Below are 57671 nucleotides of genomic sequence, written 5' to 3' on the forward strand. Positions count from 1 at the left end.
CTGGAGCTGCCCCTGGAGTCCGCCTCCGGGCCGGCGCGTCCAGCCGTGCGGCTGGGCATGAGCCTGCTGCGCGGCATGCCGGCTGAGGCGGCGCAGCGCATCGAGCAGGCGCGCGCCGAGCGTCCCTTTGCCGATGTCGACGACCTGGCCCGGCGCGCCGCCCTGGATCGCCATGCCCTGCAGGCGCTGGCGGCCGGCGATGCCCTGCGCGAACTGGCCGGCCATCGGCGCCAGGCCCTGTGGCATGCGGTGGGTGCGGTACCCGATCATGACCTGCTGCGCAGCGCGCCACGCGGCGACGATGCGGTGCAACTGGAGACGCCCGGCGAAGGCGAGCAGATCATCGACGACTACCGCGCCATGAACCTGACCCTGCGCCGCCACCCGCTGGCCCTGCTGCGACCGACCCTGCAGCGCCGCCGCTTCATGAGCGTGGCCGATCTGAACACGCTGCAGAACCGCCAGTTCGCCTGCTGCTGCGGCATCGTCACGGTGCGCCAGCGGCCGGGTACGGCCAAGGGGGTGATCTTCATGACGATCGAAGACGAGACCGGCTCGGCCAACGTCATCATCTGGCCGGCGGTGCTGGAACGACAGCGCAGCGAAGTGCTCAATGCGCGCCTGCTGGGGGTGTACGGAAGCTGGCAATGCCAGGGAGAAGTGCGCCATCTGGTGGCCGGACGCCTGGAGGACTGGACTCACCTGCTCGGGGAACTGCAGCCGCGCAGCCGTGATTTCTTCTGATGGATTGGCTGACTCAGGCCGCCAGCGCCATGCGGAAGGCATTGCGCCCTTCGCTCTTGGCCCGGTACAGGGCCAGGTCGGCCTGGTGCACCAGGGCATCCCACCCCAGCATCTGGCCCGGTGTGAGCACGGCCAGGCCGACGCTGATGGTGACCGGCTGGCCATGGCCGAAGTCATGCTGGCGCACCGTCTCCAGCAGGTGCTGGGCGATCTGTCGTGCCTGCACCTCGGCCAGGCCGGGGAAGACCGCGCAGAACTCTTCACCACCATAGCGGCCCAGCAGACCGTTCTGGCGACAGCATTGTCGCAATAGTGCACCGATGTCGGCCAGCACGCGGTCACCCACCTGGTGGCCGTGGGTATCGTTGATCCGCTTGAAATGGTCGACGTCGATGAAGGCCAGGGTCAGCACCCGTCTGGCCTGCACCGCCTGATCTAGCACCAGTTCGCCACAGCGCACCAGTTCGCGCCGGTTCAGGGTGCCGGTCAGCTCATCCACGGTCGCCAGGCGCTGCTTGTCGGCCAGCAGGCGTTCGAAATAGATCATCATCAGCGCCACCGACAGCAACAGGGTGCCACTGATGGGAATCAGGTAGATCAGGGCTACCCCCAGGTTGCTCATCTCGGGCGGTTCGAACAGTTCCGGATGGCGCAGTGAGATGAAGAAGCGACTGACGTAGCTGGCGCTGAGGATGAGCAAGGCGCCGATACCGACGCAGCGACCGAAGGTCCAGCGTGGATAACGCTCGGCCAGGGCGCCGGAGAGTCCCTGGAGGAATTCCCACAGCACCAGGCAGAACACCACCTGCAGCCCGCAGACAGCCAGGTAGGCGCGCTGGGTGAACGTGGCTTCGGACGCCAGCAGCGCCGCAAAGGCGGCGGCATAGACCACGATAAGCAGGCCCGGCCACCAGGCCGAGCGACGCTGGTAGAAGCTGCGTAAGCCGCCCCAGGCCACGATCCCGGAAGAAAACACAAGCGTATTGCCCAGCAACAGGCCCAGCGCACGTGGTGTGCCAGTCAGGCTGGCATAGACGATCACGGTGGTGCAGATACCCAGTGCCGCCAGCACCCCGGACAGCGCCCACAGGCGGGTGAAGCGCTCCGAGGGCGTGCTGATGAACAGGCCCGTCATGATCACGCCACTGCAAAACTGAACGATGGCCAGCGCCAGGCTGGCGGTGAATGGATTCATCCGGATAAGCCCGTCCACGGGACGGGTGAAGATTGCAGAACGGGAGAGTGTCCGGTCAGGCCTGCAGGCAAGCTTCCGGAACCCCATCCGGTGCTACTGCCAGGCATCTGACGGCCTGGAAAGACGACACAGGCAGGACGCCGTCAGTGTAACCGAAGCCGCCGGAATGATAGTGATTTTCAGCAATATGACATGAAAAGTGAACGTTATTGCCGGGCTGGCAATATATCTGCACCCTTCATTACAGCGTCATTTCGGCTTCATTCACGTTCCAGCACGCGGGTATGCCCCCATTGGCCGGAGCGGCACAGCTGGTCGGTCACGTCCAGCACCAGTCGCTCCACGGCCGCCGCTGCGGTGGTCAGGGGGATGTTGCGGGAAGCGCATAAGACCAGCGTGCGCGAGATGGTTTCGCCGGCGATGGCATGGGCCACCATGTCGCCGCGCTCGATGTCGGCCAGCAGCGGCGCCACCGGCAGGATGGTGGCGCCGATATCGGCCAGGATGGCCGACTTCAGGATGGCCACCGAATTGATCTCGATGACATTGTCCAGGCTCATGCCCTGGGCGCGTACCAGGTTTTCGATGCGCGGGCGCACGCCATGGGCCAGGCCGGGCAGGATCAGCGGTGCCTGGATGGCGCGCGCCAGCGGCACGCCCTTGCGCCCGGCCACGCCGTACTGCGACTTGGCGCGGGTGATGTACAGCATCTCTTCCTCGATCATCGGCGTGGCCGCGAACGAGGACAGCTGACCATCATCGAACAGCACCGCCAGGTTGATGCGGCCGGACTTGAGCTGGGTGATGAGGTTGCCGGTCAGTTCCTCGGTCAGTTGCAGCGTGATTTCCGGATAGGTGGAGCGCACCGCGTTCAACAGCGGCAAGGCCAGCGCATTGGACACGCTCTGCGGAATACCCAGCGCCACGGTGCCCGAGGGCTTGTCGGTGGATTGCGCCACGGCCTGCTTGGCGTCCTGCACCTGCTTGAGGATCGCCAGCGCGTGCTCATAGAAGACCTTGCCGGCATCGGTGGCGATCACGCCCTGGGCCGAGCGGTGCAGCAGTTGCGCCTCCATCTCGTCTTCCAGCTGGCGGATCTGCTGGGTCAGCGCCGGCTGGGCGATGTGCAGCACCCGTGCCGCCCGCGAGAGCGAGCCGTGATCGACGATGGCCACGAAGTAGCGCAGTTGGCGTAATTCCATGCGAAGGTTTTCCCTGCTGTCCAGCGAGTTGTCAAATTGTTTTACAGGCCCGGACGACTATTGAACATGCGGGTGCGCGCATTCTCGATGTGGCCCCGCATGGCACGCCGAGCGCCTTCGGCATCCTGCAGCCGGATCAGCTCGAAGATCTGGCGGTGTTCATCCATGGCGTCCTGCGAGCGCTTCCAGGGCGGGATATGCATCAGGTGGCGCAGCATGTTCACGGCGTGGCTGACATCGTATTCCAGCGTTTTCATCACCTGTACGAAGCGCAGGTTGCCGGTGGCCATGGCGATCGCTTCATGGAAGCCGAAGTCGTAATGGTGGGCGATGCCGCCGACCCGGTTGGCCTCTTCGAAGCCTTCCAGCAGGCGCTCCATCTGGTCCAGGTCCTGCTTGTTGCGACGCAGGGCCGCCATGTAGGCCGATTCGGGTTCCAGCACCAAGCGCAATTCCAGGCCGTTCATGATGTGACCGATGCGGGTTCCGGGTTCGCCGTCCGGACGTGCCGGAGCCAGACCGGCCTTTTCCTTCACATAGGTCCCGGAACCGCGCAGGGATTCCACCAGCTGGTCCTCCCGCAGCCGGTCCAGCGCCTGCCGCACCACCGGGCGCGAGACCTCGAACAGCGTGGCCAGGTCATTCTCGGAAGGCAACTTGCTGCCCACTGCGATGCGCCCTTCCACGATGGCATGGAACAAGGTCTCATAGACCCGCTCGGCAAAACGCTCCGGCCGCACCGGACCCAGGCCGGCGGCGGCCAGGCTCAGGAGTTCGCTGGACGCGGCGGGGCGCGCCGGTTTGCTGGAGTTGGGCATCGATGCTCCGGGAGACTGGAATGGACGTTGCGCATGGTAGCGGATTTGCCACCCTCCCCGCCACCCTGGCGATGCAGGCAGTCAGCAAAGTAGTAAATTCAATTGACAGCTTGTTCGCCCTGGCTTAGATTGACTCACCACAAAAAGCAAAACGACTCAGGAGACCAGCCCCTTCCAGGCCAGCCCGCGGACCGTGCGTCCGGGACTGCCCTCGTCCATGCCGCCTGCTGCGTTTTACTTCGACTTGCTCCACCTGCTTCACTCCAGTTGCGCTTTGCGCTTACCACCCAAGGACAGCACCGCCATGAAACAGCACTTCATCGACAACCGCTGGGTCGCCCCCGCCTCCGGCGAGAGCATCCCCGTCATCGATCCTTCCGACGGCCAGCCCTTCGAGGCCATCGCCCGCGGCAATCCCGCCGACATCGACCGCGCCGTCGGCGCCGCCCGCCGCGCCTATGAGGGCGCCTGGGGCAAGCTGTCGGCGGCCGAGCGCAGCCGCCTGATGATGAAACTGGCCTACAAGCTGCAGGATCACCAGGAAGAACTGGCGCAACTGGAAGGCCGCGATTGCGGCAAGCCGATGAAGCAGGCGCGGGCCGATGCGGCCGCCATCGTGCGCTATTTCGAGTTCTATGCCGGTGCCGCCGACAAGCTCCACGGCGAGACCATTCCCTACCAGGCCGGCTATACGGTGCTGACCCTGCGCGAGCCGCACGGGGTGACCGGCCATATCGTGCCGTGGAACTACCCGATGCAGATCTTCGGGCGCTGCGTGGGCGGCGCCCTGGCGGCCGGCAATACCTGCGTGGTCAAGCCGGCCGAAGATGCCTGCCTGTCCATCCTGCGGGTGGCAGAGCTGGCCGCCGAGGTGGGTTTCCCGGAGGGTGCGCTCAATATCGTGACCGGTTACGGCCATGAGGCCGGCGACCTGCTGGTCAAGCATCCGGACGTGGACCACGTGTCCTTCACCGGCTCGCCCAACGTGGGCAAGCTGGTAGTGCGCGGCGCGGCCGAGCACCATACGCCGGTCACCCTGGAACTGGGCGGCAAGTCGCCGCAGGTGGTCTTCGAGGATGCCGACATGGAGGCCATGCTGCCAGTGGTGGTCAATGCCATCGTGCAAAACGCCGGCCAGACCTGCTCCGCCGGCAGCCGCCTGCTGGTGCAGCGCGGCGCCTATGAGCAGGTGCTGGATCGGCTGTCGGGCCTGTTCTCGCAACTGCGGGTCGGCTCTTCGCAGATGGACCTGGATTGCGGCCCGCTGATCCGCAAGACCCAGCAGGAGCGCGTGGCCGGCTTCCTCGCCGATGCCCGGCGCGATGGCATCCCGCTGGTGGCGCAGGGCGAAGTCGCCCCGGGTGCGCCGGCCAGCGGTTTCTACCAGGCCCCGGCCCTGCTGCGCGATGTGCCCGCGCGTCACCGGCTGGCGCAGGAAGAGGTGTTCGGCCCGGTGCTGGCGGCCATGCCCTTCGAGGATGAAGCCGAGGCCATCGCCCTGGCCAACGGCACCGACTATGGGCTGGTGGCCAGCGTCTGGACCCGCGATGGCGCGCGCCAGATGCGCCTGGCGCGCGCCATCCGCAGCGGCCAGGTGTTCATCAACAACTATGGCGCCGGTGGCGGCGTGGAACTGCCCTTCGGCGGCGTCAAGGCCAGCGGCCACGGGCGAGAAAAAGGTTTCGAGGCGCTCTATGGCTTCACGGTCCTCAAGACCATCGCCATCCGTCACGGCTGATATCGAATCGATGCAACCTGGAGCCCATTTGTATGACGCGACTACCGTTCGTCCTGAGTAGGCCCTTTCAGGGCCGTATCGAAGGCGCACCGTCATTACGCCTTCGATACGCGGCTACGCCGCTACTCAGGACGAACGGTGAGCGCATCGCAATCAGGTTCTACCCAATCATGAAAATGCCTAAGCATTTCTAATCATTTCTAATCATTTCTAATCATTCATTGCCAGGAGACACACCATGCGTTTGCAAGACAAGGTAGCCATCGTCACCGGTGGCGGTTCGGGTTTCGGCGAGGGGATCGCCAAGGCTTATGCCCGTGAAGGCGCGGCCATCGTCGTGGCCGACATCGGCGAGGCCGGCGGCCTGCGGGTGGTCGAGGAGATCAAGCGCGCCGGTGGCAAGGCGGTGTTCGCCCGCGCCGACGTGTCCAAGCGGGCCGACATGGACCAGTTGCTGGCCACCGCCCTGGAACAGTTCGGCAAGCTCGATATCGTCGTCAACAATGCCGGCACCACCCACCGCAACCGTCCCATGCTGGAAGTGGAAGAGGAAGAATTCGACCGTGTCTATGCCGTCAATGTGAAGAGTATCTTCCTCTCGGCCAAGACCTTCGTGCCCTACTTCCGCAAGGTCGGCGGCGGCGCCTTCGTCAACATCGCCTCCACCGCCGGCGTGCGTCCGCGTCCGGGCCTGACCTGGTACAACGGAAGCAAGGGCGCGGTCATCACCACCAGCAAGTCGATGGCGGCCGAACTGGGTCCCGACAAGATCCGCGTGAACTGCGTGAATCCGGTGATCTCGGCCACCGGCCTGCTGGCCGAGTTCATGGGCGTGCCCGACACCCCGGAAAACCGCAAGAAGTTCGTCGCCACCATCCCCATGGGCCGCTTCTCGACCCCCGAGGACATCGCCAACGCCTGCCTCTACCTGGGTTCGGACGAAGCCCAGTTCGTCACCGGCGTGTGCATCGAGGTCGATGGCGGGCGCTGCGTGTAAACACCTTCATGTGCGCGGGGCGATATTGCTTTGACAATCCTGCCCCCGCCACTACAATGCTGGGCACCGTCAGCCGGCCACACAGAAGGGTCGGCGACGTAAAACAACATAACGTCAAAAATCTACTGGAGCGAGACATGACTTATCAAGCAGGCGCGGCTGCCGACGGCGCACGCGCATCCTTTGAAGACGCTACCTACGCCAAGGTCACCTGGCGCCTGTTGCCCCTGCTGTTCCTGTGCTACGTGGCCTCCTACCTGGACCGGGTCAACGTCGGCTTCGCCAAGCTGCAGATGCTGCAGGACCTGAAGTTCAGCGATACCGTCTACGGCCTGGGCGCGGGCATCTTCTTCCTGGGCTATTTCGTCTTCGAAGTCCCCAGCAACATGATCCTGCACAAGGTCGGGGCGCGCCTGTGGATCGCCCGCATCATGATCACCTGGGGCATCATCTCCGGCGCCATGGCCTACGTGACCACGCCGCAGATGTTCTACATCATGCGTTTCCTGCTGGGGGTGGCCGAGGCCGGCTTCTTCCCGGGCGTGATCCTGTATCTGACCTACTGGTACCCGGCAGCGCGACGCGGCAAGATCACCGCGCTGTTCATGACCGGCATCGCGCTCTCGGGCGTGATCGGCGGCCCGCTCTCGGGCTGGATCATGCATGCCATGCCGGGCGTGTGGGGCCATTCCGGCTGGCAGTGGATGTTCATCCTGGAGGCCATTCCTTCGCTGATTCTGGGCGTGCTGGTGATCCTGTACATGAAGGATCGCATCCGCGATGCCGACTGGCTCAACGAGGAAGAAAAGCACCTGCTGGAAGCCAATATCAGCCACGAGGAAAGCCAGAAGGAACACCTTTCCCTGGGCGCCATGTTCTCCAATGGCCGGGTCTGGCTGGGCGCGCTGATCTACTTCTGCTTCGTCATGGGGCTGTACGGCGTGAGCTTCTGGCTGCCGACCATCATCAAGACCACCGGCGTGACCGATCCGCTCAATGTGGGCCTGCTCACTGCCATTCCCTATGCCTTCGCCGCCGCCGCGATGGTGTTGATCGCCCGCAGCGCCGACGCCCGTCGCGAGCGTCGCTGGCACGTGGCCATTCCGGCCTTCCTGGGATGCATCGGCCTGCTGCTGTCCACCGTCTATGACCACAACACCACCTTGGCAATGGCCTCGCTGACGCTGGCCAGCGTCGGTATCCTGACCACGCTGCCGCTGTTCTGGAGCCTGCCGACGGCCTTCCTGTCCGGAACCGCAGCGGCTGCCGGGATTGCGCTGATCAATTCGCTGGGCAACCTGGCCGGTTTCGTCAGTCCCTTCCTGGTGGGCTGGCTCAAGGACACCACCCAGAGCACCAATGCCGGCATGTACGTGCTGGCGGCATCGCTGGTGATCGGCGGTCTGTTGACGCTGACCCTGCCGGCCAAGCTGGTCAACAAGTAATCTGCTTCGCTGAACGCTGAGCGCAGAACGGCGGCTCTTCGGAGCCGCCGTTCTGCGTTTCAGGGGTGGGAGGAGGATTGCGGTTCCAGCAGGTCACGCATGGCCAGCCGGACTACCTCGGCCTGCGTAGCCTGGGGATGGCGCTGGCGCTGCAGCGCCAGCAGGGCATCCACCCTGCCCCGGTCGCCGTGGCACAGCTCGGTCATGCGGGCGGTCATCTCCAGGTAGCCTTCGGGATCGTGCAGGGGCCGGTCCTCACGGCTGATGTGGCGCAGCCAGGCGCGGTCGGCGGCGAAGAGCGCCAGTACGGCGCAGGACATCAGGATCAGCCAGGGCAGCATGACAGTCTCATCGGCAGGTAAAGCGGCGATTCTGCCTGCGGGCAGGTGTTACCACCATCGACCATGCGGGCAGAACCAGGCGCGTCCTGTCGGCTATAGCGCCAGCCACTCCGCTTGCACGGCAGCATCCGCCTCCAGCGCGGCGGGCGTGCCGTGGAAGACCATCTCGCCGCGCCCCATGACATAGACCCGCTGCGACAGGTCCAGGGCGATTGCCTGCTTTTGCTCGATCAGCAGCACCGCGACCTGCCGGCGTCGCAGCAGCGTCAGGTAATGCGCGACCTGCTCCACCATCTGCGGCGAGAGGCCTTCGGTGGGCTCGTCGATGAGCACCAGCGCGGGATTGCCCAGCAGCGCGCGGCACAGCGCCAGCATCTGCTGCTCCCCGCCTGACAGCGATCCGGCCGCCACCTGACGGCGCCTGGCCAACGCCGGGAACAGCGCATAGACCTCTTCCTCGCGCCAGGCGTCGGCCGGCTGGCGAGCGCCCTGGCGGCCCAGCAGGAGGTTCTGCGCCACGCTCAGGGTGGGAAAGACGTCCCGGCTCTCTGGCACATAAGCCATCCCGCGCCGGGCAATCGCATGGGTGGGCAGACCGGCGATGCTGGCGCCGGCAAAGCGGATGTCGCCGCTGCTGCGCACCAGGCCCATCAGGGCCTTGAGCAAGGTGGAGCGGCCAGCGCCATTGCGCCCGAGGATGCTGACGATTTCTCCCCGTTGCACTTCCAGCGAGACACCCTGCAGCACGTGACTCTGGCCGTACCAGGCCTGCAGGTCGTGGACGCTGAGCAGGGTGTCAGCCATGTCGCCTCCGGTTCAGGTAGAGCGCCTGCACTTCCTGATTGGCGCGGATGCGCTCGGCACTGTCGCAGGCGATGACGCGGCCGTTATCCATCACCGCGATGCGGTCGGCCAGGTCGAAGACTACCTGCATGTCGTGTTCCACCATCAGCAGGGTCTTGCCCACCGTGACTTCGCGGATCAGCGCCACCATCGCCGCGCTCTCCGCCCGGCTCATGCCAGCTGTGGGTTCGTCCAGCAGGATCACGGCGGCATCGGCGGCAATGGTGACGGCCAGTTCCAGGGCACGCTGCTCGGCGTAGCTCAGTTCGCCTGCCGGCACCTGCGCGCGCGCGCCCAGCCCGACACGCTCCAGCACCGCCTGGGCACGGGCGCTGGCGTCGTGCAATTGACCGAGGCGGCGCCAGAAGGCGTAGCGATAGCCGAGCGCCCACAGCAGGGCGCAGCGCACATTCTCGAACGCGGTGAGGCGCGGGAAGAGGCTCGTGATCTGGAAGCTGCGCGCCAGCCCCAGACGATTGATCTGCTGTGGTGAGCACTGCGTGATGTCCTGCCCGTGCAGCAGCACGCGCCCGCTATCAGCCCGATAACGGCCCGACACCAGGTTGAACAGGCTGGACTTGCCGGCCCCGTTGGGCCCAATCAATGCGCAGCGCTCACCGGGATGCAACTGCAGGTCCACGCCGCGCAGGATCTGGCTGCCATCGAAGGCCTTGGTCAGGCCCTGCATGTCCAGGGAAAACGGCGTACTCATCGGCGCCCCCCCTGCCGGCGCCAGAGGGTCAGCGCCGTAGCGCCGGCCGCGATGAGCATGGCGGCGGTGATCCAGGGCAGCGGCGCGTGGACGTCGATGGACCCGCCCCACCACTGCAGGGGCGCCGCGCCATCGCTGCCTTCGGCCAGGCTGCCCAGGCTGGCCTGATAGGCCATCTCGGTGGCCAGCACCACGCCGGCCAGCGTGACCAGCGCGGCCAGCAGCCAGCTTGCCAGACGCCACACCAGGCGCCGGTCGAAGGCGCCGTCGCGCCAGGTGCGCCAGCCGCGGTCGATCAGGCTGGCAAGGCCGCCCGGGGTGGTCATGACGATCAGGATGAAGAAGGCACCCAGATAGAACTGCCAGGCCTGGGTATAGGCCGACAGCCAGGACGAGAACAGCACGCCGACCACGCCGCCGACGATGGGACCATAGAAATAGGCGGTGCCGCCGATGAAGGTGAACAGCAGGATGGCACCGGAGCGCAGCGCTCCCACGTATTCGGCGCTGACGATCTCGAAATTGATGGCCGACAGTCCGCCCGAGACGCCGGCAAAGAAGGCCGACAGGATCAGCGCCAGGTAGCGCACCCGCTGCGGATCGTAGCCGATGAAGGCGGCGCGTTCCGGGTTGTCGCGCACGGCATTGAGGATGCGTCCCAGCGGCGTGTGGCGCAGCGCGCAGATGGCGATGGCGCAGACCAGCAGCCAGCCGGCGATGAGGTAATAGACCTGGATCTGCGGCCCGTAGCTGATGCCCAGCACCGGCGCGCCGATGACCCGGTTGCCGGAGATGCCACCCTCGCCGCCGAAGACCTCGGGCAACATCAGCACGCAGGCCGAGACCAGCTCCACCAGCCCCAGCGTGATCATGGCAAAGGTGGTGCCGGCGCGGCGCGTGGTGGGATAGCCCAGTACGACGCCGCACAACGCGCCGGTGAGGCCGCCCGCCAGCGGGACCAGCGTCAGCGGGAAGGCCAGCGCACCCTCGCTCATGCGGTTCATCAGATGGATCGCGCCGAAGGCGCCCAGTCCCGAATACACTGCGTGGCCGAAGGAGAGCATGCCGCCCTCGCCCAGCAGCATGTTGTAGGACAGGCAGAGCAAGACCATCGTCCCCATCTGCGAAAGCAGCGACAATGCCGCGCTTTGCGGAAACACCAGCGGTGCCGCCAGCAGGAGCAGGGCCAGGCCCAGCCAGGGCAGGACGATACGCTTCATGCTCAGCCCTCCCGCTTGCCCATGAGCCCCTTGGGGCGCAGCACCAGCATCACCACCAGCAGCAGATAGGGCAGCACCGGCGCCACCTGGGCCAGCGTCAGGCGCACCAGCGGTGCCAGCGCACTGCCACTGGGGACCTGCACGCCCAGACTGGCCAGGGACACATCCAGCGCCACCGCGAAGGTCTGCATCAGGCCGATCAGCAGCGAGGTGATGAAGGCCCCGGCCAGTGAACCCAGCCCGCCCACCACCACCACCACGAAGATGATGCTGCCCACGGCCGCTGCCATGCCCGGTTCGGTGACGAAGGCATTGCCGCCGATCACCCCGGCCAGTGCGGCCAGCGCGCAGCCGCCGCCGAACACCAGCATGAACACGCGCGGTACGTTATGCCCCAGAGCCTCTGCCATCTGCGGGTGCGTCAGCGCCGCCTGGATCAGCAGGCCGATGCGGGTATGGCGCAGCAGCAGCCACAAGGCCAGCAGCATGAGCGCCGCCACCAGCAGCATGAAGCCGCGGTAGATGGGGAAACTGGTCGAATAGAGGGTGAAGAGCGTGCCATCGAGTTCCGGCGGGATGCGGTAAGGCACCGGCGAGCGGCCCCACACCAGTTGCACCAGTTCCACCACCAGATAGGACAGGCCGAAGGTGAACAGCAATTCCGGGACATGGCCGTAGCGGTGAACGATGCGCAGGCCGTAATGCTCCACCAGCGCACCGGCCATGCCCACCAGCAGGGGCGCGATCAGCAGCGCCGGCCAGAAGCCCAGCACGCCGGCAATCGCATAGGCGACGTACGCCCCCAGCATGTAGAAGCTGGCATGGGCGAAGTTGGGCACGCCCATCATGCTGTAGATCAGCGTCAGGCCCGAGGACAGCAGGAACAGCAGGAAGCCGTAGCCCAGGCCGTTGAGGAAGGTGATCAGCGCGAATTCCAAGTTGCCAGCCTTGCCAGGGATGCGGTGGGTTCAAGAGGAGTCGGACGGGGTCAGACAGCGTCGAGGCGCCGGGCCGAGCGCGGCCGGACGCAAAAGTGGAGCGATCCTATGGGATTCGCGCTTCTCTGTCAAAATAGCGGATTGCGGCCCGCTTTGGGCCTCACAGGCTGCCTATGACCCATCCATATCTGCTTTCGCCGCTAGGCAACGGCTTTGCCGCCCTGCCCCCGGCCTTCTACACCCGGCTGCAACCGACGCCCCTGCCCGATCCCTACCTGGTCGGTTTCAGCGACGAGGCCGCTGCCACCATCGGACTGGCCCGCCCGGCACCGGAGGACCGCGGTTTTCTCGACATCTTCGCCGGCAACCAGCTGGCACCGGGCTCGCAAGCACTGTCGGCAGTCTATTCGGGCCATCAGTTCGGCGTCTGGGCCGGTCAATTGGGCGATGGGCGCGCCATCACCCTGGGCGACCTGCCGGCAGCCACCGGCCAGGGACGCATCGAACTGCAGCTCAAGGGTGCCGGCAAGACGCCCTACTCCCGCATGGGCGACGGCCGTGCCGTGCTGCGCTCCTCGATCCGCGAATTCCTCTGTTCGGAAGCCATGGCGGCGCTGGGCATCCCCACCACCCGCGCCCTGACCGTGATCGGTTCGGACCAGCGCGTGCAGCGCGAAACCGCCGAGACCGCAGCGGTGGTGACCCGCATGGCCCCCAGCTTCATCCGCTTCGGCTCGTTCGAGCATTGGTACTACAACCAGCGTTTCGACGATCTCAAGGTACTGGGCGATGCCGTGCTGGAGCAGTTCTATCCGGAACTATTGCGGGAAGAAAACCCCTATCAGGCCCTGCTGAAGGAAGTCACCCGCCGCACCGCGACGTTGATGGCGCAATGGCAGGCGGTGGGTTTCATGCATGGGGTGATGAATACCGACAACATGTCCATCCTGGGCCTGACGCTGGATTACGGCCCCTTCGGCTTCATGGAAGCCTTCGACGCCCGCCACATCTGCAACCATACCGACAGCCAGGGCCGCTACAGCTACCAGATGCAGCCGCGCATCGGCCAGTGGAACTGCTTTGCACTGGGCCAGGCAATGCTGCCCCTGATCGGTTCGGTGGAGGCCACCGAGGCCGCGCTGGCCGATTACGAGGCCGTGTTCCAGGCGCAGCATGATGCGCTGTTGCATGCCAAGCTGGGATTGCGCACCCAGCGCGCCGACGACAGCCAGTTGATTGAGGCCATGTTCGCCCTGCTGCAGGCCGGTCATGTCGATTTCACGCTGTTCTTCCGCCGCCTGGGCGACTTGCAGATCGGCAATGCAGCCAACGACGAGCCGCTGCGCGACCTTTTCATCGATCGCCCCGCCTTCGATGCCTGGGCCACGCAATACCGCGCCCGCCTGCGCGACGAGGACAGCGACGACGCCGGCCGCCGCCTTGCAATGCATGCGGTCAACCCCAAATACGTGCTACGCAATTACCTCGCCCAGGTCGCCATCGACAAGGCGCAACAGAAGGATTTCACCGAGGTGGCGCGCCTGCAGACCATCCTGCGCCATCCCTTCGACGAGCAGCCTGAATTCGACCGCTATGCCGACCTGCCCCCCGACTGGGCCAGCCATCTGGAAGTGAGCTGTTCTTCCTGAACGTGAATGGCCATTCATTCCGCTAATACAGTTAATGCCGGCATCGCCCGTCATCACCAAGGAGCCAAGCATGACCCAACGAGTAGAAAAGACCGAAGCCCAATGGCGCGAGCAACTTGACCCCGTGCAATACCAGGTCACCCGCGAAGCCGCCACCGAGCGCGCCTTCACCGGCCGTTACTGGGATCACCACGAGGCCGGGACCTACACCTGCGTGTGCTGCGACACGCCGCTGTTCACCTCGGATGCCAAGTTCGACTCCGGCTGCGGCTGGCCAAGCTACTTCGAGCCCATCGATCCGGCCAACGTCCGCGAGAAAGTGGACCGCAGTTATGGCATGATTCGCACCGAGATCATCTGCAACGTCTGCGACGCCCACCTGGGCCACGTCTTCCCGGACGGCCCGCCGCCGACCGGACTGCGTTATTGCATCAACTCGGCTTCGCTGCGTTTCGACCCGGCGTAAGCCTGGCGGCCCGCGCTGCACCGCCTGCAATACATGCGGCACGGGCCGGATGATCGCCGATCAACCGTTTTACTGACTTTTCCTGAAGAAGCCAACCGATGAAGTTCCTGTTCGACCTGTTCCCCGTCATCCTGTTTTTCGGCGTCTTCAAATGGGCCGAAGGCCATCCCTCGGCCGCCCAGGACCTGGTGATGCAATACCTGGGCGGCGCCATGTCGGCCGGTGCCGTCACCGCCACCCAGGCACCGATCCTGCTGTCCACGGCCGTGGCCATCATCGCCTCGCTGGGCCAGATCGCCTGGCTGCTGCTGCGCCGTCGCAAGGTGGATGGCATGTTGTGGGTGTCGCTGGCCATCATCGTGGTCTTCGGTGGCGCCACCATCTATTTCCGTGACGACACCTTCATCAAGTGGAAGCCGACCATCCTGTACTGGGCCTTCGGTCTGGCCCTGCTGGTGTCGCAACTGTTCATGAAGAAGAACCTGATCCGCGTCATGATGGAAAAGCAGGTCACCCTGCCCGAAGCCATCTGGCCGCGCCTGAACCTGGCCTGGATCGTGTTCTTCGCCGTCATGGGCGTGCTCAATCTCTATATCGCCTTCAACTATCCGCTCGATACCTGGGTCAACTTCAAGATGTTCGGCAGCATGGGCCTGATGTTTGCCTTCATCATCGGCCAGAGCCTGTTCCTGTCGAAGTACATGAAGGATGCCGAATGAGTGGCGCCGATACCCGTGCAGAACGCATTCGTTCACGTCTGACTGCAACTTTCTCGCCAGCCGAATGTCTGGTCGAAGATGAGTCTGCCCAGCATGCCGGACATGCCGGTGCAGCCTCGGGCGGAGGACATTACAGGATCCGCCTGGTTTCAGACTTGTTCGAGGGCAAAAATCGGTTGAACCGCCATCGGCTGGTGTATGATTGCCTGTCCGACCTGATGCAGCAGGAGATCCATGCGCTGGCCATAGTGGCGCTCTCCCCGTCAGAGGCAAAGAACTGAGACCAAGAACAAAGACCGACGCCTGCTTATCAAGCCCCCTCCTGTTTTTTTCTCCGTTTTGATTCATTCCTTTCTTTTCTAGGATTCAACAATGACATTCAAACCCGCTCGTCTGCTGGTGCTGCTGTTCGCAATTGCTTCCATCCCGGCCTTCGCCCAAAACCTGGCCGTCGTCAACGGCAAGGCGATTCCGTCCTCCCGCGCCGAACTGATGGTCAAGCAGATGACTGCGCAAGGCCAGCCTGATAGCCCGCAACTGCGCGGCGCCATCAAGGAAGAGCTGATCAACCGTGAAATCCTGATGCAGGAAGCCGACAAGCAAGGCCTGGCCAACAGCACCGACGTCAAGAACCAGCTGGAACTGGCCCGCCAGTCCATCGTGATCCGCGCCCTGATCGCCGACTACCTGAAGAAGAACCCGGTGTCGGACGCCGACATCAAGGCTGAATACGACAAGTTCAAGGCCCAGGCCGGCGACAAGGAATACCACGCCCGCCACATCCTGGTGGACAAGAAGGAAGACGCCGAAGCCATCATCGCCAAGCTGAAGGCCGGCACCAAGTTCGAAGACCTGGCCAAGCAATCCAAGGACACTGGTTCGGCCGCCAACGGTGGCGATCTGGACTGGGCCAGCCCGGCCTCCTTCGTCAAGCCGTTCTCCGACGCCATGGTGGCCCTGAAGAAGGGTGACATCACCCAGACTCCGGTGCAGACCCAGTTCGGCTGGCATGTGATCAAGCTGGAAGATGTGCGCGCTGCCAAGGTCCCGACCCTGGAGGAAGTCAAGCCGCAGATCGCTGAAGCCCTGCAACAGAAGAAGCTGCAGGCCTATCAGGAACAACTGCGCGCCAAGGCCAAGGTGCAATAAGTCCCTCCCGCCTGCGCAGCCCGAGTGGCTGAAGGAAGACCCAGGTCTTCCAGCGCCCTCCACCGACATGCCCGGACAAGGTTTCCTTGCCGGGCATGTTGCTTTTTAGCTACGAATTAACGCACAACTCATGCGGTAGCCGTCAAAAAAACGTCCAAATCCTTCGCAATTTCTCCAAAAAGCGTCTTTTTGATGCCTTCCCGCCCTACGGGAACACTATCTTCTGCGTCATAGTGAAGATTTATTCTTATAAAATATTTATCCAATAAATTTTTCATAATCATATAAATTCACTAAATAATTAAAAAAGAAGAATAAACCTGCACCATTTTGCGCATTTTGCGAACCATCGTTCTGATATTCTTCGTTCCTGTTCCAAATAGGGACAGGCTGCGAATCGCCACGGGAGCAGGAAGCAAGGGAGTCCTGGTTCGCAGCCAAGAAAAAGGTGTTTCGGGGAGAAGCACACAAGGCTGATCCACGACGCCATCAACAACACAACATTCGTGCTTTCAGGAGAGATACCTATGAAGAAGAGTTCCATGCTGCTGCTGGCAGCCGGCCTGACCACCGGCGGCGCCGCATTTGCCCAATCCACCGTGACCATCTATGGCATCGTCGATACCAGCATCCGCTATCTGAGCAGCGACAATGCGCAGGGCAACAGCAACGTGCGCATGGATAACGGCGCCATCGCCAACAGCCGTCTGGGCTTCAAGGGTACCGAAGACCTCGGTGGCGGCCTGAAGGCCATGTTCCAGCTGGAAAACGGCTTCAACGGTGACACCGGCGGCATGAGCCAAGCCAACACCATCTTCAACCGTCAATCCTGGGTTGGCCTGGGTGGCAGCTTCGGCAAGGTGTCCATCGGCCGTCAGAACACGCCCCTGTTCGACCTGATGGCTGACCACTTCGACCCGCTGACCGTCGGTAACTACGACAGCAACTCCTGGCTGCCGGCTGCTGGCACCCTGGTGCGCAACAGCAACATGATCAAGTACTATGGCAGCTTCAGCGGTTTCAACGTCGGCCTGTCCTACGCCGCTGGCGAACAAGCCGGTTCGGCCCGCCGCGGCAGCCAGATCAGCAGCTCGCTGCAATACACCACCGGCCCGTTCTCGGTCGGCGGCGGCTGGCAGCAAACCGTGAGCGCCACCAACAGCGACAACAAGGACACCACCTACAACCTGTCGGCGTCCTACAAGATCGGCGCAGCCAAGCTGTTCGGCGGCTACTACAACATCAAGGACAGCACCGGCACCACCGCTGCCTACATGGCCATGAGCAACAGCACCGCCTCGGCTGGCGGCATCGCTGGCGTGCAACGCAAGGACAAGGGTTACTTCCTGGGTACTTCCTACCAGGCAACCGCCGCCCTGTCCCTGACTGGCGCCTTCTACTACGACAAGAGCCAGAACGCCTCGGTCGCAGGCGTGGGCAATGTCGGCGACGGCAAGCGTTACGCCGTGGTGGCCTGGGCTGACTATGCGCTGTCCAAGCGCACCCAGCTGTACACCATCGTGGACTACAACAAGGCCAAGGACGCAGCCCGCTACGAGCTGACCGGCCAGGCCGCCGGCAAGGACAACGTCACCACCCTGGGTGTTGGCATTCGTCACATCTTCTGATCCGGGCGTGAAGGCGCTCTCCCTCGGGAGAGCGTGCTAACAACGGGAAGCATTCAGAAAGCAGAAAGAAAAAGCGCAGTTCCTTTCGGAACTGCGCTTTTTTGTTTTTTGGTGCTTAACAGCAGCACTGTGGAAGCCCGTGAACGTAACTTCATCCGCTCCTCCGGTCGGCGGATCCTCATCCTGACTGGGTAAACGCTCTAAAACAGGAATTTGGCCTTTAATTGCTCAGAGAAAGATGGTGGTACTGGAATGACGTAATTTTTTTGGTCCGCGTCATCCTGATAGTTGATCCCGGCATGATCGATACTCAAGGCCCGGTGACCCAAGGGGTTATCCCATTCGATCGTCAGGTATCTCCTGACCAGCACGTGTCCCGCTCTATCTAAGACCTTTATTTCAGCGACGTCAGGAGGATCATCGGCATACAACCCGCCATTGCCGGTGCCGCTGCCGCAAATGGTGATGATGTATTGCTGCCCTAGAATTTCCTTTGATCCGCCATTTAATCTTTCCGTGTAGTCGAACCTGCCGCAATCAACCTTGTGTCCTCCGGATAAGCCAAGATAGATCGCGAATATCAGGAAAGCCGAAACAAACATCAGGGTGGACCTACTCAGCATATGGGTGATCCGGCTTTGCAGGGACGGCTTAACGTACCGAGTTTGATCGTGATGGGAGTTTCCAGCTTATAAAGTTCAGGCTTACTGTAGATCATGAAATCTTCACCCTGGTCGTTGCGCGCCCTCCAATCATTGTAGGAGCGGTTGAATACAGGCCAATAAACATCCATCTCCACAAATTTCCTCAAAAAGGAACGTCGCGTGTCGATTGGCTTATCAAGCGGCTTTTGCGGAAAAGGTAGATAGTCCCAGTCCACTCTGTATTCTTCCTTCTTTCCGCCTTTCAGATGCATTTTCGCTGACGGATAATACTGACCAAGTAGCTCATTGGCAGCCATCACCAAAGAAGAAGTCATTCCATGCTTGTTCCAGTGACCGAGATACTGGCTATTTGCCGGGTCCTTGTCATTGAAAGAGTAGTTGTCCTTCAAATACACGTAGACATGGGTCATCCTGGCTTCCGCGTCCATACAGTACCGATAAGGATTCTGGCTGTAATCAAAATATCGCTGCCCCTGAACCTCAACTCTTCCTATCGCTACATACAGAAGAAAATTTCCTAGCGTCGCAGTTAAATCAGTCGGCGTCATCCAGTCCCAATCTGAGGTGTCAAACGTGCTTATTTTCTTTCGCTGGAAGTGCCAGTCAATATGAAACTGTCGGAGGTCTGAGTTGATGATCTCTGTCTCAAAGTTTAGGTTTGGCTTGGCACTTTGAGAACGCTGGAAGGCATCGCGAACCCGCCCAAGCAATTTACGCTCCACCAACGCGAGCGCCTTCTCGGAATAAATATCTGAGCGAAGCAACTCGTCTAATTTACTCTTGACGGCCTTATATCCAAGCACCCACCGCAGTGACACGATCGAGTCATCCAGCGGCTGTTCAGAATCAGGTTGATCGTTATAGACATGTGCTTGGCCAGAAAACCACCTTCTTGCCGCTTTGGCCGCGACTGGCCACCCCATTTTCTCCATCGCTGCCGGAATATCCTGAAGATCGAAGATCGCAAGCTTTTCCCGATCCTCCGCGTCGATATAGCGCTGTCGAAATAGAGAAATCCGCTTTTGCTGAGTCGCTGATTCCGGCCTACCAGGACTTCCCGGATTATTTTTTTCTTCGCGCGTTTTTTCCTTTCGTACGCTTCCCGGCGTCACATTGGGTAGTAGGCGGTCTGCTTTTGTAGCCGAGCCTGGTGGGAGCCGATCGAAGGAAATCGTTTGAAATGTATTGATGGGAACCGCGCCCGCCGAGCCCTTGTATAGCCGCCAGCGCGGACTTCGCAGAAGAGAACGTTCGATTACGTAATAAGGGACTTTCCTGACCTTTGCCATGTGACTCTCGAATGGGAAACGATGAGCCCGACATGCTAGCGTCCGAAATCGTGCTGATCTGCCGTCCAAAGAGCCAGCTTGACTGCACCATGCATCATTGCCGACGCACGATCTGGCAATAAAAAACCCCATGTCCGAAAACATGGGGTTTCTTCTTGCGGCTCTATACCGGAGTGAATTTCTCTTTTCTCAGCATTGCAGAGGAATATTAATTCACCCACTTGCGCGCATTACGGAACATGCGCATCCACGGCGAATCCTCGCCCCACGTATCCGGGTGCCAGGATTGGGTCACGGTGCGGAACACGCGTTCGGCGTGCGGCATCAGGACCGTGAAGCGGCCGTCCGGGGTGGTCACCGAGGTGATGCCTTGGGGCGAGCCGTTCGGGTTGAACGGATAGGCTTCGGTGGCTGCACCGCGATGGTCGACGTAGCGCATGGCGATGATGGCCTTGTCGATGTCGCCGGTCTGTGAGAAGTCGGCAAAACCTTCGCCGTGGGCGGTGGCGATCGGCGCCTGGGTGCCGGCCATGCCCTGCATGAAGATGGACGGCGAATCGGCTACTTCCACCATCACGAAACGCGCCTCGAACTGCTCGGACTTGTTGCGGGTGAACTTGGGCCAGGCTTCGGCACCCGGGATCATGGACTTCAGGTTGCTCATCATCTGGCAGCCGTTGCAGATCCCCAGCGAGAAGGTGTCCTGGCGCTGGAAGAAGCGCGAGAACTGCTCGGCCAGTTGGGCATTGAACAGGATGGTCTTGGCCCAACCTTCGCCGGCACCCAGCACGTCACCATAGGAGAAGCCGCCAACGGCAATGAAGCCCTTGAAGTCATCCAGCTTGGCGCGGTTGGCGATCAGGTCGCTCATGTGCACGTCCACGGCGGTGAAGCCGGCCTTGTGCATGGCGTAGGCGGTCTCGATGTGCGAGTTCACGCCCTGCTCGCGCAGGATGGCGACCTTGGGACGGGCAGCAGCCCCCAGCGACAGGTAGGGTGCGGCGATGTCTTCCTGCGGGTCGAACGTCAGCTTGGGCGTCATGCCGGGGTCGGCGGCGTCCAGCAGGCGTTCGTATTCGGCATCGGCACAGGCCGGGTTGTCGCGCAGACGGGCGATGCGCCAGCTGGTCTCGCTCCAGGTGCGGTGCAGCTCGGCACGCGGCTGGCTGTAGATGTTCTTGGCGTCGCGCATGAACTCGACCACGTCGCGGTCATTGGGCTTGCCGATGATGTGGCTGCAGGCGCCCAGGTTGTAGCTGCGCAGCACGTTCATGACATCCGACTTCTGCTCCGCCGGGACCTGGATCACGGCGCCCAGCTCTTCGCTGAACAGTGCACGCAGGGTCAGTTCATTGCGGCGCTCGGCCACTTGCGTGGTCCAGTTCTTGGAATCGCCCCAGTCGGCGGCATGCTCGCCTTCCATGGTCAGGATGTCGAGGTTGACCGAGATGCCGGTGTGGCCGGCAAAGGCCATTTCCACCAGGGTGCCGTACAGGCCGCCGTCGGAACGGTCATGGTAGGCCAGCAGACGCTCTTCGGAGTTCAGTTGCTGGATGGCGTTGAAGAAGGCCTTCAGGTCCTCGGCGCTATCCACGTCCGGGGTCTCGTTGCCGATCTGCTGCATGACTTGCGTCAGGGCCGAGGCGCCCATGCGGTTCTTGCCGCGACCCAGGTCGATCAGGATCAGGACGGTCTCGCCCTTGTCCTTGCGCAGTTGCGGCGTGAGCACGCGGCGCACGTCGGTCACCGGGGCGAACGAGGAGACGATCAGCGACACCGGCGAGGTCACCGACTTGGCGCCCTCTTCGTCGCTCCAGGTGCTGCGCATGGACAGCGAGTCCTTGCCCACGGGGATGGACACGCCCAGCGCCGGGCACAGCTCCATGCCGACGGCCTTGACGGTGTCGAACAGGGCGGCATCCTGGCCGGGCTGGCCGCAGGCTGCCATCCAGTTGGCCGACAACTTGATGTCGCCGATCTCGGCGATCGGGGCGGCGGCGATGTTGGTGATGGCTTCGCCGACGGCCATACGGCCCGAGGCCGGGGCGTCGATCACGGCCAGCGGAGTGCGTTCGCCCATGGCCATGGCCTCGCCGCGATAACCTTCCAGGCCCATGGCGGTCACGGCCACGTCAGCCACCGGCACCTGCCAGGGACCGACCATCTGGTCGCGCACGGTCATGGCGCCCACGCTACGGTCGCCAATGGTGATCAGGAAGGACTTGTCGGCCACGGCCGGCAGGCGCAGCACGCGCTGGGCCACTTCCACCAGGTCCATGCCGGTCAGGTCCACCGGCGGCAGTTGCTTCTCGACGTGCTTCACGTCGCGGTGCATCTTGGGCGGCTTGCCCAGCAGCACGTCCATGGGCATGTCCACGGGGCTGTTGTTGTGTTCGGGGTCGATCACCTTCAACTGGCGCTCTTCGGTGGCGGTACCGACCACGGCGAAGGGCGCGCGCTCGCGCTCGCACAGGTATTTGAAGAGATCCAGGTGTTCCGGCAGGATGGCCAGCACGTAGCGTTCCTGGGACTCGTTGCTCCAGATCTCGCGCGGGGCCAGGCCGCTTTCTTCCAGCGGTACCTTGCGCAGGTCGAACAGGGCGCCGCGCTTGGCGTCGTTGGTAATTTCCGGGAAGGCGTTGGACAGACCGCCCGCACCCACGTCGTGGATGGACTGGATGGGGTTCTCGTCACCCAGCGCCCAGCAGGCGTTGATGACTTCCTGGGCGCGACGCTCCATTTCCGGGTTGCCACGCTGGACCGAGTCGAAGTCCAGGTCGGCGGTGTTCACGCCGGTGGCCATCGAGGAAGCGGCGCCGCCGCCCATGCCGATGCGCATGCCGGGGCCACCCAGCTGGATCAGCAGGCTGCCCACCGGCAGGTCGTTCTTCCTGGTGTGCTTGGCCGAGATGTTGCCCATGCCGCCGGCGATCATGATGGGCTTGTGGTAACCCATCACCTGGCCGCCCACGTTCTGTTCGTAGGTACGGAAGTAGCCGCCCAGGTTGGGACGGCCGAATTCGTTGTTGAAGGCCGCGCCACCCAGCGGGCCGTCGATCATGATCTGCAGCGGCGAGGCGATGCGCTCGGGCTTGCCGTAGATACCGCCCTGGGCGTGGGCGTCGCGCTCGGCAGCCGGCTGGGCCACGTCACGGGCGTTTTCCCAGGGCTGCACGGCGTGGGTCACCATCAGGTTGGAGACGGTGAAACCGGTCAGGCCGGCCTTGGGCTTGGCACCACGGCCGGTCGCGCCTTCGTCGCGGATTTCACCGCCGGCGCCGGTGGAGGCACCGGGGAACGGCGAGATCGCGGTCGGGTGGTTGTGGGTTTCCACCTTCATCAGGATGTGGGTCAGCTCTTCCGAGGCCTCATAGACGTTGCCCTTGGTAGCGCCGCGCTGGTAGAAGCGCGAGATGCTGGCGCCCTCGATGACGGAAGAATTGTCCGAATACGCCACCACGGTGCCCTTGGGCGCCAGCTGGTGGGTGTTGCGGATCATGCCGAACAAGGACTTGTCCTGCACCTGGCCATCGACGGTCCAGTCGGCGTTGAAGATCTTGTGGCGGCAGTGCTCGCTGTTGGCCTGGGCGAACATCATCAGTTCGACATCGGTCGGATTGCGCTGCGCCTTGGTGAAGGCTGCCACCAGGTAATCGATCTCATCATCCGACAGGGCCAGGCCCAGTTCGGTATTGGCTGCTTCCAGGGCGGCACGGCCGCCGCCGATGACATCCACGCTCTCCAGCGGACGGGCCTGCAGTTCGGAGAACAGGCCGGCCGCTTCCTGCGGATCGCGCAGCACGGTCTCGGTCATGCGGTCATGCAGCAGCGCGGCCACGGCCGGCAGGCTGGCTTCGTTGAGCTTCTTGGCGCCGCCCAGCAGACCGGTCTTGACCTGCACGCGGAAGATGATGCCGCGCTCGACCCGGTGGATGTGGCTCATGCCGCAGTTGCGCACGATGTCGGTGGCCTTGCTGGCCCATGGCGAAATGGTGCCGAAACGCGGGATCACCACGAAGGCATCGCCCTCGTCGCTGCCGTTGAAGGGGTCGCCGTAGGTCAGCAGGCCGTTCAGGCGTGCCTCATCCTCCTGGGTCAATGCCTGCTGAGCATCGACGAAGTGCAGGTAGCGGCCGGATACGCCGGTAATGGCGGCGTCCACTGCTTGCAATTGGGTCAAAAGGCGTTGGGTACGGAAAGCGGAAAGGGCATTGGAGCCCGGCAGGATCAGCATGGCGAGGTCGAGGCAGTTAGCTTGAATCGGGAAAACCGTCGCAGCATCGCGGCAGGGACCGGTCCACCGACACCGGCCGCACCCTCGGATGTTGCACCGCACTAGGTAAAAACGTGCAGTTTCGGGTACGGCGGACTGATGGATCGTGCGCGCGTTTGCTGGCAGAGCCGGCATTATACAGTGGACGCCGGTCCCCGTCCCAGGCAAAGCGAGCAGTTGGCTGCGCTAGCCGACGACGTCACGGGCCTCGCCGGCTGCCCGTGGGGAAATCTGGGGACATCCGTGTCATCGGTCGCCCGGCGCCGTGCGTTGTCCTTGGAAGTAAGCAGATTGTCCTATGGTGATGGCCAGAATGTGGCTTTGCGGCAATATCCGAACGACAAGGAAATTTCGCGGTATCATTCGGCCCGCATCGGAAACGGCCTGCCGCCACTGCGCGCTCAGGCCACGCGGCGCGGCAGGCAGCCCGCGGCACACCAGCATGCAGAACCGATGACCATGACCACAGCGGCCTGGCCGCTTCCAAGACAAACAGAGTGAACAGCACACATCGACAGATCGCCGTCATCGGCGGGGGACTTTCAGGGATTTGCAGCGCCTACTTCCTGGCCGCCAAGGGCTACCAGGTGGCCGTCATCGAGCGCCGCGCGCACGTGGCCGAGGAAGCCACCTTCGGCGACTCCGGCCTGCTGGCGCCGGGGGCCGCCATGCCCCTGACCCTGCCGGGTGCCATGGCCACCTTTGCCTGCCGTTTCCAGGACGAGCCACGGGTGCTGCTGGCCTCGGGTGCCGACTTCGGCCGGCGCCGCTGGATGCGCCAGACGCGCCAGGCACAACAGCACGAGTTCGCCGAGAATAAGCTGCGACTGTCGCGCCTGTCGGCCTACGGCCAGGGCCTGACCCTGCAATTGCAGGCGCACCACAACATGGAGCACGAAAACGGCAACGGTGTACTCCACCTGTTCCGCCAGCCAGCCGAGGCGGCGCGCATGCCCCACCTGCAGGAAGCCGCCCAGCAATGCGAGTTCAAGCACCAGACCCTGGATGCGGCGGCGATCCGCACCCTGGAGCCGGCCTTTTCCTCGGAGGCCAAGCTGGCCGGCGCGCTCTACTATCCCGACGACATGGCCGGCAATTGCGTGCTGTTTGCCAAGCAGATGCGTAATGCCGCGCAGGAGCTGGGGGTGAGCTTCCATTTCGATTCCACCGTCCGGACCTTGAGCGCCGACTTCGGCGGCCGCGTGTCCTTGCTGCTGGAGTCACCCCACCTGGCCTCGCACATGCAGGTCGACGCCGTGGTGGTGGCCGCCGGCATGTCCAGCGCCCGGTTGCTGCAGCCGCTGGACACGGTGCTCCCTTTGCGGGCGCTGCAAAGCTATTCGGCGCTGGTGCCGGTCAAGAATCCGGACGATGCGCCCAGCATGGCGCTCTACGACGACAGCTACAAGGTCGCCATGACGCGACTGGGCGGACGCATCCGCATCAGTGGCCTGCTGGGCTTCGTACCGCCCTCGCAGACGCTGCCGCCCAAGGCCCTGCGCAACCTGCTCAAGATCGCCGGTGACTACTACCCCAATGCCGCCAACTACAACCAGGCCCATTTCTGGAGCAATTCCATGGCCCTGCTGCCGCACGGCCTGCCGGTACTGGGTCCGACGCGGCAGGGCAATGTCTTCGTCAACGTCGGTCACGGCGCCACGGGCTGGGCCGCCACGGTGGGCTCGGCACGCCTGCTGAGCGACCTGATGGCCGGCGAGGAACCGGAAATCCCGACCGACGGGCTGCTGCCGCGCGATCTGCTGGGCTGACCGCGCCAGAACGAGGTTTAGCGCTTTTTAGCGCTTCATGGCGTCGTAGAAATTTTCATGCGAGCCGAGGCTCAGCAATACCACTTCCTGTGGGCTCTTCTTGTTCGGCTGCAAGCGATACGCCAGCAAGGTTTCTTGCTTGTTGATCTTGAACTTGTAGACGAATACCCCTGCCAGATCGCCCTTTTTTTCTACGCCGATGGCTGGATCGGTCGCAATCGCCATGACGGCCTGGTCAACTACCTTTTTGTCTCTCGCGTGCAGTCTCTTGACGACACGATCAAACGAGGGGGTGCTGAGAATGCTCAACACCATCACACCCCAAAGCGATATTCGGAAAGTTGGCCGGCATCAGCCTCCGCCACCGCCACCAAGGTGCTTTTGATGAACTGAACCGGCAGATCGGGATTGTCTTCGACGGCCTTGCCCAGACGCGCCCAGTATTCAATCTGCTTTGGCACAGAGCGGTGTTCAGCAGCTGCGCGAGGCTTCGCCATATCGACCAGCTCATCCGAAAGTTTCATTGCAATAGCCATATCAGCTCCTTGATATCAGGGTTTTATTGCGCATCACTATGCAACCCTTTGCAACCTTTTGCAACCCCGACCAACATCAGGCCGAACAGGCCATCCTCTGCAGCAAGGTATGGCACAGAGTCCTACAGAGTCCCCCCAGATCCAGCCATCAAGCCCGTTTTTTACGACGTCCTGGCCAGCGCATCAGTCACGACGACCGAGCCTCATTTGAGCGCGCCGATTTTTTTCATCTGAGACGGTTCTGCGCCAAGACCCTAATTCACTTAAAATCGACACCGTTGCGCCGGCATCCTGCCTGACGGCCGACGCAAGCTGCCCTTCGTGGCACTGCTGCGCCCTGCCTGAGCTTCACTTCATCCATCCAGCTGTCCAACGAATGCACCAGCGACCACGATCATGAGCGCGCTCCACTCCGTTGCCGAGATCCGCCAAGTCGAACAACAGGCCCTGTCCGCCCTGCCCCCTTACACCCTGATGCAACGTGCCGGCGCCGCCATTGCCGAGCTGGCGCAGCAATTGCTGTGCTCGGCCACGGTGTCATCGCCGTCTGTCCTGGTGCTGGCCGGCCCGGGCAACAACGGCGGCGACGCGCTGGAGGCGGCCTGGCTGCTGGAAGAAGCGGGGATCGAAGTCAGCGTGCAATTGCATGCCGACGAAAGCCGCCAGCCAGAAGATGCGCGGCGTGCACTGGCCCGCGTGCGCGAAGCCGAAATCCAGTTCATCGACGATCTGAGCGACACCGCCTTGCGCGCCCAGTCCTGGGCGCTGGTGATCGACGGCCTGTTCGGCATCGGCCTGGCACGCCCGCCCGGCCCCAGGCTGCGGCCCATCATCGACTACATCAACAGCCTGCGCTGTCCGGTGCTGTCCATCGATGTTCCCAGCGGCCTGAATGCCGATACCGGCAGCATCGTCGGCGGACGTGAGGGACTGGCCGTGCAGGCCACCCATACCATTACCTTCATCTCCGACAAGCCCGGTCTGCACACCTGTGATGGCAGCGACCATAGCGGCCATATCGTGCTGGAACCGCTGGAGATCGACGATAGCCATTTCCCGCCAGCCCGCGCCTTCCTCAACGGACCACAATGCTTCGCCACCGCGCTCAAGCCGCGTGCCAACAACAGCCACAAGGGCAGCTATGGCGATGTCATCGTGGTGGGTGGTGCACGCGGCATGGCCGGTGCGCCGGTGCTGGCTGCGCGCACGGCGGCCTTCAGCGGTGCCGGGCGGGTCTATGTGGCCTTCGTCGACGAAGGTCCGGCCTATGACGACAAGCACCCGGAACTGATGTTCCGCCTGGCCGACCGGGTCGAGTTCGGTGCCAGCGCGGCGCTGGTGATCGGCCCCGGCATGGGCACCTCGCGCCATGCGCATGACATCCTGGCGCGCGCACTGGACAGCGAGGCCGACATCGTCATCGATGCCGATGCCCTGAACCTGATCTCGGCCGAACCGTCCCTGCAGCACAAGCTGCACCGACGCCACCAGGCCGGTGCCGAGATCACCAGCATCATCACGCCCCATCCGCTGGAGGCGGCCCGCCTGCTCGACAGCAGCACCCAGCAGATCCAGCAGAACCGCCCGCAGGCAGCGCGCCTGCTGGCCCGCCAGTTCAACGCCATCACCGTGCTCAAGGGCGCGGGGACGGTCATCGCCTTCCCCGATGGCGAAATCCTCATCAACCCCAGCGGCAACCCGGCGCTCTCCACTGCCGGTACCGGCGACGTCCTCTCGGGCCTGTGTGGTGCGCTGCTGGCGCAAGGCTGGCCGACCCGCGCCGCTGCCCTGGCTGCCACCTGGATCCACGGCGCCGCCGCCGATCAGCTGGTGGGTGCAGGACTGGGCCCGGTGGGGCTGACCGCAAGCGAATTCATTCCCGCCATCCGGGCGGTGTTCAACCAGATCATCCGAGACCATGTCCAGCGCCGTCCTGCCGCATCCCCGCATCGCCCCCAGCCATAAGCTGGGCATCCTGTTTCTCATCGCCGGGCTGTGGACGCTGTCGCTACTGGATACCGCAGGCAAGCTGCTGGCCCTGGCCGGCTACCACGTGGTGATGATTGCCTGGATGCGCTACACCATCAATCTGCTGTTCATGGCCGTGACCCTGGCGCCGCTGTACCAGCGCCGGCACGGGCGCAGCATCCTGCGGTCCAACCGGCTCGGCCTGCAACTGGGGCGCGGTGCGCTGCTGCTGGCGTCGACGCTGATCTTCTTTTCGGTCCTGAAGATCGTGCCGCTGGCTGAAGGGACTGCCATGAATTTCTGTGCACCCCTGATCGTGCTGGCGATCTCACCCTGGCTACTGGGCGAACGCAGCTATCTCTCGCGCTGGATCGCGGTGCTGGTCGGTTTTACGGGCATGTTGATCGTGATCCGCCCCAGTGGCGACATTCCACCGCACGGGGTGGCGCTGGGGCTGGTGTCGGCACTGACGATGGCATTCATGTCCATCCTCAACCGCAAGGCCAGCCAGGCCGACAATCCCATGGTGACGCTGTTCTACGGTGCGCTGGTGGGCAGCGTGCTGTCGACGCTGATGGTGCCTTTCTTCTGGAGCGCCCATACGCCGACCGCCATCGAGCTGGCGATCCTGGTGTCCACCGGCATTACCAGCACCATCGGCCACTTCCTGCAGAACACCGCCTACCGGCATGCCGAAGCCTCGGTGCTGACGCCCTTCTTCTATGCCCAGATCATCTCGGCCTCGGGCATGGGCTGGCTGGTGTTCGGGCAATTCCCCGACAGCATCACGGTGCTGGGCATCGCCATCATCTGCGCCAGCGGGATCGGCATCGCCTATATCGAGCACAAACGCGCCCATCCGCTGCCGCCGGCCGATCCGATGGAAGCGGTCTGAGCAGGCTCAGAGCAGGCGTCCGGCCGCGATGGTCAGGGTGCGCTCACAACGCGCGGCGATGCCGTTGTCGTGGGTGACCAGCACCAGGGTGGAGCCGCGTTCGCGGTTCAGTTCAAACATCAACTGGATGACCGATTCGCCGGTGGCCGCGTCCAGGCTGCCGGTGGGCTCGTCGGCGAACAGCAGCGGCGGTTCGGTGACGAAGGCGCGGGCCAGCGCCACGCGCTGCTGCTCGCCCCCGGAGAGGTACTTGGGATAATGCTTCAGGCGGCTGCCCAGGCCGACCCGGCCCAGCATCTGCTCGGCCTTGGCGCGGGCCTGGCCATCGCCGCGCAGCTCCAGCGGCAGCATGACGTTTTCCAGGGCGTTCAAGTGCCCGAGCAACTGGAAGGACTGGAACACGAAGCCCAGCTTGCGCTTGCGCAGCAACGCCCGGCCGTCTTCATCGAGGGCGTAGATGTCTTCGCCATCGAGCCGCACGGAACCTTCGCTGGGGGTATCCAGTCCAGCCAGCAGGCCCAGCAAGGTGGACTTGCCGGAGCCGGAGGCGCCGACGATGGCCACCGTGGTACCGGCGGCCACGGTAAAATCGATGTCGCTCAAGATAGTCAAACGCCCACCGGGTGCGGCGACATCGGCAACATGTTTGGATAACTGAAGGACTTCAATGGCTGCAACGACGGCGGATTGTGCGGTATCGGTATCAGTATCGGGAAGGGAAGCAGGCATGCAGGGCAATCAGGCAAGGGGGGCCGGGAGGGGCGCGGCGCGCACCAGCGTAATGGGCTGGCTGCTGCGGCTACTGGCGGGCGTCGCCCTGGTGCTGGCGACGGCGAGCGCTTATTCTGCCCCAAAAAACCTGCTTGTGCTCGGTGACAGCCTGTCGGCCGAATATGGCCTGCAACGCGGCACCGGCTGGACCGGGCTGCTGCAGCAACGGCTGCAGCAGGACAAATCGGAACTGCGGGTGGTCAACGCCAGCATCAGCGGCGACACCACCATCGGCGGACGCAATCGCCTGCCGGCGCTGATGACGCAGCACCAGCCGGACATCCTGGTGATCGAACTGGGCGCCAACGACGCGCTGCGCGGCCTGCCGCTCAAGACCAGCCAGGACAACCTGCAGGCCATGATCGACCTGGCCCGCCAGCAAAAGGCCAAGGTGCTGCTGATCGGCATGCAGATTCCGCCCAATTACGGCCCGGACTACACGCGCCGCTTCGCCGCGATGTACCAGGACCTGGCCAAGGCCAACAAGGTGGCGCTGGTACCGTTCTTCTTCGAGGGCATTGCCGCCGACCTGTCGCTGTTCCAGGCTGACCGCATCCACCCCAACGAACAAGCCCAGCCCAGGCTGCTGGACAATGTCTGGCCACACCTGAAGCCGCTGCTGGGCAAGAAGTAGATCCCCCGCCCTGAAAGCCGAAGCCCCTGCCGCCGTCACCGGCGCCAGGGGCTTCGTTCATCCAGGAGAAGAACCGGACAGCTACGCCTCAATGGCGCGCGTACAGGTCCAGGAAACGGCGCAGCAGCCCGGTCGATTGCGGGGTTGCACTGACCTTTTCGCACAGGGCCTGGGCGTCGATGCCGCAGCCACGGTAGATGTCGGTGTAGTAGCGCAGGTGGGCGCGCACGAACTCGGGCGAAAACTCCGGGTGGAACTGGGTCGAGTAGACGTTGTGCTTGTGCTTGATCACGTGGTGCGGGTCCATCGGCGAACGGGCCATGACGATGGCGTCCTTGGGCGGCCGCAGCACCGACTGCATATGCAGCATGTGCGCCGGGAAGGCCTCTGGCAGCACGCCCAGCAATTCATCCTGACGGCAGCATTCCAGCGTTTCCACGTGCATGGTGCCAGCAGCCCGGCCGGCCGGGTTGTAGCCGACTTCACCGCCGAAGGCATGGGTCAGCAGCTGGTGGCCGTAGCAGATGCCGAACATCGGCGTATCCAGGTCGGCGGCGTCGCGGATCCATTCGGCGGTGCGCTCGCTCCAGTCTTCCTTGTCGGTCACCATGGCCGGCGAACCGGTGATGAAGACGGCCCGATAGCTGCGCGGGCAGGACGGGCGCTCCCCTTCATAGACGGTCACGACTTCGATTTCGGTGTGGCACAGACCGGCGGCGCAACCTATCTGGTCGGCATAACCACCATAGTTGGTCTTGAGGGCAGGATTGGCATCGCCGGTTTGGATGATCAGGACTGGGGCAGGCATAAAAACGTGGTCGGTATTCAGGGCAAAACATGGCATCGGAAGCATTCCTTGTGGGAAATACACCGAGCAATGCCTTCGAACTTCGACTGGAGGCAGCGACAACTTTACGGCAGCCGTTTATTCCAAAAACGGCGCAAGATGGCATGCGGATGACATTATTTTCACTTCATCAGCACAATATGTGCATTTTCTCGCTGAGTGAAAACTGACCGGGACTGACAAGATCAGCCGAAATCCCGAGGGATAAAAACAGAGAAAGGTCCATCCCCGAACCCTGCTCTTTTGTGCATCCCCGCCTGTGCATCCCGCATGCAGGCTGCGCCAGTGTCCATGATGAAACAAAAAAGGCCGCTGGAAAAGCGGCCTCGGTAAATATTTTAGTAAATTGTGGCAGACATGCCGACAACTCCCCTGAACTGGGCGGGGCTGCGCGCCGATTCACGATCCCGGTGCGCGCATGCCCCGTCGCGGGTCACGCCAGCTTACTTGGCGGCGTCATCCGCGCTGACTGCAGCGGCACCCTTGAGCAGCTTGGTCTTGGCCTTCTCGCGCAGGTAGTCCAGGTAAGCCAGGGCTTCCTGTTGCGACAAGGCGGCCACGATCTGTTCCTGCTCGGCCTTGCGGCGGGCGGTGTCGACGGTCTTGGGCTGTTCCACCTTGGTGACGCGGTAGATCTGGTAACCCAGGCCCTGCGTCTCGGCGCCGACGTAGGCCGGCAGCTTGGCGGTATCGGCCTTCATGACGGCATTGAAGGCTTCCTGAGTCCAGCCGTCGGACTTCACGCGCGAGACCACCTTGGCATCGCTGAAACCGGTGGCGTCATCCTTGGCCTGCAGCTGTGCCAGGCGTTCCTGGCCGGCCTTGACCGCCAGTGCCTGTTCTTCCTGCTGCAGCACGGCCTTTTGCACATCGGCCTTGACCTCCTCGAACGGACGCTTGGCCACCGGCTTGTAGCTGGTCATGCGGCCGGCCACCAGGGTATTGGGGGCAGTCTGCACGGCTTCGGTATTGTGCTTGGCCTTGATCACGTCGTCGGTAAACAACGCCGTCAGGAACTTGGCATTGTTGTACGGCAGCGGGCCAGCGGCCGGGTTGAGCGCACGGGTCACGCCGGTGGCGGTCTGGATCTTCAGCTTGAGCTTGTCGGAGACCGCCTTGAGGCTGTCGCCGTTTTCATAGACCAGGTTGTTGAACTGGTCGGCCATTTCCGAATACTTCTTGGCGGCGATCTGCTTCTTGATCTCGGCGCCGATCTCGGCCTTGACCGATTCCAGCGGCTTGACGGCGGCCGGCTTGATGCCGGTCACTTCGATCACGTGATAGCCGAAGTCGGATTCCACCGGATCGCTGATCTCGCCCTGCTTGAGGCTGAAGGCAGCATCTTCGAAGGGTTTGACCATGGCGCCCTTGGCAAAGTAGCCCAGGTCGCCACCGTTTTCAGCCGAACCCGGGTCCTGCGAGTTGGCCTTGGCCAGCTTGGCGAAGTCGCCCGGGTTCTTGCGCAGTTGCGCCACCAGGCCTTCGGCCTTGGCCTTGGCAGCAGCCTTCTCGGCTGCCGGCGCATCCTTCTTGACGGTGATCAGGATGTGGCTGGCACGACGCTGTTCTTCGGTGGCGTACTGCTTCTGGTTCTGCTCGTAGTAAGCCTTGATGTCGTCGTCGGTAACGGCAGCCTGGGCGGCCACGGCGGCAGCGTCCAGCACCACGTATTCGATGTCGGCCTGCTCCGGGGTCTCGAAGCGGGCGCCGTTCTTGTCATAGTAGGCCTTGAGCATGTCGTCGCTCACCTTGACCTGGGCGGCATAGCTGTCCGGCTTGAAGTTGAGCATCTGCACCGTGCGTTCCTGATCGTTCAGGTTCGACAGGTTCTCGGCCACGGTCCGGGGCGCGAAGGCAGTGCTCTGGATGGCCGCGTTCAACTGCTGCACGGCCATTTCACGGCGCAGGCCGGCTTCGTAGGACTTGGGCGTCATGCCCTGGGCTGCCAGCAGCACGCGATACTGTTCATTGTCGAAGCTGCCGTCCGGCTTGGTCAGGCCGGGGATCTGCAGGATGCTCTGCTGCAGCACCTGGTCCGGCACCACCAGCTTGTTGGCCACCACTTCGGCACCCAGAGCGCGCTGGGCGATCAGGTTGTCCAGGATGGCGCGACGCGCCTGCGGGCTATCGAAGATCTTGCTATCGAACTGGTTACCGTACACCTGGCGCATGCGCTCCAGTTGCTGGCGGTGCGCGGCGTCCCATTCTTCCTTGGTGATGGTCTGGCCGGCCACCTTGGCCACGCCGCTGTCGTCGGTCAGGCGGCTATAGCCCTCCAGGCCGAAGAAGGCGAACGACGGGAAGATGAACAGCAGCAGCAGGAACTGCATCAGGCGCTGGTGAGTACGAATGAAATCAAACATGAATAGCCAATCAATAAACGATCTGGTCAATGAAGGTCAGCGAGGACTGCCGCCGGGCGTCCGCGGATAACAAAAAGGGCGAACTCGCGTTCGCCCTGATCCGGCGCAAGCCCTTGGGCCCGGGACGCACAACGCACACCGTCGTGCTCGCGCGACATTATACACATGCCAATGCCCTGAGGCATCTTTGCGGCCCTGCCGCCCCCTAGCGGTCCATCTGGGCCAAGGCCACGCTGCGCAGCTGGAAACGGCCGTCATTATTGAACAGCCAACTCTCCGAGAGTTCGATACGGCCCTGCTTCAACAGCGCCGGTGGCGGTTTGGGAAAGGGGGCGGCCGTCTTCAGGCTGCCCAGGGCGCTGGCTTCGGCGTGCTTGTCGCGATTGCTGCGCAGGATTTCACTTTTGAGCAGATTGCCATCCCCATCGACGATGTACTTGATCACGATCACCGAGCGCAGCAACGCCTGCGGCCTTTCCACATAGACACTGGTGAAGTTGACCTGGGAAATGCGCTTGGCCAGGTCGACCTTGTAGCCATCCACGGTGGTCGCCGTGGAGGTACCGTCTTCGGTGGTCTTTTTTTGCTCGATGAGGGTGCGCGCCAGCTCGTCACGGGTTTCCTGGGTACTTTCCGGGGCCGAGCAGGCGGCCAGCATGGCCGCCACGCCCACGCCCGAGATGGCCAATCGCCTGACCAACTGCCGGGGCGAGGTCGGCAGCCGCGCCGGCCTGGTGCGTGTATTCATTCTGGTCTCCTCTCAGATGAACGATCTTGATTCACTCAATGCCGCTCGTCAATGAAGGATTGGACCGCAAATCGCCGTGCCGATTCCCTGCTCCCGGGAGTCCGGGCGGGCATCCATAGCTTCAATCTATAGCAAGGATTCTGGTCCGCTATTGCAGCAGGGGGTGTCATCCAGCAGTCATATTTTCACCGTACCATCCGCATGCTTTCCACCCCCGGCTGCGCCCCGCAACTCCGCACGGGCGCTGCGTTTGGGCAACAACGCGAGCTAGCGAGACCACTTCCGAGATGATGCAAAATCCTTCTTCCGCCGCGCTTGCGCTGCTGCCCTGCCAGGACCCGCAGGAGCACAGCGAGACCGGCTTCCTGACCGTGCAGGGCATCGAAAAGCGCTTTGGCGCCTTCACCGCGCTGGATCGGGTATCGCTGGAAGTGCGTCGCGGCGAGATGGTCTGCCTGCTGGGGCCGTCCGGATGCGGCAAGACCACCCTGCTGCGCACCATCGCCGGGTTGGAACGCCAGGACGCCGGCCAGCTCCACGCCGGCGGGCGCGATATCTCCCACTTGCCGCCCCAGGCGCGCGATTACGGCATCCTGTTCCAGTCCTATGCCCTGTTTCCCAACCTGACGGTGGCCGATAACGTCGCCTACGGCCTCACCGGCATGAAGCGTGATGCACGCCGGGATCGGGTCGCGGCCATGCTGGACATGGTCGGCCTGGGCGGCAGCCAAGCCAAGTATCCCGGCCAGCTCTCCGGCGGGCAGCAACAGCGCGTGGCACTGGCCCGCGCACTGGCGCCGTCACCGTCCCTGCTGCTGCTGGACGAACCGCTGTCGGCCCTGGATGCCCAGGTACGCGAACACCTGCAACTGGAAATCCGCCGCCTGCAAAAGCAGTTCGGCATCACCACCCTGATGGTCACCCACGATCAGGAAGAAGCCATGGTCATGGCCGACCGCATCGCCGTGATGCAGCACGGTCGCATCGAACAGTTCGGCACGCCGGCCGAGATCTACCGGCGCCCGGCCACGCCCTTCGTGGCCGACTTCATCGGCCATGCCAACTGGCTGCCCTTTACCCGCATCTCCGGCTCGCAGGTCGCGGTGGGAGCGCTGCGCCTGGAAATCCAGGCCGAGGAAGCGGAACTGCCCAGCGGCCGCCTGTTCTGCCGCCCGGAATCGATCGAACTGTTTGCCACCGACGCCACCGCCAACCGTTTCCAGGCGCGGGTGACCGACCGCATCTACCTGGGTAACCGCTACCGCCTGGCACTGGCTGCCGACGCGCTGCCCGGCCAGACCCTGCTGGCCGATGTCAGCGACCAGGCCCATGAACGCCTGGCCGCCCTGCCCGCCAACGACGGCCTGTGGGTGGCCCTGCCGCGCCAGGCCCTGCAGGTGTTTGCCTGAATCTGCGATGAGCCTGCCCTCCTCCCTTTCTTCGTCCGCCATGGCGATCGAACCATCCGTGCAGCCCGCCCCGGCCCTGCCCCTGAGCACGGTCGATCGCAGCCAGGGCCTGCTGGCCGGACTGAAATGGCTGTTACTGGCCGTGCTGCTGATCGGCCTGGGTGGGCCGTTGCTGTTCATCCTGGCGCAGGCGGTGCTGCAGCCCGATGGCAGCTGGGCCGGTGCGGCGCCGCTGATGGCACTCTTCGCCAACATCAATTTCCTGCCCATGCTGGGGCGCAGCCTCTGGGTCTCGGCCATGACCGCCGTGGTCACGGTGCCGCTGGCCTATGTCTTCGCCTATGCCCTGCAGCGTACCTGCATTCCCTTCAAGGGCCTGTGGCGCGGGATCGGCCTGTTGCCGCTGCTGGCACCGTCGCTGCTGCCGGGCATCGCGCTGATCTACCTGTTTGGCAACCAGGGGCTGTTCAAGGAATGGATGGACGGCAGCATCTATGGCTTCTGGGGCATCTTGCTGGGTGAAGTGTTCTACACCTTCCCGCATGCCATGATGATTCTGCTGTCGGCCCTGTCTCAGGCCGACGGACGCCTCTACGACGCCGCCCATGCCATGGGCGCCTCGCGCTGCCGCATCTTCCGCACGGTCACCCTGCCGGCCACGCGCTATGGCATCTTCGGCGCGCTGTGTCTGGTCTTCACGCTCACCATCACCGACTTCGGCGTGCCCAAGATCACCGGCGGCGCCTACAGCGTGCTGGCGGTGGAAGCCTACAAGGCGGTGGTCGGCCAGCAGCAGTTCGGGCGCGGTGCGCTGATCGGCTTGCTGCTGCTGGTGCCGGCCCTGCTGACCTTCGCCCTGGACGGCTGGCTGCAGCGCCGCCAGCGGGCCAACATGAGCAGCCGCTCGGAAGTCTATGTGCCCCGCCCAGACTGGCGGCGTGATGGCCTGAACCTGCTGACAGTAGTCTTGATCGCCGCCGCCATCCTGATGATGATCGTGGTGGCCATGGGCGCCTCGCTGGTCAAGCTGTGGCCCTACAACCTGCAACTGACGCTGCAGCACTACGACTTCGACAACATGGACGGCGGTGGCTGGCTGGCCTATTTCAACAGCCTGAAACTGGCCTGCGGCACCAGCGTGGTCGGCACCGTGGTGATCTTCAGCGGCGCCTGGCTGATGGAAAAGACCCGGGGCCAGGCGTCGCTGTCCGCGCTGCTGCGCATGCTGTGCTTCCTGCCGATGGCGGTGCCGGGACTGGTGCTGGGCCTGGGCAGCCTGCTGTTCTTCAACCATCCGGCCAATCCCTTCAACTTCCTGTACGGGACGATGAGCTTGCTGGTGCTCTGCTCCATCGTGCACTTCTACACTACGGCCCACCTCACCGCCGTTACCGCCCTCAAGCAGCTCGATCCGGAATTCGAGGCCGCCTCGCTGTCGCTGAAGGTGCCGCTGCTAAAGACCTTTATCCGGGTCACCGTGCCGCTATGCCTGCCGCAGATGCTGGAGATCTTCCGCTACCTGTTCGTCTCCTCGATGACCACGGTCTCGGCGGTGATCTTCCTGTACCGCCCGGACACCGTACTGGCCTCGGTGGCGGTGCTGAACATGGATGATGCCGGCGATGTCGGCCCGGCCGCCGCCATGTCCACCCTGATCCTGCTGACCTCGGCCGCCGCCGCGCTGCTGATGCACCTGGCCGGCAGCCGCTGGCTGGCGCGTGCCCAGGCCTGGCGTCGTGGACGCGCCCACTGACCGGGTTTCTCCCCTTGTCCGCTTTTACCCTCGCACTTTTTTACCCTCGCGTTTCCGACGCTTTTTCAACCTAGCCATTCACAGACGAAGGCCATCATGAAAAAAACCAAGCTGTTTTCCCTGCTCGCATCGGTGATCGGCGCCGGCATGCTGTTGGCGGCACCAGCCGTGCACGCGGCCACCACGCTGACCGTCTACACCGCCCTCGAAGCCGACCAGATCAAGGCCTACCAGGCCGCCTTCCAGAAGGCCAATCCGGACATCGAAATCAAGTGGGTACGCGACTCCACCGGCATCGTCACCGCCAAGCTGCTGGCTGAAAAGGCCAACCCGCAGGCCGACGTGATCTGGGGCCTGGCCGCCACCAGCCTGGCCCTGCTGGACAAGGAAGGCATGCTGACCCCGTACGCACCGCAAGGCCTGTCGGCCATCGACGGCAAGTACCGCAGCGCCGCCAATCCGCCGGCCTGGGTCGGCATGGACGTGTGGGCCTCGGCCATCTGCTTCAACACCGTGGAAGCGCAGAAGCGAGGTCTGCCCAAGCCGACTTCCTGGGCCGACCTGACCAAGCCGGTCTATGCCGGCAAGATCGTCATGCCCAATCCGGCCTCTTCCGGTACCGGTTACCTGGACGTCTCGGCCTGGCTGCAGATGATGGGCGAAGACAAGGGCTGGGCCTACATGGACGCCCTGCACAAGAACATCGGCCAGTACACCCACTCCGGCTCCAAGCCCTGCAAGCAGGCGGCCACCGGTGAATTCCCGATCGGTATCGCCTTTGAGTACCGCGCCGTGAAGACCAAGAAGGAAGGCGCGCCCATCGACGTGATCCTGCCGGCCGAAGGCCTGGGCTGGGACATCGAAGCTACCGCCATCGTCAAGGGCAGCAAGCACCTGGAAGCAGCCAAGAAGCTGGCCGATTTCTCCGCCAGCAAGGAAGCCATGGCCCTGTATGAAAAGAACTTCGCCGTGGTCGCCATCCCCGGCGTGGCCAAGCCGGACGAGCTGCTGCCGGCCGACTACGAGAAGCGCCTGATCAAGAACGACTTCACCTGGGCCAGCACCCAGCGCGATCGCATCCTGACCGAGTGGAGCAAGCGCTACGAAAGCAAGTCCGAGAAGAAGCAGTAACTTCTCCGGGGCTGTGACGAAGTCCACCGGAAGCGTTCGACCTGAGCAGGCCCGGGCCGGGCCGTATCGAAGCCGGCCCTGAACTTGTCGAAGGGGCACACAGACGGCGATCCTTCGATACGCGGCGACGCCGCTACTCAGGGCGAACGGTCATCTGGGTCGCATCTTCGACACAGCCCCGCGTTGACAGAACTTCGGCGCCATCGCAGCCCAGCCTGCGACGGCGCGCAGAGAGGACCACAGGACGCCGACAGAGCGTCCGTCCACAACAGGCAGCACCACATCTCGCAACCGTATCCGATGGAGCCATCCCCATGACGCAATCCCCCTCAGAACACGATCCGCAACACTTCGACCTGGCCGTGGTCGGGTCCGGCATCCTCGGCCTGGCGCATGCCTATGCGGCCGTCAAGCGCGGTCTCAAGGTGGCCGTGTTCGAACGTACCGGCACCCCGCTGGGCGCTTCCGTGCGCAACTTCGGCATGGGCCTGGTGACCGGCCAGCCGCCTGGCATCATGCTCGACCTGGCACGTGAAAGCCGCGCCATCTGGCTGCACCTGGCCGCGCGCGCCCACTTCAGCGCCCGCGAAGCCGGCACCCTGCTGTTTGCCCGCAGCGAGGCCGAGCACGATGTGCTGCAGGAATTCATGATGGTGCGCGCCCGCCAGTACGACTACCGCGCCTCGCTGCTGGAGGGAGACAAGCTCAATGCCCTCTACAACGGCCGCTTCCGCCATCACCGTTCGGCCCTGCATGGCACCGAAGACCTGCAACTGTATTCCCGCGAGGCGATGCCGGCGCTGGTGGCCTACCTGCACTCGCAGGGCGTGCATTTCCGCTTCAATACCCTGGTGCATGGCACGGCCGATGGCCGCCTGTCTACCACGGCCGGCGAGTTCCGTGCCGAGCGCGTGGTGGTCTGTTCGGGTCACGACTACCTGACCCTGTTCGCCGATCGCCTGCAGCCGATGAACCTGAAACAGTGCCGCCTGCAGATGCTGCGCCTGAAGACCGAAGAGCCGCTGCCACTGACCCATGCGGTGCTGACCGGGCTGTCCTGCACCCACTATGGCGCCTTCTCGGACCTGCCGACCGCGCGCGCAGTACATGCCGAGATCGAGGCCAATGCGCCCCTGCTCAACAAGCACGGCATCCACCTGCTGGTCAGCCCCACGCCGTACCAGGAACTGATCGTGGGCGACTCGCACCACTACGGCAGCGATTCGCCACCCTTCAACAGCGAAGAGATCGATGAGTTGATGGTGGGCCTGGTGGAACACACCCTGGCCACCCGGGTCAAGGTGATCGAGCGCTGGCAAGGCGTCTACGGCAGCAAGGGCCCGGGACCGTTCTCGGCCCTGCCCATCGATGCCCACACCTCGGTGGTACTGATGCACACCGGCATCGGCATGAGCGTGGGCCTGGGCCTGGGCGAGCGCGTGGTCAAGGCTTTGCTGGAAGGTGACAGCCTGCCTACGCCCACTGCCCAGCCGGCACCGGCGACGGCGCTGGCCTGATCGTTTCACCCTCGGCATCCCTCTCCGGCGCGGCGGCCTCGCTGCCGCGCCGGACATGCCGGGCAAACGACGTGGCGCAGGTTTTCTGCCGGCCCGCATTTTATTCCCCACGTTCTCTTCCGCTTTCCCTTCCCGCTACACCTGCCCTGACGTCCGCTTCAGGTTTTTCTGCCTGTTCCTGACAGAAAAAACTTCACTCTTTGTCTGGACAGATGCGAGCCCCCTGACATCCTCGCTGCATCGCAATAGCCACTCCCCACCCTGCAAAGCCTTGCCAGAGGCCACTTTACCTGCTGCAGCGCAACCTGAAATCGCCGTCCTGCGCTGTAAGCTTGTGTAAGTTTGAAGCAAGTCTTGCGTAAGTTTGACGTCGCACACTCCCGGCATGGACAAGTGGGTCCTTACGCAAGCAATGCGAAGCCAATATCGCGGTTTGTGTCTGACGGGGAAGGCGAGGGAGGAATCTTCATGCTGTCTCCGGTGCGTTCTTGCATAACGCCCCATTCGACCATCTGTTGCACCTGTTGCATCGCAGGGTCCGTACCCCGGGTACCGCAGGCATCCATGCAGTAGCAATATCAATTAAAACCAAGGAGACAAACATGACCACAGCATCAGTCAACACGACTGCGCGCGGCATCACACCGGAGGAGAAGAAAGTCATCTTCGCCTCGTCGCTAGGCACCGTTTTCGAATGGTATGACTTCTACCTCTACGGCTCGCTCGCGGCCATCATCGCCAAGCAGTTCTTCGCCGGCACCGATCCCAACACTGCCTTCATCTTCGCGCTGCTGGCCTTTGCCGCCGGCTTCATCGTGCGCCCCTTCGGCGCGCTGGTGTTCGGCCGCCTGGGTGACCTGGTGGGTCGCAAGTACACCTTCCTGGTGACCATCCTGATCATGGGCGCATCGACCTTCATCGTCGGCGTGCTGCCCAACTACAACTCCATCGGCATCACCGCCCCGATCATCCTGATCATCCTGCGTATCCTGCAGGGCCTGGCACTGGGCGGCGAGTATGGCGGTGCGGCTACCTACGTGGCCGAACACGCGCCGGAAGGTCGTCGCGGCGCCTTCACCGCCTGGATCCAGACCACCGCCACGATGGGCCTGTTCCTGTCGCTGCTGGTGATCCTGGGCGTGCGTACTGCGGTGGGTGAAGCCGCCTTCGCCGACTGGGGCTGGCGCATTCCCTTCCTGGTCTCCATCCTGCTGCTGGCTATCTCGGTGTGGATCCGCATGTCCATGAACGAGTCGCCCGCCTTCCTGAAGATGAAGGCTGAAGGCAAGACCTCCAAGGCTCCGCTGACCGAAGCCTTCGGCCAGTGGAAGAACCTGAAGCTGGTCATCCTGGCGCTGGTGGGCCTGACCGCCGGCCAGGCCGTGGTGTGGTACACCGGTCAGTTCTATGCCCTGTTCTTCCTGACCCAGACCCTGAAGGTCGATGGTCCCACCGCCAACATCCTGATCGCTGCCGCCCTGCTGCTGGCGACGCCCTTCTTCCTGTTCTTCGGTTCGCTGTCGGACAAGATCGGCCGCAAGCCCATCATCCTGGGTGGTTGCCTGATCGCCGCCGTCACCTACTTCCCGATCTTCAACGGCCTGACCCACTTCGCCAACCCGGCGCTGGAATCGGCTCTGCAAAAGTCGCCGGTGATCGTGACCGCCGACCCGGCCAGCTGCCAGTTCCAGTTCAACCCGACCGGCACCAAGAAGTTCACCTCGTCCTGCGACATCGTGAAGGCCAAGCTGTCGGCCGCTTCGGTGAACTACCAGAACGTGGCAGGCGCACCGGGCTCGGTGGCCACCGTCAAGATCGGCGATCGCGTCATCACCTCCTATGAGGCCAACGGCCTGTCCAAGGAAGATGCGGCCGCCAAGGACAAGCAACTGTCCAAGGAACTGGCTGACGACATCAAGGCTGCCGGCTATCCGAGCAAGGCTGATCCGGAGCAGATCAACAAGCCCATGGTCCTGCTGCTGCTGTTCATCCTGGTGCTGTACGTGACCATGGTCTACGGTCCGATCGCCGCCGCCCTGGTGGAAATGTTCCCGACCCGCATCCGCTACACCTCCATGTCCATGCCCTACCACATCGGTAACGGCTGGTTTGGCGGCCTGCTGCCGACCACCTCCTTCGCGCTGGTGGCCTTCAAGGGCGACATCTACTACGGCCTGTGGTACCCGATCGTGATCGCCATGATCACCTTCGTGATCGGCCTGCTGTTCGTCAAGGAAACCGTGCACAACAACATCCACGACTGACCGCAAGACATACCCGCTCTAACGCCCCGCGCCCTGTCGCGGGGCTTTTCTTTTGTGCGTCGCGACCGTGGCAGTCGATATGCCTGCGGGCTCTCGCGAACAAGCTCAAGTTGTGTCCTGCCCCCTCCCCGCAGCAAAAACATTCCAATCCTCCAGACAAGCCCATCAGGAAATCTCCGATGGACGCGTTGCTGAACATTTATAAACTAGGGCCAATGACACAGACGCTGCGTCGCGCGCAGGAAAATCCCTCTCAGGAGGGGCGCCAGCCCTGCCAGTGCGCATGACAAAAACCAACCATGTAAGCCCTTTGCCATGACATTCCTTGATTCTTTCCGATTCCTATCTCGTCTCAGCAAGAAGAAAGCCGATACGCTGGGGCAGCTCGCCGCCATTGACAAGGCGCTGGCCGTCATTGAGTTCAGCCTCGACGGAAAAATCATCAAGGCCAACAAGAATTTCCTCGATCTGATGGGCTACTCGCTCGTCGAGATCAAAGGCCAGCACCATCGCATTTTCGTGGCAGAGGAAGAACGCAATACGCCGGCGTACGCAAAATTCTGGGAAAAGCTCGCGCGTGGCGAATTTGAACAGAGTCTCTATCGTCGCATCACGAAATCGGGGGCCGAGGTCTGGATTCAGGCCACCTACAATCCCATCATGGATGCTTGGGGACGGCCCTTCAAGATCGTCAAATATGCGCGCGACGTCACGCACCAGCAGCTACAGGTGGCCGACTTCTCGGGCCAGATCAAGGCGATCAACAAGGTCCGCGCCGTGATCCAGTTTGATGTCGCAGGAAACATACTCCACGCCAACGACAACTTCCTGCAGGCGGTGGGCTATACACTTGCTGAAATCCAGGGCAAGCATCATTCCATCTTCGTCGAGCAGACCGAGCGCGCATCTCCTCAATACAAGGATTTCTGGCATCGCCTGGGCATGGGGCAAGCTGATGCAGGGCTGTATCGCCGCGTCAAGAAAAATGGCGATCCCTTGTGGCTACAGGCGAACTACAACCCCATCTTTGACATGAATGGCCGCGTCTTCAAGATCGTCAAATATGCGACCAACGTCACCATCCAGACACAGGCCACCCAGACTCTGCAGGCAGCGGTGAAGGGCCTGACCGGCGCGCTCAGTGAGGGATCGAGCAGTGCGCAGAAGGCGAACAATCTCGTCAAGGCGACCTCCTCCGTCGTTGTGCAAGGGGGGGACGTCATGAATGAAGTCGTTCATAAGATGAGCGCAATCAATGCCAGCGCGGCAAAGATTACCGAGATCATCGCCGTGATCGACGAGATCACCTTCCGCACAAATCTGCTTGCCCTGAATGCGGCAGTCGAGGCTGCGCGAGCCGGCGAGCACGGGCGAGGATTTGCCGTGGTTGCCAGCGAAGTGCGCAGCCTGGCACAACGCACGGCGGCCTCGGCCAGTGAGATCAAGACCCTGATCGGTGAATCGGTCAACGAGGCCCGGGAAGGATCTGACCTGGTCACGAACGCGGGGAAGACCATGAGCACCATCGTCGAGTCGATCAACAACATCAGCGAAATCATCGAGACGATCAGCGTCTCCGCCCACAATCAGACCAATGAGATCGAACATGTCAACGGGGCGTTGGAGCAGTTGCAAATCCTGATGAAATAAGCCGGGGCGGGAAAAGTGGGATTAGGGCCTGTTCACATTTAATCTACGAGTGCGAGAGGTCGCCAAGCGTTGACTGCCTAGGCGCAGCGACGCGCCGTAGTGGTGCTACGGCAAGGAGCTGCAACAACGGCAGGCGACGCTTGGCGGCCTCTCCCGGAGGGTTGGCGCCAGAAGGCGCGCTGGCGGCGTTGCACGTCAGGGCTGGTGGCACCACCACCAACCCTGACGCGCGCCTTGCCACCACGCCTTCTGGCGCCAACGCATCTCGCAGATTAAATGTGAACAGGCCCTAGTCGCGGTTAGCACTGATCAGCAGCGACGATCCCTACCACTCGCGGCGATTGACGCTTGCGCTGCTCGGACTGGCAAGGGCCCCATGCCTCACCATTCGCCGATTTCCCTATTCCCCGATTTCGCACCCAGCTTCCGATCGTGATCGGGCGCAGCCTCCACCGGGCCACTGACGCAGCTCACAACGGAGACCTACGCGCCCTGGAGGCGGGTCTTGGCGTGCTCGCCAGGCTGGACGGGTTCGCCCGCCCGGCCTTCTCTTCCACCAGTTCCATCAAGCCCTGTGCCGCAATTGACAGGCTGCGCCCCTTGGGCGTGACGGTCAGCAAGGGCCGCACCAGGTCGGGGGCATCCAGCGGGATGGCCACCAGCTCCGGCAGGCGGAACTGGAACAAGGTCAGCTCCGGCACCACGCTCACGCCCAGGCCGCTTTCGATGAGGGCGGCCACGGTGGCCAGGTGCTCCACTTCCAGTCCGGTATGGATCACCGCGCCCGGGCGCAGGGCTGCATCCAGGTGCTGGCGTACGCTGGTGGAACGGGCCAGGTGGATCATCTCGCAGCCGGCCAGTTGCGCTATCTTGATGCGGCGCTTGCCGGCCAGCTTGTGGTCGCGTCGACAGACCAGATAGAACGGATCGCTGTACAGCGGGCGGGTATCGAACTCCAGCAGGTTCGGTCCCGGCGCGGTCAGTGCGATATCGGCCTTGCCCTGGCGCAGCAGGTCCAGGCAGTGGTCTGAAATGGCGTCGAACAGCTCCAGCATCACCCCCGGATAGCGACGCCGGTACTCCGCCAGCACCGGCGGCAGCCAACCCGCCGCCAGCGAGGGCAAGGCGGCGATGGCCACCCGGCCCTTGCGGCGCGCCACGTAGTCGCTCATGTCGGCGAAGGCGGCCTCGATGTCGTGGACCAGCTGGCGTGCCACCTGCACGAACAGTTCACCTTCCGGCGTCAGGGTCACATTGCGGGTATCGCGCTCGAACAGCCGCGCCCCGGCGGCGGCTTCCAGCTTCTGGATCATGGCGCTGAAGGCGGATTGCGAGACATGGCAGCGCTCGGCCGCATGGCCGAAATGGCGACAGTCGACCAGGGCCAGGAAGGCCTGCAGCAATCGCGTGGAGATATTGGTTTGCATGGCGAAGGTGGGCCGGCAATTATCCTGAAAAACCGGTCAATCAATCGAAAAAAGCGACTTTACAACAAAATCGACCGCCACCTACACTCGCCCTGCTCACCTCCCGCAGCCTCAGTACACAACAATGATCCGGCGCGTTGGAAGTGATGACAACACAAGAACATCAAACCAAACACCGGAGACACGCATGTTAGCCCTGCTAGGCTTTGTCACGATCGTATCCTTGTTCACCGCCATCCTCACCAAGAAGATGTCGCCGCTGGTGGCGCTGATCGCCATTCCCATCATCGCTGCGCTGGTCGGTGGCTTCGGCCTGCAGACCTCTAAGTTCATCGTCCAGGGCGTGACCGCCATTGCGCCGGTGGCGGGCATGTTCGTGTTTGCGATCCTGTTCTTCGGCATCGTCACCGATGCCGGCATGCTGGACCCCATCATCAGCCGTATCCTCAAGACGGTGGGCAGCCGGCCCACGCGCATCGTGCCGGGTACTGCCCTGCTGGCGCTGCTGATCCACCTGGACGGCTCGGGCGCGGTGACTTTCCTCATCACCATCCCGGCCATGCTGCCGCTGTACAACCGGCTGGGCATCGACAAGCGCATCCTGGCCTGCGTGGCCTCGCTGGCGGCCGGGGTGAACTTCCTGCCCTGGACCGGGCCGATGATCCGCGCCTCGGCGGCGCTGCATATCCCGGTGTCGGACATCTTCACGCCGCTGGTGCCGGTGCAGCTGGTGGGGCTGGCCTTTGTCTTCATCGCTTCCTACCTGCTGGGCCTGAAGGAAGAACGTCGCCTCGCCCTGGGCAAGGGTTCTACGGTGGACTTCGTGCAGCAGCACGAGCTGACCGAGGCGCAAATGAAGATCCGCCGACCGCAGAATTTCTGGGCCAACATCGTGCTCACCGTGTTCGTGCTGGGCGTGATGATCAGCGGCAAGGTCGATCCGGTGGTGATGTTCATGATCGGCGTGGTGCTGGCCCTGATGATCAACTACCGCGACGTGACCATGCAGCGCGAGCGCATCGACGCCCACGCCAAGGCCGCGCTGCTGATGGCCAGCATCCTCTTCGCCGCTGGCGTGTTCACCGGCATCATGACCAAGTCGGGCATGTTGACCGCCATGGCCAAGACGGCCGTCGGCCTGGTGCCGCCCGACATGGCCGGCCATATTCCGGTGGTGCTGGGCCTGCTGTCGATGCCGTTGTCGCTGCTGTTCGACCCGGATTCCTTCTATTTCGGCGTGCTGCCGGTGATCGCCGAGGTCAGCCACATGCTGGGCGTACCGACCATCCAGGTGGCGCAGGCGGCGCTGCTGGGCCAGATGACCACCGGTTTCCCGGTCAGCCCCCTGACCCCGGCCACCTTCCTGGTGTGCGGCCTGGCCGGCATTGAACTGGCGGACCACCAGAAGTACACCATTCCCTTCCTGTTCGGCGCCTCGGTGGTGATGACCATCGCCTGCGTGGCGCTGGGCCTGTTCCCGCTGTTCTGATCCAGCGACCGGCCCCGGGAAAGAAACGTTTTTGGAGCATTGCATGACCCATGATCCGCAACGCGTCGTGCGCATCGGCGCCGGTGCCGGCTACTCGGGCGACCGTATCGAACCGGCGGCCGAGCTGGCCGAACAGGGGCAGCTGGACTACCTGATCTTCGAATGCCTGGCCGAGCGCACCATCGCCATCGGTCAGCAGGCGCGGCTGGCCGATCCGACCAAGGGCTACGATCCGCTGCTGGCCGAGCGCATGTACGCCGTGCTCAAGACCTGCGCCGACCAGGGCGTACGCATCATCACCAACATGGGTGCGGCCAATCCGCAGGCGGCAGCCCAACGCATCCGCGAGATCGCCCGCGAACTGGGCCTGACGCAGCTGAAGGTCGCCGCCGTCATCGGCGACGACGTGCTGGAGGCGGTGCAGGCCGGCGACTTCCGCATCGAGGACAATGGCCAGCCGGTGGCATCCCTGGGAGAGCGCCTCATCTCGGCCAATGCCTACCTGGGCGTGGCCCCCATCCTGGAAGCCCTGCAAGCCGGCGCCGACGTGATCGTGACCGGCCGGGTGGCCGATCCGGCACTGGTGCTGGCGCCATTGGTGTACGAATTCGGCTGGGCTGCCGATGACTGGGACAAGCTGGGCCAAGGCACCGTGGTCGGCCATCTGCTGGAATGCGCAGGCCAGATCACCGGTGGCTACTTTGCCGATCCTGGCAGGAAGGATGTGGCCGGGCTGGCGCGATTGGGCTTCCCCATCGGCGAGATCAGCGCCGACGGCAGTGCCGTCATCACCAAGGTCGCCGGCTCCGGTGGCCAGGTGACGGCGCAGACCTGCAAGGAACAACTGCTTTATGAAATCCATGATCCCGCCGCCTACTACACGCCGGACGTGATCGCCGATTTCTCGCAAGTCCAGATCACCGAAATCGGCCCTGACCGCGTCGCCATCACCGGCGGCCGTGGCCGCGCGCGCCCGGAAACACTGAAGACCACGCTGGGCTACCGCGACAGCTTCATCGGCGAGGGCCAGATTTCCTATGCCGGACCAGGGGCGCAAGCTCGCGCCCAGCTGGCTGCCGACATCGTACGCGAGCGCCTGGCGCTGACCGGCGTGCAGACCGACGAACTGCGCCTGGACCTGATCGGCGTGAACGCCATCAGCAGCGCGCAGATGGCGTCGGCGGCCCGGGCGCCAGAGCCACAGGAAGTGCGCCTGCGCGTGGCCGGGCGCACGGCCAGCATGAAGGAAGCGGTACGCATCGGCAACGAGGTCGAGACCCTCTACACCAATGGCCCGGCCGGTGGCGGTGGCGCGACCAAAGCCGCCCGCGAGGTCATTGCCGTGCTATCGCTGCTGCTGCCGCGCAGCCTGGTGCACCCATCCGTTCATATCGAGGAGGTCTGACATGCAACTCAGAGACATCGCCCATTCGCGTGCCGGGGACAAGGGCGACATTTCCAATATTTCGGTGATTGCCTACCGCATCGAGGATTACGCCCTGCTGGAACGAGAACTGACCGCCGAGCGGGTGCGAGCGCATTTTGCGGGGGTCGTGCTGGGAGAGGTTGTGCGCTACGCCTTGCCGCAGCTGGGAGCACTCAATTTCGTGATGCAGCGCGCACTGGGCGGCGGCGTGACGCGCTCATTGGCGCTGGATGCGCATGGGAAAGCGTTGTCGGGGGTGATGCTGGGGATGGAACTGTAGTATTGAGAATCATCTGAAAATTCTCGTAACACGAGAAGAAAGAAAGAGCGCTATTTTGGCTGCAGTTAGGTGACATTAGAGCGACGTTGGAGCGATGCGGAGAACCTTTGTCGGTCATAAATTACCCCAGGGAAAAATAGGCAAGTTTTCACCGATTACTTCGTCTGAAACTGCGTACATTGCGACTGTCCAAAGCCGGCAAGATTTGGTATCGTCCGCCCGTGATTCATTCTCGCACTGCATCAGCTCCCTGCTGATACTCTCCCCCCATTATGAAAAAACCAACTCGACTCGGCACGCCGCTTTCTCCTTCCGCCACCAAGGTCATGCTGCTGGGCTCCGGCGAACTGGGCAAGGAAGTCATCATTGCCCTGCAACGCCTGGGCGTGGAAGTGATCGCCGTTGACCGTTATGAAAACGCGCCCGGCCATCAGGTCGCGCATCGCGCCCATGTGATCAACATGACCGACGGCGCCGCCCTGGCCGCATTGATCGAGCAGGAGCAGCCGGACCTGATCGTGCCCGAGATCGAGGCCATCGCCACCGAAACCCTGGTCAAGCTGGAAGAAGCCGGCCGCGCCCGTGTCATCCCGACCGCCCGCGCCGCCTGGCTGACCATGAACCGCGAAGGCATCCGCCGTCTGGCCGGTGAAACACTGAGCCTGGCGACCTCGCCCTATCGCTTCGCCGACAGCCTCGACGAGCTCAAGGCCGCCATCGACCAGATCGGCTATCCGTGCGTGATCAAGCCGGTCATGTCCTCCTCCGGCAAGGGCCAGTCCAAGATCGACAGCGCCGACGAGATCGAAGCCGCCTGGAACTACGCCGCCGCCGGCGGCCGCGTGGACTCCGGTCGCGTGATCGTGGAAGGCTTCATCGACTTCGACTACGAAATCACGCTTCTGACGGTGCGCTCGCTCAACGAAAACGGCGAGACCATCACCAGCTTCTGCGACCCCATCGGTCACGTGCAGGTCAAGGGCGACTATGTCGAATCCTGGCAGCCGCACCCGATGCCGGGCGCCGCGCTGGAGAAGGCCCGCGACATCGCCCGCAAGGTCACCGAGAACCTGGGCGGCCTGGGCCTGTTCGGGGTGGAACTGTTCGTCAAGGGCGACATGGTCTGGTTCTCCGAAGTCAGCCCGCGTCCGCACGACACCGGCATGGTCACCATGGTCAGCCAGGTGCAGAGCGAGTTCGAACTGCATGCCAAGGCCATCCTCGGCCTGCCGGTCAATACCGCCCTGCGTACCCCGGGTGCGTCGGCCGTCATCTACGGCCAGCATGAAGCCCGTGGCATCGCCTTCGACGGCGTAGCCGAGGCGCTGCGCATCCCCGGCGCCGATATCCGCCTGTTCGGCAAGCCGGAGTCCTTCGCCCGTCGCCGCATGGGCGTGGCCCTGGCCGCCGCCGACAATGTGGAAACTGCCCGCATCCGCGCCAAGCAGGCCGCAGCCAAGGTCAAGCCGGTGATCCCGGAATAAGCGTCGCAAACGATCTGGCCGACGGGCTCCGAGTTGCATCGGAGCCCGTTTAGTTTTGGGGCCGGCAACGCGGCGGGGAAACGATATAAACAATATGCCCGTCGGCTCTGGTTATAATCGTCGGCTCCCTCCACAACAGCAGCTTTGCTCACGATCATGAAGTGCGATGTCGCCATCATCGGCAGCGGTCTGGCCGGTCTCTCCGTAGCTCTCCATCTTGCCGAAAAGTATCAGGTCGTGGTCGTCTCCAAGGGCGAACTGCTGGACGGCGCCAGCAACTGGGCGCAAGGCGGCATCGCCGCCGTGCTGGATTCGGGCGACAGCCACGCCCAGCACATCGAGGACACGCTGGTGGCCGGTGCCGGCCTGTGTGACGAAGGCGCCACCCGCGCCATCGTCGAACAAGGGCGCCAGGCCATCGAATGGCTGATCGCCCAGGGCGTACCCTTCACCCGCGACGACAGCGCCGAGCTGGGCTACCACCTGACCCGCGAAGGCGGCCACAGCCAGCGTCGCATCATCCACGCCGCCGATGCCACCGGGCATGCGGTGCAGGTGACGCTGGAACAGCGCGTGCGCGCCCACCCCAACATCACCCTGCTGGAACACCACTGCGCCATCGACCTGATCCACGCCGGCAGGCGCGATCGCGAGGCCGAGCCGCGTTGCCTGGGCGTGCATGTGCAGGACAGCCAGAGCGGCCGGGTGCTGGCCATCGCCGCCGGCCGCACCGTGCTGGCCACCGGGGGTGCGGGCAAGGTCTATCTGTACACCTCCAACCCGGATTCAGCCACCGGCGACGGCATTGCCATGGCCTGGCGCGCCGGCTGCCGGGTGGCCAACATGGAATTCATCCAGTTCCATCCGACCTGCCTGTATCACCCCTATGCCAAGTCCTTCCTCATCAGCGAGGCGCTGCGCGGCGAAGGCGCCCTGCTCAAGCTGCCGGCCTCGGCCGGTGCGTCCGCCGGCCAGCGCTTCATGCCCGAGCACGATGCCCGGGCCGAGCTGGCGCCACGCGACATCGTGGCCCGCGCCATCGACTTCGAGATGAAGAAGCGCGGCCTGGACCATGTGGACCTGGACATCAGCCACCAGAGCCCGGCCTTCATCGCCGAGCACTTCCCGACCATCCAGGCCCGCTGCCTGGAGTTCGGCATCGACATCACGCGCCAGCCGATCCCGGTGGTGCCGGCCGCCCACTACACTTGCGGCGGCGTGGTGACCGACATGGCTGGCCGCACCGACCTGCCGGGGCTGTATGCCGTCGGCGAGACCGCCTATACGGGCCTGCACGGCGCCAACCGGCTGGCCAGCAATTCGCTGCTGGAGTGCGTGGTGCTGGGACGCGCCGCGGCTGCCGATATCGAGCGCGAACTGGCTGCTGGCACCTGGCGCGTGGCCGACCTGCCTGCCTGGGATGAAAGCCGTGTCACCGATGCCGACGAGGAGGTGGTGATCGCCCACAACTGGGACGAACTGCGTCGCTTCATGTGGAACTACGTGAGCATCGTGCGTACCGACAAGCGCCTGGAGCGCGCACAGCATCGCATCCGCCTGCTCAAGGAAGAGATCGACGAGTATTACGCCAACTTCCGCGTCTCGCGTGATCTGCTGGAACTGCGCAACCTGGTGGACGTGGCGCAGTTGATCGTCTCCAGCGCACTGATGCGCAAGGAAAGCCGGGGCCTGCACTTCAGCCAGGACTATCCGCGCACGCTACCCCGCGCCACGCCGACCATCCTGCCCGGGCGGCAATGATGCGCTAGTATCGCCCTGCCCTGGACCGGCTGGCCGGGGTAGCAAAGAGCTAGCCCGATAATAAAGCGACAAGGCCCGCCGGATTTCTCCGGCGGGCCTTGTCGTTCCAGCGTACGGACAGCGTCAGCCGACCACGCGCAGGGAAAAGTCGGTGGCCTGGATATCCTTGGTCAGGCTGCCGATGGAAATGCGGTCCACACCGGTTTCGGCAATGGCACGTACGGTCTGCATGTTGATGCCGCCGGAAGCCTCCAGCAAGGCGCGTCCGGCATTGATGGCCACGGCCTCGCGCATCAGCTCCAGCGAGAAATTGTCCAGCAGGATGGATTGCGCGCCGGCCTGCAGCGCTTCTTCCAGCTCCTGCAGGTTCTCCACCTCGACTTGGATGGTGACACCGGCATTGAGCTTGATGGCAGCCGCCACAGCGGCCGTGATGCCACCGGCAGCAGCAATATGGTTTTCCTTGATCAGGATGCCGTCGTACAGCGCCAGACGCTGGTTGGCGCCGCCACCGACGCGCACTGCGTACTTCTGCGCCAGGCGCAGGCCCGGCAGGGTCTTACGGGTATCCAGGATGGACGCAGCTGTACCCTGCACCACCTCCACGTAACGCCGGGTAGCGCTGGCAACGCCCGAGAGCAGCTGCAGGAAGTTCAGCGCACCGCGCTCGGCGGTCAGCAAGGCACGGGCCGGGCCTTCGATGGTGCAGACCTCGCTGTCGGCCGTCATCACCTCCCCTTCGGCGTAGCGCCAGCTGACCTGCAGACGCGGATCAAGGCGGGTCATGACGGCTTCGAACCAGGGCGCACCGCACAGTACGGCGGCTTCGCGCACGATCACGCGGGCCTTGACGAACTCGCTCTCCGGCACCAGCAGGCCGGTGTAGTCGCAGTCGCCGACGTCTTCGGCGATGGCCTGGTTGACGTTGGCATCGAAGGCCGCATGCAGTGCCGGATCGAAGGGTGCGAAGGGATTGCGCAGATTGCTGGCGGCGACGGTGGAGGCCGCGGACGCGGATTTGAGGGCGTGGAGAGTCATGCGGGGCCGATTCCTGCAAACAGTTGCTGTTCATCTTCAAGGCGCGCCGACGGGCGGACCTTGGCCTTGCGCTGGGCGGCGAAGTCCAGCATGCGATCGATGCAGACCACGGCCTGCTGGCCTATGGCGGGATCGACATGGATTTCGTTGGCGCCGGTTTCCAGCACGTGCAGCAGATTCTGCAAGCCGTTCATGGCCATCCACGGGCAATGGGCGCAACTCTTGCAGGTAGCGCTGTTGCCGGCCGTGGGGGCGTCGATGAAACGCTTGCCGGGGGCCGCGGCGCGCATCTTGTGCAGGATGCCGTTATCGGTGGCGACGATGAAGGCCGGGGCGTCAGACGCTTGCACGGCGGCGATCAGTTGCGAGGTCGAACCGATCACGTCGGCCTGGGCCACCACGGCCTCGGGCGACTCGGGGTGCACCAGCACCAGCGCATCGGGGTGTTCGGCGCGCATCAGTTCCAGTTCCACGCCCTTGAATTCGTCGTGCACCAGGCAGGAACCCTGCCACAGCAGCATGTCGGCGCCGGTCTGCTTCTGGATGTAGCTGCCCAGGTGCTTGTCGGGTGCCCACAGGATCTTCTTGCCCTGGGCATGCAGGTGCTGGACGATTTCCAGGCCGATGCCGGAGGTCACCATCCAGTCGGCCCTGGCCTTCACAGCCGCACTGGTATTGGCATAGACCACCACGGTGCGGTCCGGGTGCTGGTCGCAGAAAGCGGCAAATTCGTCGGCCGGGCAACCCAGGTCCAGTGAACAGGTCGCCTCCAGGTCGGGCATGAGGATGTGCTTTTCCGGGCTCAGGATCTTGGCGGTCTCGCCCATGAAGCGCACGCCGGCCACCACCAGGGTCTGGGCGGCGTGATCACGGCCGAAACGCGCCATTTCCAGCGAATCGGAGACGCAGCCGCCGGTTTCCTCGGCCAGGTCCTGCAGGTCTCCATCGACGTAGTAGTGCGCCACCAGCACCGCCTGCTTTTCCTTGAGCAGTTGGCGGATGCGCGCTTTCAGCTGCGCGCGTTCCTCGGGGCTGGGCGTGGCCGGTACCTTGGCCCACGCATTGGCGGTACAACTGCCGCCGGTCTCCATTTGCGGTCGCTCGAACTCGACGACCTTGGTTGCTGTTGCTTGCATGGCGGTCAACAATGCTTTGCGATGAGGGATTATTCGATGCCCTGGCTGGCCAGGTAGTCTTCGTAGTTGCCACGGAAGTCGATCACCTGGCCGTCCTTCACTTCGAGGATGCGGGTGGCCAGCGACGACACGAATTCGCGGTCATGCGAGACGAAGATCAGCGTGCCGGCGTACTTTTCCAGCGCGATGTTGAGCGACTCGATGGACTCCATGTCCATGTGGTTGGTCGGTTCGTCCATGAGCAGCACGTTGTGGCGGCCCAGCATCAGCTTGCCGTACATCATGCGGCCCTTTTCACCACCGGAGAGCACCTTCACGGACTTCTTGACGTCGTCGCCGGAGAACAGCAGACGGCCCAGGATGCCGCGCACGGCCTGGTCGTCGTCGCCTTCCTGGGTCCACTTGCCCATCCAGTCGGTCAGGGTCTCGCCGGCAGCGAATTCCTCGGTCGGGTCCTGCGGCATGTAGCCCACGTTGGCGTTCTCGGCCCACTTCACCTGGCCGGAATCGGGGTGCAGGCCGGTGACGTCGCCACCGATGCTGCGCAACAGCGTGGTCTTACCGGCACCGTTGGCGCCGATGATGGCGATCTTTTCGCCGGCTTCGACCATGATGCTGAAGTTCTTGAAGATGTCGCGATCATAGGTCTTGGTGATGCCCTGGGTTTCCACGGCCAGGCGGTGCAGCTTCTTCTCGCCTTCGAAACGCACGAAAGGGTTCACGCGGGAGGACGGCTTGATGTCCTCGACCTTGATCTTGTCGATCTGCTTGGCACGCGAAGTCGCCTGGCGGGCCTTCGACTTGTTGGCCGAGAAGCGGCGCACGAAGTCCTGCAGTTCGGCGACCTTTTCCTTGGCCTTGGCGTTCACAGCCAGTTGCTGGGCACGTGCCTGGGAGGAGGCCAGCATGTACTCGTCATAGTTGCCGGGGTAGATCTTTAGGGTGCCATAGTCCATGTCGGCCATGTGGGTGCAGACCTGGTTCAGGAAGTGGCGATCGTGGGAAATGATGATCATGGTGGAATTGCGCTCGTTGAGCACGTCTTCCAGCCAGCGGATGGTGTTGATGTCCAGGTTGTTGGTCGGTTCGTCCAGCAGCAGGATATCGGGGTTGGAGAACAGGGCCTGCGCCAGCAGCACGCGCAGCTTCCAGCCGGGGGCGACGTTGCTCATGGGACCGTTGTGCTGTTCGATGGGCACGCCCACGCCCAGCAGCAGTTCGCCGGCACGCGCTTCGGCGGTATAGCCGTCGAATTCGGCAAAGCGGGCTTCCAGGTCGGCCGCCTTCATGTAGTCGTCGTCGGTGGCATCCGGGTTGGCATAGATGGCGTCGCGCTCGGACATGGCATCCCACATCTCGACGTGGCCCATCATGACCACGTCCAGCACGCGCATCTCTTCGTAGGCGAACTGGTCCTGGCGCAATTTACCCAGGCGTTCGTTGACGTCCAGGCTGACGTTGCCGCCCGAGGGTTCCAGATCGCCACCCAGGATCTTCATGAAGGTGGACTTGCCGCAGCCATTGGCGCCGATCAGGCCATAGCGATTGCCATCGCCGAACTTGACGGAAATATTCTCGAACAACGGCTTGGCGCCGAACTGCATGGTGATGTTTGCGGTGGATAGCACTGCGAAAACCTTTTCAAAAATGTAACTTGCGTGCGCCAGTCCAGGCTACAGCCGCGGCACGCGAAACGGCGGATTTTACCACTGCGCGCCCGCCAAGGCTTGCCTGCGGCCGCTGGCGAGTGCGCGAAACTTGTCAAACAGCCATTCTCAAACCCGCTTTGACTGTCTGCGACTTACAATTGCGCGGGATTTTTAGCCACTGGATGAGGCTCTACCCACTTTGTCACTCTGGAAACTGCAAGCATGAAGCAAGCCACCCCGGCCCTTGCGGCCACCCTGATGCTCTCCACCCTGGCCATGGGCCACGCCCTGGCCGCCGAGTCCGGCTATAACATCTGGACCAACGAATACACCGTGTCCCGCCAGCAACTGCAAAGCGCCATCGCGCCACAATTTCCGCGCAAGCTGCGCTACATGGACATCTTCGACGTCACCCTGAGCAATCCGCGCCTGGGCATGTTGCCGGGCGAAAACCGCATGAACACCGTGGTCGATGCGCAGATTGCCAACCCGCTGCTGCTGCAGCGCCCGGTCAATGCGGTACTGACGCTGAGCAGCGCCTTCAAGTACGACCCGGCCACCCGCTCGCTGCGCCTGGACGCCCCCAAGGTGGACAAGGTCGACAGCACCGACCTGCCGCCGCAGTACGCGCAGCAGCTGACCGCGCTGGGCAACGCCGCTGCCAACCAGTTCCTGCGCGACTACGCGCTCTATACCTTCACGCCAGATCAGTTGCAGATGAATGGCAAACGCTTCGAACCCGGCAAGATCACCGTCGAAAAGGATGCGGTGAAGGTCGAGGTCAAGGAGCAATAAGCGCCCTGCCCGCACCTGCTCCCCTCGGCCTCAGGCCCGGCGCAGAGGCAAGAACGGGTAATCCGACAGGGTCAGCGTGAAGCCTTGCGCGCCCTGTGCATCCAGCACCGCATGGGCACCCAGCGGCAGCGTGACCAGGTCGCGCACATGTCCGAAGGGCAGCCCGGTGACGATGGGAGTGGCAATGCGCTGGCGCAGGAAGGCCAGCATCGCCGTGAAATCGTAGCCGTTGTCGATCTCGGCCAGCCGGTAACCGGAAAAATCACCCAGCACGACGGCCTGCTGGCGCGCCAGCACACCGGCTTGCTCCAGTTGCAGGATCATGCGTTCGACGCGGAAGGGATGTTCATTCACATCTTCCAGAAACAGAATGCCGCCGTCCATCCTGGGGAAGCGCGGATGGCCCACCATGTGCGCCACCATGGCCAGGTTGCCCCCCCATAGCCTGCCCTCGCAGCGCACTTCGGGGCTGAGCGGATCGGTACGGCGGTCGCCAATGGCGGGACGCTCGGGATCGCTCTCACCCTGGTAGTTGCGCACCACCACCTGCGGCGAAGTCAGGGTGCGCCAGAAGGTCGCCAGCGCCTGCCAGTTGGGGGCCAGGGCGCCGAAGTCGCCATTGAGCATCGGGCCCTGGAAGCCGGCGTGACCGCACTGGCCCAAGAGGACACACTGCAGCGCCGTGAAATCGCTGTAACCCACCAGCAGCTTGCCGCTGGCGGCCAGGGCCGGAATATCCAGCGCCGGCAGGATGCGGCTCATGCCGTAGGAACCGCGCAGCCCCAGGATCACGTCAATCTCCGGATCGGCGGCGGCCTCCATCAACTGCGCGGCGCGCTGTTCGTCGGTGGCGCCAAAGCGCTGGAAGCGCTGCGCGTGGTCATAGAAGTTGCGCACCCG

The 57671-nt window shown here is 63.5% G+C and carries 49 protein-coding genes (1 of these 49 running past the window's edge); 27 read left to right on the forward strand and 22 right to left on the reverse strand.

The window, feature by feature from the left end:
• On the forward strand, positions 1-744 hold a 744-nt coding region (locus HFRIS_RS17555; RefSeq protein WP_039876259.1), incomplete at its 5' end, for a helix-hairpin-helix domain-containing protein.
• Between the two features lie 13 nt (positions 745-757).
• Here HFRIS_RS17555 and HFRIS_RS17560 read toward each other — a convergent pair.
• The 3 genes from HFRIS_RS17560 to HFRIS_RS17570 form a co-directional block, all read right to left on the reverse strand.
• Positions 758-1939, reverse strand: a complete 1182-nt coding sequence (locus HFRIS_RS17560; protein ID WP_006712603.1) for a GGDEF domain-containing protein — start codon at positions 1937-1939, stop codon at positions 758-760.
• Between the two features lie 260 nt (positions 1940-2199).
• A complete protein-coding gene (locus HFRIS_RS17565) occupies positions 2200-3141 on the reverse strand; it encodes a LysR substrate-binding domain-containing protein (protein WP_006712605.1) in 942 nt (313 codons plus the stop codon).
• A gap of 41 nt (positions 3142-3182) precedes the next feature.
• Entirely contained in the window at positions 3183-3959 is a 777-nt protein-coding gene (locus HFRIS_RS17570; protein ID WP_006712607.1) for a FadR/GntR family transcriptional regulator, read from the reverse strand.
• Between the two features lie 304 nt (positions 3960-4263).
• Here HFRIS_RS17570 and HFRIS_RS17575 point away from each other — a divergent pair, with 304 nt between their 5' ends.
• The 3 genes from HFRIS_RS17575 (at position 4264) to HFRIS_RS17585 (ending at position 8139) form a co-directional block, all read left to right on the forward strand.
• Positions 4264-5697: an aldehyde dehydrogenase family protein gene (locus HFRIS_RS17575; RefSeq protein WP_006712609.1), complete on the forward strand. Its 1434-nt coding sequence runs from the start codon at positions 4264-4266 to the stop codon at positions 5695-5697.
• A gap of 238 nt (positions 5698-5935) precedes the next feature.
• The gene (locus HFRIS_RS17580) at positions 5936-6694 is read left to right on the forward strand and encodes an SDR family oxidoreductase (protein ID WP_006712611.1); all 759 of its coding nucleotides are present in this window, start codon (positions 5936-5938) and stop codon (positions 6692-6694) included.
• Positions 6695-6831: 137 nt separating this feature from the next.
• The gene (locus tag HFRIS_RS17585; protein WP_006712612.1) at positions 6832-8139 is read left to right on the forward strand and encodes an MFS transporter; all 1308 of its coding nucleotides are present in this window, start codon (positions 6832-6834) and stop codon (positions 8137-8139) included.
• A 59-nt stretch (positions 8140-8198) separates the two neighbouring features.
• Here HFRIS_RS17585 and HFRIS_RS17590 read toward each other — a convergent pair whose 3' ends face one another.
• The 5 genes from HFRIS_RS17590 to HFRIS_RS17610 all read right to left on the reverse strand — a co-directional run bounded on the left by HFRIS_RS17590 (position 8199) and on the right by HFRIS_RS17610 (position 12193).
• On the reverse strand, positions 8199-8480 hold the full coding sequence (locus tag HFRIS_RS17590) for a hypothetical protein (RefSeq protein ID WP_006712613.1): 282 nt from the start codon (positions 8478-8480) through the stop codon (positions 8199-8201).
• Between the two features lie 93 nt (positions 8481-8573).
• Positions 8574-9284 (reverse strand): ABC transporter ATP-binding protein, encoded by a 711-nt coding sequence (locus HFRIS_RS17595; protein WP_006712614.1) that lies wholly within the window; start codon positions 9282-9284, stop codon positions 8574-8576.
• Entirely contained in the window at positions 9277-10035 is a 759-nt protein-coding gene (locus HFRIS_RS17600; protein WP_006712615.1) for an ABC transporter ATP-binding protein, read from the reverse strand. The genes HFRIS_RS17595 and HFRIS_RS17600 overlap by 8 nt, the downstream gene beginning before the upstream one ends.
• Positions 10032-11255, reverse strand: coding sequence for a branched-chain amino acid ABC transporter permease (locus tag HFRIS_RS17605; protein ID WP_006712616.1), 1224 nt, complete (start codon positions 11253-11255; stop codon positions 10032-10034). The genes HFRIS_RS17600 and HFRIS_RS17605 overlap by 4 nt, the downstream gene beginning before the upstream one ends.
• A 2-nt stretch (positions 11256-11257) precedes the next feature.
• Positions 11258-12193 (reverse strand): branched-chain amino acid ABC transporter permease, encoded by a 936-nt coding sequence (locus HFRIS_RS17610; protein WP_006712617.1) that lies wholly within the window; start codon positions 12191-12193, stop codon positions 11258-11260.
• Positions 12194-12366: 173 nt separating this feature from the next.
• Between HFRIS_RS17610 and HFRIS_RS17615 the strand changes: the two genes are divergently transcribed.
• From HFRIS_RS17615 to HFRIS_RS17640, 6 genes are all read left to right on the forward strand, one after another.
• Complete coding sequence (locus HFRIS_RS17615; RefSeq protein WP_006712618.1) at positions 12367-13842, forward strand: protein adenylyltransferase SelO; 1476 nt, start codon at positions 12367-12369, stop codon at positions 13840-13842.
• Between the two features lie 70 nt (positions 13843-13912).
• Positions 13913-14308: a peptide-methionine (R)-S-oxide reductase MsrB gene (gene msrB / locus HFRIS_RS17620; protein WP_006712619.1), complete on the forward strand. Its 396-nt coding sequence runs from the start codon at positions 13913-13915 to the stop codon at positions 14306-14308.
• Positions 14309-14406: 98 nt separating this feature from the next.
• Positions 14407-15027 (forward strand): septation protein A, encoded by a 621-nt coding sequence (locus HFRIS_RS17625; RefSeq protein WP_006712620.1) that lies wholly within the window; start codon positions 14407-14409, stop codon positions 15025-15027.
• Positions 15024-15308 (forward strand): BolA family protein, encoded by a 285-nt coding sequence (locus HFRIS_RS17630; protein WP_006712621.1) that lies wholly within the window; start codon positions 15024-15026, stop codon positions 15306-15308. Before HFRIS_RS17625 ends, HFRIS_RS17630 begins: the two co-directional genes overlap by 4 nt.
• A gap of 91 nt (positions 15309-15399) precedes the next feature.
• Complete coding sequence (locus tag HFRIS_RS17635) at positions 15400-16176, forward strand: peptidylprolyl isomerase (protein WP_006712622.1); 777 nt, start codon at positions 15400-15402, stop codon at positions 16174-16176.
• A 527-nt stretch (positions 16177-16703) separates the two neighbouring features.
• A complete protein-coding gene (locus HFRIS_RS17640; protein WP_006712623.1) occupies positions 16704-17804 on the forward strand; it encodes a porin in 1101 nt (366 codons plus the stop codon).
• A gap of 200 nt (positions 17805-18004) precedes the next feature.
• Here the strand turns inward: HFRIS_RS17640 and HFRIS_RS17645 are convergent, their stop codons facing one another.
• The 3 genes from HFRIS_RS17645 to purL form a co-directional block, all read right to left on the reverse strand.
• A complete protein-coding gene (locus tag HFRIS_RS17645; protein WP_006712624.1) occupies positions 18005-18427 on the reverse strand; it encodes a hypothetical protein in 423 nt (140 codons plus the stop codon).
• Complete coding sequence (locus HFRIS_RS17650) at positions 18421-19758, reverse strand: DUF6402 family protein (RefSeq protein ID WP_039876265.1); 1338 nt, start codon at positions 19756-19758, stop codon at positions 18421-18423. The genes HFRIS_RS17645 and HFRIS_RS17650 overlap by 7 nt, the downstream gene beginning before the upstream one ends.
• 208 nt (positions 19759-19966) lie before the next feature.
• Positions 19967-23992 carry a phosphoribosylformylglycinamidine synthase gene (purL, locus tag HFRIS_RS17655; RefSeq protein ID WP_006712626.1) on the reverse strand — a complete coding sequence of 1342 codons (4026 nt, stop codon included), beginning with the start codon at positions 23990-23992 and terminating at the stop codon, positions 19967-19969.
• 536 nt (positions 23993-24528) lie between these two features.
• Here purL and HFRIS_RS17660 point away from each other — a divergent pair.
• Positions 24529-25800 carry an FAD-dependent oxidoreductase gene (locus HFRIS_RS17660; protein ID WP_006712627.1) on the forward strand — a complete coding sequence of 424 codons (1272 nt, stop codon included), beginning with the start codon at positions 24529-24531 and terminating at the stop codon, positions 25798-25800.
• Between the two features lie 27 nt (positions 25801-25827).
• Here HFRIS_RS17660 and HFRIS_RS17665 read toward each other — a convergent pair whose 3' ends face one another.
• Both HFRIS_RS17665 and HFRIS_RS17670 read right to left on the reverse strand, forming a co-directional pair.
• A complete protein-coding gene (locus HFRIS_RS17665; RefSeq protein WP_039876269.1) occupies positions 25828-26115 on the reverse strand; it encodes a type II toxin-antitoxin system RelE/ParE family toxin in 288 nt (95 codons plus the stop codon).
• Positions 26115-26336, reverse strand: coding sequence for a TA system antitoxin ParD family protein (locus HFRIS_RS17670; protein ID WP_039876271.1), 222 nt, complete (start codon positions 26334-26336; stop codon positions 26115-26117). Before HFRIS_RS17670 ends, HFRIS_RS17665 begins: the two co-directional genes overlap by 1 nt.
• Before the next feature lie 396 nt (positions 26337-26732).
• On the opposite strand from HFRIS_RS17670, the gene HFRIS_RS17675 reads away from it, so the two are divergent.
• Both HFRIS_RS17675 and HFRIS_RS17680 read left to right on the forward strand, forming a co-directional pair.
• A complete protein-coding gene (locus HFRIS_RS17675; RefSeq protein ID WP_006712630.1) occupies positions 26733-28301 on the forward strand; it encodes a bifunctional ADP-dependent NAD(P)H-hydrate dehydratase/NAD(P)H-hydrate epimerase in 1569 nt (522 codons plus the stop codon).
• Positions 28255-29199, forward strand: coding sequence for a DMT family transporter (locus HFRIS_RS17680; protein ID WP_006712631.1), 945 nt, complete (start codon positions 28255-28257; stop codon positions 29197-29199). The genes HFRIS_RS17675 and HFRIS_RS17680 overlap by 47 nt, the downstream gene beginning before the upstream one ends.
• A gap of 6 nt (positions 29200-29205) precedes the next feature.
• Here HFRIS_RS17680 and HFRIS_RS17685 read toward each other — a convergent pair whose 3' ends face one another.
• Entirely contained in the window at positions 29206-29928 is a 723-nt protein-coding gene (locus HFRIS_RS17685; RefSeq protein WP_039876274.1) for an ABC transporter ATP-binding protein, read from the reverse strand.
• A 52-nt stretch (positions 29929-29980) separates the two neighbouring features.
• Here HFRIS_RS17685 and HFRIS_RS17690 point away from each other — a divergent pair, with 52 nt between their 5' ends.
• Positions 29981-30604, forward strand: a complete 624-nt coding sequence (locus tag HFRIS_RS17690; protein ID WP_006712633.1) for an arylesterase — start codon at positions 29981-29983, stop codon at positions 30602-30604.
• 88 nt (positions 30605-30692) lie between these two features.
• Here HFRIS_RS17690 and HFRIS_RS17695 read toward each other — a convergent pair whose 3' ends face one another.
• Complete coding sequence (locus tag HFRIS_RS17695) at positions 30693-31412, reverse strand: glutamine amidotransferase (protein WP_039876277.1); 720 nt, start codon at positions 31410-31412, stop codon at positions 30693-30695.
• A gap of 29 nt (positions 31413-31441) precedes the next feature.
• Between HFRIS_RS17695 and HFRIS_RS25470 the strand changes: the two genes are divergently transcribed.
• On the forward strand, positions 31442-31621 hold the full coding sequence (locus HFRIS_RS25470; RefSeq protein WP_161625984.1) for a hypothetical protein: 180 nt from the start codon (positions 31442-31444) through the stop codon (positions 31619-31621).
• 273 nt (positions 31622-31894) lie between these two features.
• On the opposite strand, the gene HFRIS_RS17700 is transcribed toward HFRIS_RS25470, so the two are convergent.
• Both HFRIS_RS17700 and HFRIS_RS17705 read right to left on the reverse strand, forming a co-directional pair.
• Entirely contained in the window at positions 31895-33814 is a 1920-nt protein-coding gene (locus tag HFRIS_RS17700; protein WP_006712635.1) for a SurA N-terminal domain-containing protein, read from the reverse strand.
• 205 nt (positions 33815-34019) lie between these two features.
• A complete protein-coding gene (locus tag HFRIS_RS17705; protein ID WP_006712636.1) occupies positions 34020-34562 on the reverse strand; it encodes a hypothetical protein in 543 nt (180 codons plus the stop codon).
• 287 nt (positions 34563-34849) lie between these two features.
• Here HFRIS_RS17705 and HFRIS_RS17710 point away from each other — a divergent pair, with 287 nt between their 5' ends.
• The 6 genes from HFRIS_RS17710 (at position 34850) to HFRIS_RS17735 (ending at position 44286) form a co-directional block, all read left to right on the forward strand.
• Complete coding sequence (locus HFRIS_RS17710) at positions 34850-35971, forward strand: putative 2-aminoethylphosphonate ABC transporter ATP-binding protein (protein ID WP_006712637.1); 1122 nt, start codon at positions 34850-34852, stop codon at positions 35969-35971.
• 7 nt (positions 35972-35978) lie between these two features.
• On the forward strand, positions 35979-37724 hold the full coding sequence (locus HFRIS_RS17715) for a putative 2-aminoethylphosphonate ABC transporter permease subunit (RefSeq protein WP_006712638.1): 1746 nt from the start codon (positions 35979-35981) through the stop codon (positions 37722-37724).
• A gap of 147 nt (positions 37725-37871) precedes the next feature.
• The gene (locus HFRIS_RS17720) at positions 37872-38855 is read left to right on the forward strand and encodes a putative 2-aminoethylphosphonate ABC transporter substrate-binding protein (RefSeq protein ID WP_420865069.1); all 984 of its coding nucleotides are present in this window, start codon (positions 37872-37874) and stop codon (positions 38853-38855) included.
• Between the two features lie 314 nt (positions 38856-39169).
• Positions 39170-40372, forward strand: a complete 1203-nt coding sequence (locus HFRIS_RS17725; protein WP_006712640.1) for a TIGR03364 family FAD-dependent oxidoreductase — start codon at positions 39170-39172, stop codon at positions 40370-40372.
• A gap of 602 nt (positions 40373-40974) precedes the next feature.
• Positions 40975-42636 carry an MFS transporter gene (locus HFRIS_RS17730; RefSeq protein ID WP_006712641.1) on the forward strand — a complete coding sequence of 554 codons (1662 nt, stop codon included), beginning with the start codon at positions 40975-40977 and terminating at the stop codon, positions 42634-42636.
• Between the two features lie 315 nt (positions 42637-42951).
• Complete coding sequence (locus tag HFRIS_RS17735; protein ID WP_006712642.1) at positions 42952-44286, forward strand: methyl-accepting chemotaxis protein; 1335 nt, start codon at positions 42952-42954, stop codon at positions 44284-44286.
• Between the two features lie 470 nt (positions 44287-44756).
• Here the strand turns inward: HFRIS_RS17735 and HFRIS_RS17740 are convergent, their stop codons facing one another.
• A complete protein-coding gene (locus tag HFRIS_RS17740; RefSeq protein ID WP_006712643.1) occupies positions 44757-45713 on the reverse strand; it encodes a LysR family transcriptional regulator in 957 nt (318 codons plus the stop codon).
• Positions 45714-45900: 187 nt separating this feature from the next.
• Here HFRIS_RS17740 and HFRIS_RS17745 point away from each other — a divergent pair, with 187 nt between their 5' ends.
• From HFRIS_RS17745 to nadB, 5 genes are all read left to right on the forward strand, one after another.
• Positions 45901-47202, forward strand: a complete 1302-nt coding sequence (locus HFRIS_RS17745; protein WP_006712644.1) for a CitMHS family transporter — start codon at positions 45901-45903, stop codon at positions 47200-47202.
• Between the two features lie 43 nt (positions 47203-47245).
• On the forward strand, positions 47246-48607 hold the full coding sequence (locus tag HFRIS_RS17750; protein ID WP_006712645.1) for an acyclic terpene utilization AtuA family protein: 1362 nt from the start codon (positions 47246-47248) through the stop codon (positions 48605-48607).
• Position 48608: 1 nt separating this feature from the next.
• On the forward strand, positions 48609-48908 hold the full coding sequence (locus tag HFRIS_RS17755; RefSeq protein ID WP_006712646.1) for an AtuA-related protein: 300 nt from the start codon (positions 48609-48611) through the stop codon (positions 48906-48908).
• Positions 48909-49180: 272 nt separating this feature from the next.
• Positions 49181-50392 (forward strand): formate-dependent phosphoribosylglycinamide formyltransferase, encoded by a 1212-nt coding sequence (purT, locus tag HFRIS_RS17760; protein ID WP_006712647.1) that lies wholly within the window; start codon positions 49181-49183, stop codon positions 50390-50392.
• 156 nt (positions 50393-50548) lie between these two features.
• Positions 50549-52153 carry an L-aspartate oxidase gene (nadB, locus tag HFRIS_RS17765; protein WP_006712648.1) on the forward strand — a complete coding sequence of 535 codons (1605 nt, stop codon included), beginning with the start codon at positions 50549-50551 and terminating at the stop codon, positions 52151-52153.
• A gap of 123 nt (positions 52154-52276) precedes the next feature.
• On the opposite strand, the gene nadC is transcribed toward nadB, so the two are convergent.
• From nadC to HFRIS_RS17780, 3 genes are read right to left on the reverse strand one after another with little or no spacing between them, the layout of a single operon-like run.
• Positions 52277-53191, reverse strand: coding sequence for a carboxylating nicotinate-nucleotide diphosphorylase (nadC, locus tag HFRIS_RS17770; protein WP_006712649.1), 915 nt, complete (start codon positions 53189-53191; stop codon positions 52277-52279).
• Positions 53188-54327: a quinolinate synthase NadA gene (nadA, locus tag HFRIS_RS17775; protein WP_039876301.1), complete on the reverse strand. Its 1140-nt coding sequence runs from the start codon at positions 54325-54327 to the stop codon at positions 53188-53190. The genes nadC and nadA overlap by 4 nt, the downstream gene beginning before the upstream one ends.
• 29 nt (positions 54328-54356) lie before the next feature.
• A complete protein-coding gene (locus HFRIS_RS17780; RefSeq protein WP_006712651.1) occupies positions 54357-55955 on the reverse strand; it encodes an ABC-F family ATPase in 1599 nt (532 codons plus the stop codon).
• A gap of 243 nt (positions 55956-56198) precedes the next feature.
• Between HFRIS_RS17780 and HFRIS_RS17785 the strand changes: the two genes are divergently transcribed.
• Positions 56199-56771 (forward strand): DUF1439 domain-containing protein, encoded by a 573-nt coding sequence (locus tag HFRIS_RS17785; protein WP_006712652.1) that lies wholly within the window; start codon positions 56199-56201, stop codon positions 56769-56771.
• Positions 56772-56801: 30 nt separating this feature from the next.
• Here HFRIS_RS17785 and ldcA read toward each other — a convergent pair whose 3' ends face one another.
• Positions 56802-57671, reverse strand: partial view of a muramoyltetrapeptide carboxypeptidase gene (gene ldcA / locus HFRIS_RS17790; protein WP_006712653.1) — the 3' portion only. 138 nt of this gene lie beyond the right edge of the window; the window shows 870 of its 1008 coding nt (coding positions 139-1008); its start codon lies beyond the right edge, outside the window — the gene reads right to left on this strand; it ends in the stop codon at positions 56802-56804.

The sequence above is a fragment of the Herbaspirillum frisingense GSF30 genome (assembly GCF_000300975.2).
GTDB classification, from domain to species: Bacteria; Pseudomonadota; Gammaproteobacteria; order Burkholderiales; family Burkholderiaceae_D; genus Herbaspirillum; species Herbaspirillum frisingense.

Coding starts and splice junctions, on each gene's coding strand:
- HFRIS_RS17730 (WP_006712641.1), top strand. CDS start 40,975: ATGACCACAGCATCAGTCAACACGACTGCGCGCGGCATCACACCGGAG.
- HFRIS_RS17625 (WP_006712620.1), top strand. CDS start 14,407: ATGAAGTTCCTGTTCGACCTGTTCCCCGTCATCCTGTTTTTCGGCGTC.
- HFRIS_RS17670 (WP_039876271.1), bottom strand. CDS start 26,336: ATGGCTATTGCAATGAAACTTTCGGATGAGCTGGTCGATATGGCGAAG.
- msrB (WP_006712619.1), top strand. CDS start 13,913: ATGACCCAACGAGTAGAAAAGACCGAAGCCCAATGGCGCGAGCAACTT.
- HFRIS_RS17560 (WP_006712603.1), bottom strand. CDS start 1,939: ATGAATCCATTCACCGCCAGCCTGGCGCTGGCCATCGTTCAGTTTTGC.
- nadB (WP_006712648.1), top strand. CDS start 50,549: ATGAAGTGCGATGTCGCCATCATCGGCAGCGGTCTGGCCGGTCTCTCC.
- HFRIS_RS17635 (WP_006712622.1), top strand. CDS start 15,400: ATGACATTCAAACCCGCTCGTCTGCTGGTGCTGCTGTTCGCAATTGCT.
- HFRIS_RS17685 (WP_039876274.1), bottom strand. CDS start 29,928: ATGCCTGCTTCCCTTCCCGATACTGATACCGATACCGCACAATCCGCC.
- HFRIS_RS17605 (WP_006712616.1), bottom strand. CDS start 11,255: ATGAAGCGTATCGTCCTGCCCTGGCTGGGCCTGGCCCTGCTCCTGCTG.
- HFRIS_RS17725 (WP_006712640.1), top strand. CDS start 39,170: ATGACGCAATCCCCCTCAGAACACGATCCGCAACACTTCGACCTGGCC.
- HFRIS_RS17565 (WP_006712605.1), bottom strand. CDS start 3,141: ATGGAATTACGCCAACTGCGCTACTTCGTGGCCATCGTCGATCACGGC.
- HFRIS_RS17720 (WP_420865069.1), top strand. CDS start 37,872: ATGCTGTTGGCGGCACCAGCCGTGCACGCGGCCACCACGCTGACCGTC.
- HFRIS_RS25470 (WP_161625984.1), top strand. CDS start 31,442: ATGGCATCGGAAGCATTCCTTGTGGGAAATACACCGAGCAATGCCTTC.
- nadC (WP_006712649.1), bottom strand. CDS start 53,191: ATGACTCTCCACGCCCTCAAATCCGCGTCCGCGGCCTCCACCGTCGCC.
- HFRIS_RS17595 (WP_006712614.1), bottom strand. CDS start 9,284: ATGGCTGACACCCTGCTCAGCGTCCACGACCTGCAGGCCTGGTACGGC.
- HFRIS_RS17700 (WP_006712635.1), bottom strand. CDS start 33,814: ATGTTTGATTTCATTCGTACTCACCAGCGCCTGATGCAGTTCCTGCTG.
- nadA (WP_039876301.1), bottom strand. CDS start 54,327: ATGCAAGCAACAGCAACCAAGGTCGTCGAGTTCGAGCGACCGCAAATG.
- HFRIS_RS17675 (WP_006712630.1), top strand. CDS start 26,733: ATGAGCGCGCTCCACTCCGTTGCCGAGATCCGCCAAGTCGAACAACAG.
- HFRIS_RS17580 (WP_006712611.1), top strand. CDS start 5,936: ATGCGTTTGCAAGACAAGGTAGCCATCGTCACCGGTGGCGGTTCGGGT.
- HFRIS_RS17715 (WP_006712638.1), top strand. CDS start 35,979: ATGAGCCTGCCCTCCTCCCTTTCTTCGTCCGCCATGGCGATCGAACCA.
- HFRIS_RS17630 (WP_006712621.1), top strand. CDS start 15,024: ATGAGTGGCGCCGATACCCGTGCAGAACGCATTCGTTCACGTCTGACT.
- HFRIS_RS17585 (WP_006712612.1), top strand. CDS start 6,832: ATGACTTATCAAGCAGGCGCGGCTGCCGACGGCGCACGCGCATCCTTT.
- HFRIS_RS17690 (WP_006712633.1), top strand. CDS start 29,981: ATGGGCTGGCTGCTGCGGCTACTGGCGGGCGTCGCCCTGGTGCTGGCG.
- HFRIS_RS17615 (WP_006712618.1), top strand. CDS start 12,367: ATGACCCATCCATATCTGCTTTCGCCGCTAGGCAACGGCTTTGCCGCC.
- HFRIS_RS17785 (WP_006712652.1), top strand. CDS start 56,199: ATGAAGCAAGCCACCCCGGCCCTTGCGGCCACCCTGATGCTCTCCACC.
- HFRIS_RS17590 (WP_006712613.1), bottom strand. CDS start 8,480: ATGCTGCCCTGGCTGATCCTGATGTCCTGCGCCGTACTGGCGCTCTTC.
- purT (WP_006712647.1), top strand. CDS start 49,181: ATGAAAAAACCAACTCGACTCGGCACGCCGCTTTCTCCTTCCGCCACC.
- HFRIS_RS17680 (WP_006712631.1), top strand. CDS start 28,255: ATGTCCAGCGCCGTCCTGCCGCATCCCCGCATCGCCCCCAGCCATAAG.
- HFRIS_RS17575 (WP_006712609.1), top strand. CDS start 4,264: ATGAAACAGCACTTCATCGACAACCGCTGGGTCGCCCCCGCCTCCGGC.
- HFRIS_RS17710 (WP_006712637.1), top strand. CDS start 34,850: ATGATGCAAAATCCTTCTTCCGCCGCGCTTGCGCTGCTGCCCTGCCAG.
- HFRIS_RS17695 (WP_039876277.1), bottom strand. CDS start 31,412: ATGCCTGCCCCAGTCCTGATCATCCAAACCGGCGATGCCAATCCTGCC.
- HFRIS_RS17650 (WP_039876265.1), bottom strand. CDS start 19,758: ATGGCAAAGGTCAGGAAAGTCCCTTATTACGTAATCGAACGTTCTCTT.
- HFRIS_RS17705 (WP_006712636.1), bottom strand. CDS start 34,562: ATGAATACACGCACCAGGCCGGCGCGGCTGCCGACCTCGCCCCGGCAG.
- HFRIS_RS17750 (WP_006712645.1), top strand. CDS start 47,246: ATGACCCATGATCCGCAACGCGTCGTGCGCATCGGCGCCGGTGCCGGC.
- HFRIS_RS17755 (WP_006712646.1), top strand. CDS start 48,609: ATGCAACTCAGAGACATCGCCCATTCGCGTGCCGGGGACAAGGGCGAC.
- HFRIS_RS17740 (WP_006712643.1), bottom strand. CDS start 45,713: ATGCAAACCAATATCTCCACGCGATTGCTGCAGGCCTTCCTGGCCCTG.
- purL (WP_006712626.1), bottom strand. CDS start 23,992: ATGCTGATCCTGCCGGGCTCCAATGCCCTTTCCGCTTTCCGTACCCAA.
- HFRIS_RS17665 (WP_039876269.1), bottom strand. CDS start 26,115: ATGGTGTTGAGCATTCTCAGCACCCCCTCGTTTGATCGTGTCGTCAAG.
- HFRIS_RS17645 (WP_006712624.1), bottom strand. CDS start 18,427: ATGCTGAGTAGGTCCACCCTGATGTTTGTTTCGGCTTTCCTGATATTC.
- HFRIS_RS17570 (WP_006712607.1), bottom strand. CDS start 3,959: ATGCCCAACTCCAGCAAACCGGCGCGCCCCGCCGCGTCCAGCGAACTC.
- HFRIS_RS17600 (WP_006712615.1), bottom strand. CDS start 10,035: ATGAGTACGCCGTTTTCCCTGGACATGCAGGGCCTGACCAAGGCCTTC.
- HFRIS_RS17745 (WP_006712644.1), top strand. CDS start 45,901: ATGTTAGCCCTGCTAGGCTTTGTCACGATCGTATCCTTGTTCACCGCC.
- HFRIS_RS17735 (WP_006712642.1), top strand. CDS start 42,952: ATGACATTCCTTGATTCTTTCCGATTCCTATCTCGTCTCAGCAAGAAG.
- HFRIS_RS17640 (WP_006712623.1), top strand. CDS start 16,704: ATGAAGAAGAGTTCCATGCTGCTGCTGGCAGCCGGCCTGACCACCGGC.